Source organism: Pseudomonas sp. AP19, from assembly GCF_001728855.1.
GTDB classification, from domain to species: domain Bacteria; phylum Pseudomonadota; class Gammaproteobacteria; order Pseudomonadales; family Pseudomonadaceae; genus Aquipseudomonas; species Aquipseudomonas fluorescens.
This window is the reverse complement of the sequence record NZ_LXJP01000010.1, coordinates 1-57,671: the sequence shown is the minus strand read 5'-3', so window position 1 is coordinate 57,671 and position 57,671 is coordinate 1. Positions and strand designations below refer to the sequence as shown.

At 59.6% G+C, this 57,671-nt stretch carries 52 protein-coding genes and 1 pseudogene (1 of these 53 running past the window's edge); 20 read left to right on the top strand and 33 right to left on the bottom strand.

All coding sequences use genetic code 11. From position 1 onward, the window contains the following. Positions 1–230 carry the 5' end (the start) of an orotidine-5'-phosphate decarboxylase gene (pyrF, locus tag A7D21_RS10020; protein ID WP_053255258.1) on the bottom strand. 469 nt of this gene lie to the left of the window's left edge, so 230 of the gene's 699 nt are visible here — the first part of the coding sequence; its start codon is at positions 228–230; the stop codon falls past the left edge of the window. 260 nt (positions 231–490) lie between these two features. On the opposite strand from pyrF, the gene A7D21_RS10015 reads away from it, so the two are divergent. Then, a complete protein-coding gene (locus A7D21_RS10015) occupies positions 491–1,255 on the top strand; it encodes a response regulator (protein ID WP_053255257.1) in 765 nt (254 codons plus the stop codon). Further along, entirely contained in the window at positions 1,255–2,289 is a 1,035-nt protein-coding gene (locus tag A7D21_RS10010) for a HAMP domain-containing sensor histidine kinase (RefSeq protein ID WP_053255256.1), read from the top strand. Before A7D21_RS10015 ends, A7D21_RS10010 begins: the two co-directional genes overlap by 1 nt. A 26-nt stretch (positions 2,290–2,315) precedes the next feature. Here A7D21_RS10010 and A7D21_RS10005 read toward each other — a convergent pair whose 3' ends face one another. The 9 genes from A7D21_RS10005 to A7D21_RS09965 form a co-directional block, all read right to left on the bottom strand. Continuing rightward, positions 2,316–3,377 carry an AI-2E family transporter gene (locus A7D21_RS10005; RefSeq protein ID WP_069551629.1) on the bottom strand — a complete coding sequence of 354 codons (1,062 nt, stop codon included), beginning with the start codon at positions 3,375–3,377 and terminating at the stop codon, positions 2,316–2,318. Positions 3,378–3,449: 72 nt separating this feature from the next. Next, entirely contained in the window at positions 3,450–4,268 is an 819-nt protein-coding gene (locus tag A7D21_RS10000) for a DUF4892 domain-containing protein (RefSeq protein WP_053255254.1), read from the bottom strand. 114 nt (positions 4,269–4,382) lie between these two features. Beyond that, positions 4,383–5,237, bottom strand: a complete 855-nt coding sequence (locus A7D21_RS09995; RefSeq protein WP_053255253.1) for an alpha/beta hydrolase — start codon at positions 5,235–5,237, stop codon at positions 4,383–4,385. Then, complete coding sequence (locus tag A7D21_RS09990; RefSeq protein WP_053255252.1) at positions 5,234–6,037, bottom strand: alpha/beta fold hydrolase; 804 nt, start codon at positions 6,035–6,037, stop codon at positions 5,234–5,236. Before A7D21_RS09990 ends, A7D21_RS09995 begins: the two co-directional genes overlap by 4 nt. 97 nt (positions 6,038–6,134) lie before the next feature. Next, on the bottom strand, positions 6,135–6,578 hold the full coding sequence (locus tag A7D21_RS09985; protein ID WP_053255251.1) for a hotdog fold thioesterase: 444 nt from the start codon (positions 6,576–6,578) through the stop codon (positions 6,135–6,137). 30 nt (positions 6,579–6,608) lie between these two features. Next, positions 6,609–8,258 (bottom strand): AMP-binding protein, encoded by a 1,650-nt coding sequence (locus tag A7D21_RS09980; protein ID WP_069551628.1) that lies wholly within the window; start codon positions 8,256–8,258, stop codon positions 6,609–6,611. An 86-nt stretch (positions 8,259–8,344) separates the two neighbouring features. Beyond that, a complete protein-coding gene (gene sixA, locus A7D21_RS09975; protein WP_053255249.1) occupies positions 8,345–8,794 on the bottom strand; it encodes a phosphohistidine phosphatase SixA in 450 nt (149 codons plus the stop codon). Beyond that, positions 8,791–9,138, bottom strand: a complete 348-nt coding sequence (locus A7D21_RS09970; RefSeq protein WP_053255248.1) for a DUF4389 domain-containing protein — start codon at positions 9,136–9,138, stop codon at positions 8,791–8,793. The genes sixA and A7D21_RS09970 overlap by 4 nt, the downstream gene beginning before the upstream one ends. 10 nt (positions 9,139–9,148) lie before the next feature. Then, positions 9,149–10,174: an NAD(P)H-dependent glycerol-3-phosphate dehydrogenase gene (locus A7D21_RS09965; RefSeq protein ID WP_053255247.1), complete on the bottom strand. Its 1,026-nt coding sequence runs from the start codon at positions 10,172–10,174 to the stop codon at positions 9,149–9,151. A 195-nt stretch (positions 10,175–10,369) separates the two neighbouring features. Here A7D21_RS09965 and A7D21_RS09960 point away from each other — a divergent pair, with 195 nt between their 5' ends. The 5 genes from A7D21_RS09960 (at position 10,370) to fabB (ending at position 17,327) form a co-directional block, all read left to right on the top strand. Beyond that, complete coding sequence (locus tag A7D21_RS09960; protein ID WP_053255246.1) at positions 10,370–12,502, top strand: TonB-dependent siderophore receptor; 2,133 nt, start codon at positions 10,370–10,372, stop codon at positions 12,500–12,502. A 1-nt stretch (position 12,503) separates the two neighbouring features. Continuing rightward, entirely contained in the window at positions 12,504–13,433 is a 930-nt protein-coding gene (locus A7D21_RS09955; RefSeq protein ID WP_053255245.1) for an ABC transporter substrate-binding protein, read from the top strand. Further along, positions 13,430–15,331, top strand: a complete 1,902-nt coding sequence (locus A7D21_RS09950; RefSeq protein ID WP_053255244.1) for an ATP-binding protein — start codon at positions 13,430–13,432, stop codon at positions 15,329–15,331. The genes A7D21_RS09955 and A7D21_RS09950 overlap by 4 nt, the downstream gene beginning before the upstream one ends. A 248-nt stretch (positions 15,332–15,579) precedes the next feature. Next, a complete protein-coding gene (fabA, locus tag A7D21_RS09945; protein WP_003210552.1) occupies positions 15,580–16,095 on the top strand; it encodes a 3-hydroxyacyl-[acyl-carrier-protein] dehydratase FabA in 516 nt (171 codons plus the stop codon). A gap of 11 nt (positions 16,096–16,106) precedes the next feature. Beyond that, positions 16,107–17,327, top strand: a complete 1,221-nt coding sequence (gene fabB / locus A7D21_RS09940; RefSeq protein ID WP_053255243.1) for a beta-ketoacyl-ACP synthase I — start codon at positions 16,107–16,109, stop codon at positions 17,325–17,327. A 135-nt stretch (positions 17,328–17,462) separates the two neighbouring features. Here the strand turns inward: fabB and A7D21_RS09935 are convergent, their stop codons facing one another. After that, positions 17,463–18,485 carry an amidohydrolase family protein gene (locus A7D21_RS09935; protein WP_069551627.1) on the bottom strand — a complete coding sequence of 341 codons (1,023 nt, stop codon included), beginning with the start codon at positions 18,483–18,485 and terminating at the stop codon, positions 17,463–17,465. A gap of 139 nt (positions 18,486–18,624) precedes the next feature. Here A7D21_RS09935 and A7D21_RS09930 point away from each other — a divergent pair, with 139 nt between their 5' ends. Together A7D21_RS09930 and A7D21_RS09925 are read left to right on the top strand one after the other, a co-directional pair. Next, the gene (locus A7D21_RS09930; RefSeq protein ID WP_053255241.1) at positions 18,625–19,041 is read left to right on the top strand and encodes an OsmC family protein; all 417 of its coding nucleotides are present in this window, start codon (positions 18,625–18,627) and stop codon (positions 19,039–19,041) included. A gap of 64 nt (positions 19,042–19,105) precedes the next feature. Beyond that, complete coding sequence (locus tag A7D21_RS09925) at positions 19,106–19,972, top strand: pirin family protein (protein WP_053255240.1); 867 nt, start codon at positions 19,106–19,108, stop codon at positions 19,970–19,972. 98 nt (positions 19,973–20,070) lie between these two features. Here the strand turns inward: A7D21_RS09925 and A7D21_RS09920 are convergent, their stop codons facing one another. The 4 genes from A7D21_RS09920 to A7D21_RS09905 form a co-directional block, all read right to left on the bottom strand. Further along, positions 20,071–20,799 (bottom strand): dienelactone hydrolase family protein, encoded by a 729-nt coding sequence (locus tag A7D21_RS09920; RefSeq protein ID WP_069551626.1) that lies wholly within the window; start codon positions 20,797–20,799, stop codon positions 20,071–20,073. A 66-nt stretch (positions 20,800–20,865) separates the two neighbouring features. Beyond that, complete coding sequence (htpG, locus tag A7D21_RS09915; protein ID WP_053255363.1) at positions 20,866–22,770, bottom strand: molecular chaperone HtpG; 1,905 nt, start codon at positions 22,768–22,770, stop codon at positions 20,866–20,868. Positions 22,771–22,859: 89 nt separating this feature from the next. Then, positions 22,860–23,312, bottom strand: coding sequence for a PaaI family thioesterase (locus tag A7D21_RS09910; protein WP_064451613.1), 453 nt, complete (start codon positions 23,310–23,312; stop codon positions 22,860–22,862). After that, positions 23,309–23,785, bottom strand: a complete 477-nt coding sequence (locus tag A7D21_RS09905; protein WP_069551625.1) for a PaaI family thioesterase — start codon at positions 23,783–23,785, stop codon at positions 23,309–23,311. Before A7D21_RS09905 ends, A7D21_RS09910 begins: the two co-directional genes overlap by 4 nt. Before the next feature lie 158 nt (positions 23,786–23,943). Here A7D21_RS09905 and A7D21_RS09900 point away from each other — a divergent pair, with 158 nt between their 5' ends. Then, positions 23,944–24,201 (top strand): hypothetical protein, encoded by a 258-nt coding sequence (locus A7D21_RS09900; protein ID WP_053255236.1) that lies wholly within the window; start codon positions 23,944–23,946, stop codon positions 24,199–24,201. A 105-nt stretch (positions 24,202–24,306) separates the two neighbouring features. Here A7D21_RS09900 and A7D21_RS09895 read toward each other — a convergent pair whose 3' ends face one another. The 11 genes from A7D21_RS09895 to sdhC all read right to left on the bottom strand — a co-directional run bounded on the left by A7D21_RS09895 (position 24,307) and on the right by sdhC (position 38,402). Beyond that, on the bottom strand, positions 24,307–25,047 hold the full coding sequence (locus A7D21_RS09895) for a DUF599 domain-containing protein (RefSeq protein ID WP_053255235.1): 741 nt from the start codon (positions 25,045–25,047) through the stop codon (positions 24,307–24,309). A gap of 233 nt (positions 25,048–25,280) precedes the next feature. Further along, on the bottom strand, positions 25,281–26,594 hold the full coding sequence (gene brnQ, locus A7D21_RS09890; protein WP_053255234.1) for a branched-chain amino acid transport system II carrier protein: 1,314 nt from the start codon (positions 26,592–26,594) through the stop codon (positions 25,281–25,283). Between the two features lie 430 nt (positions 26,595–27,024). Beyond that, a complete protein-coding gene (gene sucD / locus A7D21_RS09885; RefSeq protein WP_003172813.1) occupies positions 27,025–27,906 on the bottom strand; it encodes a succinate--CoA ligase subunit alpha in 882 nt (293 codons plus the stop codon). Continuing rightward, positions 27,906–29,072: an ADP-forming succinate--CoA ligase subunit beta gene (gene sucC / locus A7D21_RS09880; protein ID WP_053255233.1), complete on the bottom strand. Its 1,167-nt coding sequence runs from the start codon at positions 29,070–29,072 to the stop codon at positions 27,906–27,908. Before sucC ends, sucD begins: the two co-directional genes overlap by 1 nt. Positions 29,073–29,274: 202 nt before the next feature. Continuing rightward, positions 29,275–30,711, bottom strand: a complete 1,437-nt coding sequence (gene lpdA, locus A7D21_RS09875) for a dihydrolipoyl dehydrogenase (RefSeq protein ID WP_053255232.1) — start codon at positions 30,709–30,711, stop codon at positions 29,275–29,277. 101 nt (positions 30,712–30,812) lie between these two features. Beyond that, positions 30,813–32,036: a 2-oxoglutarate dehydrogenase complex dihydrolipoyllysine-residue succinyltransferase gene (gene odhB, locus A7D21_RS09870; protein ID WP_053255231.1), complete on the bottom strand. Its 1,224-nt coding sequence runs from the start codon at positions 32,034–32,036 to the stop codon at positions 30,813–30,815. A gap of 44 nt (positions 32,037–32,080) precedes the next feature. After that, the gene (locus A7D21_RS09865) at positions 32,081–34,912 is read right to left on the bottom strand and encodes a 2-oxoglutarate dehydrogenase E1 component (protein WP_053255230.1); all 2,832 of its coding nucleotides are present in this window, start codon (positions 34,910–34,912) and stop codon (positions 32,081–32,083) included. A 261-nt stretch (positions 34,913–35,173) separates the two neighbouring features. Next, positions 35,174–35,878, bottom strand: coding sequence for a succinate dehydrogenase iron-sulfur subunit (locus A7D21_RS09860; protein WP_003172807.1), 705 nt, complete (start codon positions 35,876–35,878; stop codon positions 35,174–35,176). An 11-nt stretch (positions 35,879–35,889) separates the two neighbouring features. Continuing rightward, positions 35,890–37,662: a succinate dehydrogenase flavoprotein subunit gene (gene sdhA, locus A7D21_RS09855; protein WP_053255229.1), complete on the bottom strand. Its 1,773-nt coding sequence runs from the start codon at positions 37,660–37,662 to the stop codon at positions 35,890–35,892. A gap of 3 nt (positions 37,663–37,665) precedes the next feature. After that, entirely contained in the window at positions 37,666–38,034 is a 369-nt protein-coding gene (gene sdhD / locus A7D21_RS09850) for a succinate dehydrogenase, hydrophobic membrane anchor protein (RefSeq protein WP_003172805.1), read from the bottom strand. Then, complete coding sequence (gene sdhC, locus A7D21_RS09845) at positions 38,028–38,402, bottom strand: succinate dehydrogenase, cytochrome b556 subunit (RefSeq protein WP_003172804.1); 375 nt, start codon at positions 38,400–38,402, stop codon at positions 38,028–38,030. Before sdhC ends, sdhD begins: the two co-directional genes overlap by 7 nt. Before the next feature lie 364 nt (positions 38,403–38,766). On the opposite strand from sdhC, the gene gltA reads away from it, so the two are divergent. Next, complete coding sequence (gltA, locus tag A7D21_RS09840; protein ID WP_014717728.1) at positions 38,767–40,056, top strand: citrate synthase; 1,290 nt, start codon at positions 38,767–38,769, stop codon at positions 40,054–40,056. 339 nt (positions 40,057–40,395) lie between these two features. Here gltA and A7D21_RS09835 read toward each other — a convergent pair whose 3' ends face one another. The 3 genes from A7D21_RS09835 to A7D21_RS09825 all read right to left on the bottom strand — a co-directional run bounded on the left by A7D21_RS09835 (position 40,396) and on the right by A7D21_RS09825 (position 43,455). After that, the gene (locus tag A7D21_RS09835) at positions 40,396–42,054 is read right to left on the bottom strand and encodes a cation acetate symporter (RefSeq protein WP_069551624.1); all 1,659 of its coding nucleotides are present in this window, start codon (positions 42,052–42,054) and stop codon (positions 40,396–40,398) included. After that, positions 42,051–42,362, bottom strand: a complete 312-nt coding sequence (locus tag A7D21_RS09830; RefSeq protein ID WP_053255227.1) for a DUF485 domain-containing protein — start codon at positions 42,360–42,362, stop codon at positions 42,051–42,053. Before A7D21_RS09830 ends, A7D21_RS09835 begins: the two co-directional genes overlap by 4 nt. 241 nt (positions 42,363–42,603) lie before the next feature. After that, entirely contained in the window at positions 42,604–43,455 is an 852-nt protein-coding gene (locus A7D21_RS09825) for a glycine betaine ABC transporter substrate-binding protein (protein WP_024074296.1), read from the bottom strand. Between the two features lie 332 nt (positions 43,456–43,787). Between A7D21_RS09825 and A7D21_RS09820 the strand changes: the two genes are divergently transcribed. After that, the gene (locus A7D21_RS09820; RefSeq protein WP_069551664.1) at positions 43,788–45,341 is read left to right on the top strand and encodes a glycosyl hydrolase family 17 protein; all 1,554 of its coding nucleotides are present in this window, start codon (positions 43,788–43,790) and stop codon (positions 45,339–45,341) included. Positions 45,342–45,453: 112 nt separating this feature from the next. Here A7D21_RS09820 and A7D21_RS09815 read toward each other — a convergent pair whose 3' ends face one another. Further along, on the bottom strand, positions 45,454–45,822 hold the full coding sequence (locus tag A7D21_RS09815) for a hypothetical protein (RefSeq protein ID WP_053255226.1): 369 nt from the start codon (positions 45,820–45,822) through the stop codon (positions 45,454–45,456). A gap of 236 nt (positions 45,823–46,058) precedes the next feature. Here A7D21_RS09815 and A7D21_RS09810 point away from each other — a divergent pair, with 236 nt between their 5' ends. Together A7D21_RS09810 and A7D21_RS09805 are read left to right on the top strand one after the other, a co-directional pair. Next, positions 46,059–47,357: a serine/threonine protein kinase gene (locus A7D21_RS09810; RefSeq protein ID WP_053255225.1), complete on the top strand. Its 1,299-nt coding sequence runs from the start codon at positions 46,059–46,061 to the stop codon at positions 47,355–47,357. Then, a complete protein-coding gene (locus tag A7D21_RS09805; protein ID WP_053255224.1) occupies positions 47,350–48,138 on the top strand; it encodes a VacJ family lipoprotein in 789 nt (262 codons plus the stop codon). The genes A7D21_RS09810 and A7D21_RS09805 overlap by 8 nt, the downstream gene beginning before the upstream one ends. Before the next feature lie 36 nt (positions 48,139–48,174). On the opposite strand, the gene A7D21_RS09800 is transcribed toward A7D21_RS09805, so the two are convergent. Beyond that, the gene (locus tag A7D21_RS09800; RefSeq protein ID WP_069551623.1) at positions 48,175–50,142 is read right to left on the bottom strand and encodes an FUSC family protein; all 1,968 of its coding nucleotides are present in this window, start codon (positions 50,140–50,142) and stop codon (positions 48,175–48,177) included. A gap of 517 nt (positions 50,143–50,659) precedes the next feature. Here A7D21_RS09800 and A7D21_RS09795 point away from each other — a divergent pair. Beyond that, a complete protein-coding gene (locus tag A7D21_RS09795) occupies positions 50,660–51,538 on the top strand; it encodes a hypothetical protein (RefSeq protein WP_069551622.1) in 879 nt (292 codons plus the stop codon). A 59-nt stretch (positions 51,539–51,597) separates the two neighbouring features. On the opposite strand, the pseudogene A7D21_RS34290 reads toward A7D21_RS09795, so the two are convergent. Then, positions 51,598–51,783, bottom strand: a pseudogene (locus tag A7D21_RS34290) (RND transporter); the annotation flags it as partial. Positions 51,784–51,919: 136 nt separating this feature from the next. On the opposite strand from A7D21_RS34290, the gene A7D21_RS09785 reads away from it, so the two are divergent. Both A7D21_RS09785 and A7D21_RS09780 read left to right on the top strand, forming a co-directional pair. After that, a complete protein-coding gene (locus tag A7D21_RS09785; protein WP_053255221.1) occupies positions 51,920–52,525 on the top strand; it encodes a TetR/AcrR family transcriptional regulator in 606 nt (201 codons plus the stop codon). Positions 52,526–52,734: 209 nt separating this feature from the next. Next, positions 52,735–53,193, top strand: a complete 459-nt coding sequence (locus A7D21_RS09780; RefSeq protein WP_069551620.1) for a transposase — start codon at positions 52,735–52,737, stop codon at positions 53,191–53,193. Between the two features lie 126 nt (positions 53,194–53,319). On the opposite strand, the gene A7D21_RS09775 is transcribed toward A7D21_RS09780, so the two are convergent. Further along, positions 53,320–53,760, bottom strand: a complete 441-nt coding sequence (locus A7D21_RS09775; protein WP_069551619.1) for a heme-binding protein — start codon at positions 53,758–53,760, stop codon at positions 53,320–53,322. Positions 53,761–54,026: 266 nt separating this feature from the next. On the opposite strand from A7D21_RS09775, the gene gcl reads away from it, so the two are divergent. The 3 genes from gcl (at position 54,027) to A7D21_RS09760 (ending at position 57,649) form a co-directional block, all read left to right on the top strand. Beyond that, the gene (gcl, locus tag A7D21_RS09770) at positions 54,027–55,793 is read left to right on the top strand and encodes a glyoxylate carboligase (protein ID WP_083272177.1); all 1,767 of its coding nucleotides are present in this window, start codon (positions 54,027–54,029) and stop codon (positions 55,791–55,793) included. A gap of 10 nt (positions 55,794–55,803) precedes the next feature. Continuing rightward, entirely contained in the window at positions 55,804–56,586 is a 783-nt protein-coding gene (gene hyi, locus A7D21_RS09765) for a hydroxypyruvate isomerase (RefSeq protein WP_053255217.1), read from the top strand. Positions 56,587–56,758: 172 nt separating this feature from the next. Next, positions 56,759–57,649 (top strand): 2-hydroxy-3-oxopropionate reductase, encoded by an 891-nt coding sequence (locus tag A7D21_RS09760; RefSeq protein ID WP_069551617.1) that lies wholly within the window; start codon positions 56,759–56,761, stop codon positions 57,647–57,649. Positions 57,650–57,671: the final 22 nt, after the last annotated feature.

The window sequence follows — 57,671 nt, the reverse complement described above, 5'->3', positions numbered from 1 at the left end:
TTGACCGCCATGGCCGTGGTATTGGGGATGTCATGGAATTTCAGATCGAGGAATACTTCGAAGCCTTTGTCACGCAATGTGCCGACGATTTCCGCGGCGCAACTGGTGAACAGTTCCTTGCCGACCTTGACCCGGCAAAGCTTCGGGTCCAACTGGTCAGCCAGCTTCAGTGCGGCGTCACGAGTGGGGTAATCCAGGGCGACGATGATAGGAGTCTGGCAGACGGACATTGGAATGGGCTCTCAGGCAAGTCGAAATCGGCGCGGATTGTAGCGCAAGCAGCGCCGTTGCGGGATCCGATGATCGGTAAATACTGTTCAACCACGCTACAGCCGCCATTCAGGCGAATTGTGTCAGAGCTGATACATTCACGACATGCCCCCAACACGCGCCGCCTCTAGCCTCGCGCACATGACCGCCCGTCCAGCACTTACAGCCCAGGAGCTGGGCGCCTATGCTGACAGCAACAACCCAGGCAGATAATCGCACTATGCATACCCCTACCGTCTCTGTAAATGAAGAGCAAAAAGGCGCGGTGATCGCCGAAGACAAGCGCTGGAATACCCGCGCGCTGATCGTCGACGACGATGTTCCGATTCGTGAGCTGCTGATCGATTACCTGGCGCGCTTCAATATTTTCGCCGTCGGCGTGACCGACGGTGCCGCCATGCGCCTGGCCCTGCAAGCCGAAACCTTTGATGTGGTGGTGCTCGACCTGATGCTGCCGGGTGAAGACGGCCTGTCGCTGTGCCGCTGGTTGCGCACTGAATCGGACATCCCGATCCTGATGCTCACCGCCCGTTGTGAGCCCACCGACCGCATTATCGGCCTGGAACTGGGCGCCGATGACTACATGTCCAAACCGTTCGAACCCCGTGAACTGGTAGCACGCATCCAGACCATCCTGCGCCGAGTACGCGATGACCGCACCGAGCAGCGCGCCAACATCCGCTTCGACAACTGGCGCCTGAATAGCGTATTGCGCCAACTGGTGGCCGACGACGGGTTGGTCGTGCCACTGTCCAACGCCGAGTTTCGTCTGTTGTGGGTGTTTATCGAGCGCCCACGTCGCGTGCTGAGCCGCGAACAATTGCTGGACGCTGCCCGGGGGCGCTCCATTGAAGCGTTTGACCGCAGCATCGACTTGCTGGTCTCGCGCCTGCGCCAAAAGCTGGGGGATGACCCCAAAGCTCCGCAATTGATCAAGACCGTGCGTGGCGAAGGCTACCTGTTCGACGCCCGAGACATCGGCTAATGCGCGCCACCTTCAATACGCTGTTCGGAAGGCTGTTCGGTGTATTGCTGGTGGCCATTGTGCTGGCCCATGTGCTGGCATTCTTTTGGTTTCACCACTACGGCCCGCCACCGCCACCGCCTCAGGAAACCTTCGTCGAACAGCCGGACGGCACGATGAAACCCCTGCACCGGCATCGTCGCCCCTGGTTTGGTGGCCCGGTGGTGCCGCTGACGTTCCAGTTTATCTCGCTGATCATCGCCGCCTGGTACGGTGCCAAACTGTTGAGCCGACCGATCCAGCGCCTGAGCGCCGCCGCCGAGCGCTTGAGCCTCGACCTCGACAGCCCACCCCTGGACGAGTCCGGGCCCCGTGAGGCGCGCCAGGCCGCCTCGACCTTCAACCTGATGCAAAAACGCATCCGCGAACAGGTCAGCCAGCGCGCACGCATGCTTGGCGCCGTCTCCCATGACCTGCGCACCCCGCTGTCACGCCTCAAACTGCGCCTGGAACAGATCGAAGACACCAAGCTGCAAGGCCAGATGCGCCAGGACCTGGACGACATGATCGGCATGCTCGACGCCACCCTGAGCTACCTGCATGAACAACGCACCAGCGAAACCCGGCATTGGCTCGACGTACAGGCGTTGGTGGAATCTCTGAGTGAAAACGCCCAGGACCAGGGTTCCGACGTGCAATTTTCCGGCACCTGCGTGCCCTTGCAGGTGCAGCCGATGGCCCTGCGTTCCTGCCTTAACAACCTGATCGACAACGCATTGCGCTATGCCGGTACGGCGCGCATAGAACTGAGCGACAGCCGCGAAGCTCTGGTCATTCGTGTCATTGACCACGGGCCCGGGATTGCAGCGGATAAACGTGAGGCCGTGTTCGAGCCGTTCTTTCGCCTGGAAGGCTCACGCAACCGCAACTCCGGCGGCGTCGGCCTCGGCATGACGATTGCCAAGGACGCAGTCGAGCGCCTGGGCGGCCGCCTGAACCTGGAGGAAACCCCCGGCGGCGGCTTGACCGCCGTGATGTGGCTGCCCCGCGCTTAAGAGCGGCACGGCAGCCCTCCCGTCCTCTACAGCGATTTGTCTTCGCGGCGAACTTGGGCCTGGGTTGCACTCCAATCGGTCAACAGGCTGTAGGCCACCGCCAGCAACGTCGGGCCGATAAACAGGCCAATAAAGCCAAAGGCAATCAGCCCGCCGAACACGCCCAACAGCACGATCACCAGCGGCAAGTTGCCGCCTCGGCTGATCAGGTACGGCTTGAGCACGTTGTCCACGCCGCTGATGATGAACGTGCCCCATACACCGAGGAACACCGCGTAAGTGTAATCGCCCTTCCAGGCCAGCCAGGCCGTGGCCGGTATCCACACCAGCGGGGGGCCCATGGGGATCAGGCTGAGCAGGAAGGTGACGATGCCCAGCACCAGCGCGCCCGGCACGCCGGCGATCAGGAAACCGATCAGCGCCAGCAGGGCCTGGGCGGCGGCCGTACCGATTACACCGTTGACCACGCGCTGCACGGTGCCGGCCACCAGTTCGATGTAGTAACCGGCGCGCTCGCCGATCAAACGCTCCAGCAAGCGATGCACGAACACCGCCAGCCGTGGCCCATCGCGGTAGAAAAAGAACACGAACACCAGGCTCAGCGTCAGCTCGAGGATGCCGCCACCAATCTGCGCACTGCGCGCCAGCAACCAGTTGCCGACCTGCCCCAGGTACGGCTTGATGCTGACCATCAGCGCCGCGCCTTGCTGGTCGATGCTGTCCCACGTCGCCACCAAACGCTCGCCGACAAAGGGAATCGAGCCCAGCCAGGTCGGCGCGGCAGGCAAGCCGTCGACCTGGATATCCTTGATCAGGCTCACGGCGTCACGCACATGGTCTGCCAGGTTAAACCCCAGCCACACCAGCGGCACCGCCACCAGCAATATCCAGCATAAGGTCAGGATGCCGGCCGCCAGAGACTCCCGGCCGCCCAACCAGCGAGTCAGCAAACGCATCAGCGGCCAGCTGGCAAATGCCAGCACCGCGCCCCAGAACAGCGCCGACCAGAACGGCGCCATCACCCAGAAGCTGGCACCAAACAACACCAGCAGCAGGATTTGCACCAGTAGGCGATCGTTATTGAGCATCGGGTATCTCGAGAAGAAGGCTGTAGGAAGAGAGCTTAGGCGAGCGGCGCGGGTCCGCTCGCCTGATAACGGTCAGCGTATCAGATGCAGGTGCAAACCCTTAGCGTCACCGGTGCCGGTTTCCATGCGGGCGGCGCGTACACCGCTGTCGATCAGGCCTTGGCGCCAGGCTTCGGCCGTCGGCCCGGTCAAACTGACGCGCAAGGTGGCGTCGAGGTTCAAGCCGCGGGAAATCAGGGTCAACCAGGTGGCATCAGGCTCAGATCCCAGCGCAGGGAAATCCAGCTCGCCCGTGCTTTTCAACTCACGCAACAAGGTCGCAGAGGTGGGCAGCAAGTCCCCCAGCGGCGCGCTGGCATCGAGTTGCTCCACGTGCAGGTAAGCGCGACGGTTGCCGCGGGTGATGCCGTACAACGCCACCAGGGAGTTGCCCTGCGGCGCAGCGAGGCGCAACAGCAGGTATTCCTGCTGACCATCGGCGCCGACCAGCTTGGCGTTGCCGAAGACTTCATTGGCCCACAGGCTGCTTTCGCCGCAATCGCGGGCCTGGCACCAGAACAACAGCTGCGCGCCCTTGGCCTGTAACGCTTCGCGCGTTGCGGTAAACGCGGCGCTGGAAGTGTGCTCGGCGGGCAGTTCATAGGTGATGGCAGTGGTTTGACCGCGCGCCGTGGCCTGGCCTTCGTAGCGCAGTTGGCCGCTGATCTTGCGGATCGCCCCCATGGGGTAGATGCGTTCCTTTTCTTCTGCGGGGCGATAATCGACGATTTGTGCATCGACCTGGCGGGACACGGCCGGTAAATCCTGGCTACCCGGCACGTCGGCGGCGAACACCAAGGGGCTGAAACAGCACAGCCCGAGGGCGCGGATACATCCTTTACGCAGGCTCATCGGACCAATAAGCCCTGGCCATCGGAGGTTGCTGCTGTTTTAAGAGCGGTGTTCACATCGTTCATGGTTGACTCCCTTTCAATCCGCCCAGCCTCGGCAGTTGACCCCGCCAAGTCAAGGCGTGGAGAAGAACCGATTGAAACAGTCTGCAACAAGGATCGCGCCGGGCTCATCATTAAGGTGTAAATGATGGCCTCCCGGCAGCGTGCTCACCGTAAAGGGTAGCTGAGAAAGCAATTCGGAATGTTTCGCCAGCATGCCATCAGCGGCGACCACCAACTGCGTAGGGCACGCCACACGCCGCACGAAAGCCATTGCCTGCTCATCAGTCAGGCGCATCGGCGAGGCCAGGGTCAGACGGCTGTCCGTACGCCAGGTATAACCACCCGGCACTGGCATCAAACCGCGCTGGGCCAGCAGTTCGGCGGCTTCACGGCTGACCGCCACCACGCCTTTCATCCGCGCTTCAACCGCCCGATCAAGGCTGCTGTAAACCGGCTTGCGTTTGTTCTGCAGGCTCAATTGCGCCTGCAGCGCCATGCCCAGCCGCTCCGCCGCGTTCTCACCAGCGGCGGTCGGCGGGACGACACCGTCGATCAAACCCAGGTGCGTCACACGCTCCGGCAAAGCGCCCGCCAACACCAACGAAACGATAGCGCCAAGGGAGTGGCCAAGTAATGCAAAACGTTTCCAGCCCAGTTGTTCGGCGACTTGCAGCACGTCAAACACATAGTCCCACAAGGCATAACCCGCCCCGGCAGGCCGGTGCGCCGAGTGCCCGTGGCCGGCCATGTCCAACGCGACGATGCGCAACCCCTGCAGCTTCGGCGCCAATCGCGCAAAGCTGTTGGCGTTATCCAGCCAGCCATGCAGGGCGATTACCGGCAAGCCGTCTTCGGGACCAAACAGGTGCGCTGCCAACTCGATGTGCGGCAGGCTCAGGCGCACTTCCTCGACCGGCGCACTCATGCGCAACTGCGCTCGCGGGCTTGCCACCGGGCGAACAGGTTTTTGATCAAGGTCGCCGTGTCCTGAGGGCGTTCCAGGGGGAACATATGGCCACCGGGCATCGTCAGCATTTCGCCCATCGGCAGGCGGTCTACACCATTGGCATGGTGCCGCATGACCACCCGGCTCTGGCGGCCGCGCACCACCGCCAGCGGCACCTTCAACTGGCGAACCTGGCCTGGGCTGGTATGGGGCACGCCACGGTAGATGCTGATTTCGGTGGCGGGGTCGAAGCGCAGACGCAGGCGATCGCCCACTTGTTGCAGGCCATGTTGCAGGTAAGCGTCAAAGCATTCCGGGTCGAAGCCGCGAAACAGGGTCTTACCGGCGAAGTAACTGCGCGCGGCGTCCAGATCGGTGAATTCTTCACGTCGGCCCAAGGTGCGCCCGGCAGGAGTCAGGCGGTCGATAAAACCAAAGCGCTTGGCGGCGCGGATGACCCAGCGATCGGCGCGGGTCAGCACCGGCGAATCCAGCATCACCACACCGCGATACAGCTGTGGGCAGCGCATGGCCGCGTGCAAATGCAACACGCCGCCCAGGGAGTGGCCCACGCCCCACACCGGTTCCGGCTGCTGCTCCAAGTGGTGGATCAACTCGTCCACCAGGTTCTGCCAGTTGTCATCCACCGGAAACCTGGGGTCGTGGCCGTGCTGCGGCAGGTGAGCCACTGCATATTCCGGGGCCAGGGCGGCAAACAACTTGCCGTAAGTGGCCGAAGGGAAGCCATTGGCGTGGGCAAAAAACACGTGCTGCGACATACAGAATCCATCGACAAAAACAGAAGTTGATTGTCACCATGCCTGGCCGCTACAGCAATGACTGTAACCGCCAGGAATGATGACACTCACGCCACGCCTATCGCGCCGGCGGGTTTTCGCCCAACGGCACCACGGCCATGGTCAGGCGCGAGACACAGCTGGCCTTGCCATCGTCGTTGCTCAAGCGAATATCCCAGACCTGGGTGGTACGACCGATATGGATCGCCCGCGCCACTGCCGTCACCCGCCCGCTGCGCACACCCCGCAGGTGGTTGGCATTCACTTCAAGGCCCACGCAATAGAACTTGCTGGCATCAATACACAAATAAGCCGCCATGGAGCCGACGCTTTCCGCCAACACCACCGACGCACCGCCGTGCAACAGGCCATACGGTTGATGCGTACGCTGGTCGACAACCATGCTGGCGGTCAGTGACTCGTCGTCGAAAGATTCGAAACGAATATCCAGCAACTCGCCGATGGTGTTTTTCTGGATAGCGTTGAGTTGCTCGATATTGGGTTGGGTGCGCCACAAGCTCATGGGGTTGTCCTTATTGGTTTTATTACGTGCCTAATCCTGCCACAGAATGGATTCGGTGCGCTCGCTCCACGCCTGGAACTGTGCGCCGTAGGTCGACTCGATCACCGTGCGCTTGATCTTCAGGGTCGGCGTCAGAAAGCCGTTTTCCACCGCCCAACTGTCACTCACCACCACCAATTGGCGCAGACGTTCGTGTTTGTCCAGGCTCAGGTTGACGTGTTCCAGCCAGCGCTCAAGGCTACTGTGCAGCGCTTGTCGGTCCTGATCGCCTGCCGATAGCACACACAAGCCCATCGGCGCAGTGAGGCCATCCCCGACCACGCACACCTGTTCGATCCGCGCGTGCTCGGCCAGGCGGTTTTCGATCGGCGCAGGGGCGACGTATTTGCCCTTGCTGGTCTTGAAGATCTCCTTGAGGCGACCGGTCAGGCGCAAGCGGCCATCGGTGTCCTGCTCGCCCTTGTCGCCGGTGCGCAGGAAGCCATCTTCGGTCAAGGTCTCAGCGGTTTTCTGCGGGTCCTTGAAGTAGCCGAGCATGGTCGCGCCGCTGCGTACTTGCACCTCTCCTGACGCGTCGATGCGCACTTCAACACCGGGGCACGGCCGGCCGATCCAGCCGAGTGTCTGCTGGCCTGGGCGGCACACGTGCGAATAGCCGCAACTTTCGGTCATGCCATACACCTCAAGCACATCCAGCCCCAGGCGCTGATACCAACGCAGCAAGCCCTCGGGAACTGGCGCCGCACCGGACAACGCAATGCGTAGCGCATCCAGACCCAAGCCCGCGAGGACTTTATGGCCCACGCGTTTGCCGATAAATGGCAGGCGCAGCAGCGTGTCGAGGCGCTGTTGCGGGATCTTGCTGTAGACGCCCAGCTGAAATTTGGTCCAGATGCGCGGCACACCAAACAGCGCCGTCGGCCGTGCCCGACGCAAGTCTGTAAGAAACGTATCCAGGCTCTCGGCGAAAAACACCGTTTGCCCGGTGTAGATCGAGGCCAGTTCGACAAACATCCGCTCCGCCACATGGCACAACGGCAGGTAGGACAGCAGCCGATCACCCTCCCCCAAACCGAATAACTGGGTGCCTTGCGTGGCGGCGAAACCCAAGGCGCCAAAGGTCTGCATCACGCCTTTGGGCAAGCCGGTGGTGCCGGAGGTGTAGACGATGGTCGCCAGGCTCGCGGCAGCGGGCGTGGGGTTATCCTGGATCGGAGAACAGGCTTGCAGGTCTGACCAGCTGAAATCAAAGTCGCCGGCCGGGCACAGTGGCAGGCTGATGGTCGGCAGACCGGCCGGGATACCGGCGACCATCGCCGGCCAGTCGTCCAGCTTGCCGATCAACACCAGCGCCGCCTCCGAATGCGTCAACACGTGGGCGACCGAGTCGGCAGTCAGGTTGGGGTACAACGGCACGGAGACATGCCCGGCCATCCAGATGGCCAGGTCGGCGATGATCCAGTGCGCGCAGTTTTTCGAGATCAGGGCAATGTGCGAACCCTGGGGCAACGCCCTGGCGCGCAACCACTGTGCAGCGCAACGGGCCTGGTCACCGACCTCGCCCCAGGTGAGGGTCTGCACCGCCCCGCCGCCGATGGGCTGCACGAGAAAGGGCTTGCGCGGGTGCCGCGCTTCACGTTCGTAGAAGACCTGCAACGGCAAACGAAAAGCGACAGGCATGGGACGCGCTCCTTTGTGATCCGATGATAGCCAACCAAGCACTTGCTTGGTTGACTATATAGCACACAAAACAGCGATGACTTTTCCTACGGGTTCTTCACATCAACCAGGCTCATCAGCCCCGCCAGCGGAAAATCCCCCTCCAGCTCCGCCAGGCTGGCGGTGTGCATCGGTTGCGGCTGACGCAGATGGCCATGCTGCAAAAAGCTGATCAGGCTGCCGACCAACGGCTGGTGACTGACCAGCAGCACGTTGTCATCGGTATCGAGTTTGTCCAGCACCTGCAGCGGGTTACTCTCTGGCGTCAGCCACGGCACCGTGCGGATTGGCGGCTCGAAGCCCAATGCCTCACGCACCAGATGGGCGGTCTGCTGGGCGCGTACATACGGGCTGGCGACGATGGCAGTGATCGGCTGGCCGATCAGGTGCGCGGCACTGCGCAACACTTCGCCACGCCCATGCTCGGTGAGGTTGCGCTCGGCGTCGGTGCGCGCGTGCCCTTCGGCTTCACCGTGTCGCAAAATCCACAGCTTCACAGCTTGGGCTCCTCATCACGTACCGGGTGCGGCGCCGGCGGTACGCTGTGGGCGGCCTCGCCATCCGGTGCGCGCGGGGTCGGCCAGTCGGCGAACGGCCAGGGTTTTTGCTCGGTATGGAAACTGCCGAAACGGCCGATCTGCGCCAGGAATTGGCTGAGGCTGTCACCAAAGTTCATCAGGCCCAGGTTCGGCGCGCCGTAGATCAGGCGATACACCAACTGCACCACCACCAGCGCACCGAGCAGGAACTGCGCCACTTGCCACACCAGCGCAAAGACCAGCATCCACAGGATACGCAGGAGGATGGACTCGTATTGGGGGGCTGCTTTCGGATCGTTCATGGCGCGTTCCTCAGTTGAAACCACTGGTGGAAATGAAGTCGACATCGGTTTTCGGTTCAGCGCGCATCAGCAACTCGATGACTTGATTCAAGGTGCGCCCTTCAAACAGGATCGCGTGCAGCCCGGCGACCAGCGGCATGTACACGCCGACTTCCTGGGCCTTGGCCTTCAACACTTTGAGCGTGTTGACGCCTTCGGCTACTTCACCCAGGCGGGTCACCGCGTCGTCCAGGCTCAGGCCCTGGCCCAGCGCGAAACCGACCTGGTAGTTGCGGCTTTTCGGCGACGAGCAGGTGACGATCAAGTCACCCACGCCCGCCAGCCCCAGGAAGGTCATCGGGTTGGCGCCCTGATTGACCGCAAAGCGGGTCATCTCGGCCAAGGCGCGGGTGATCAGCATGCTCTTGGTGTTTTCACCCATGCCCAAGGCCACCGCCATGCCGGCAATGATCGCGTAGACGTTTTTCAGTGCGCCGCCCAACTCCACGCCGAACCGATCGCTGCTGGCATACACCCGGAACGTGCGGCCATGCAGCACTGCCTGGACGCGCTCGCACAGCGCTTCGTCTTCACTGGCGACCACGGTGGCCGTCAGTGCGTGCTCCGCGACTTCGCGCGCCAGGTTCGGCCCGGACAGCACACCAATACGCGCCTGGGGCGCGATCTCTGCAAGGATTTCGCTCATCAGCTTGAAGGTGTGCGCCTCGATGCCCTTGGTCAGGCTGACCAGCAGCTTGCCCGCCAGGCGCTCGGCATGGGGCGCCAGCACCGAGCGCAACGCGCTGGACGGCAGCGCGACGAAGCACAGGTCGCAGTCAGTGAGCGTTGCCAACAGGTCCGTGACCGGCTCGACCGCCGGATGAATCTTGATGCCTTTAAGGTAACGGGGGTTTTCCCGATGAACGCGGATGGCCTCGGCCTGCTCGGGATCACGCATCCACTGGCGCACCGCATGGCCGTTTTCGGCCAGCAGATTAGCCACGGCGGTACCAAAACTTCCGCCTCCCAGGACCGCAATTGGGCGCTGTTCAGTCATATGCAATCCGTTAATCCATACCAGTGGCGATGGCGGCATTATACGGGGCGACTTGCTTGCGGCCAGCCCCCGCGTCAATTCAAGCGCTTGTCGGAAAATGCCACACTTGTGTGAAGTAATTGCAAGTCCCACGACTGGCAAATGGCCCCACCTCAGTTAACATGGGCGGCTATTCGTAATTATCAAGGCCGTGCCGTGTATCTGGGCCCTCCTCCTCGCTCATCTCTGTTCTGGTTGCTGCCATTGACACTGTCATGCAGTGCAACGGCGCTGGCTGATGATCTGTTCCTGGACAGCCAGCCGCTGCCGCAGGTGCTGACGGCCACACGCCTGAAGCAATCGGCGGCGGCCGTGCCCGGCAGCATGACAGTGATCGACAGCGAGCTGATCAAGGCCAGCGGCGCACGGGACATCGCCGAGCTGCTGCGGCTGGTGCCGGGGATGATGGTCGGTTACACCACCGGCAATCAGGCGGCGGTGAACTACCACGGCACCAGCGCCAGCGATGCACGGCGCATGCAGGTGTTGATCGACGGGCGTTCGGTGTACCGCGCAGGCCTGGCGACGGTGGACTGGAGCGATATTCCGGTCGCCATGGAAGATATCGAGCGTATCGAAGTGTTCCGTGGCCCCAACACCGTCAGTTACGGCGCCAATGCGCTGATGGCGGTGGTCAACATTCTCACGCGCTCACCGGCCAACAGCCACGGCTCGCGGGTCAAAGTCATCCGTGGCGAACGCGGGATCAACGACTTCTACGCCAGCCAGGGCGTGGGTTGGGAGACCGGCGACTTGCGCCTTTCGATGTCGGGGCAACAGGACGATGGTTTTGACAGTGACGCGGTCGGTGCCGACCGCCGTGACGGTCGCCGTCTCAACCGTTTCAGCCTCGCCGTCAGCCAGACCCTGAACGCGCAGCAGAGCATCGACTGGCAATTTAACGCCAAGGAAGGGACCAATCAGCGACCTTATACCTACGCCCCGGTATTCGCCGGGATTACCGAAGGCGGTACTAATTCCGATGTCGTCGCCAAAGACTATTCCGGGTCCATGCGCTGGAACATTGAGTTCAACCCCGAGCACAGTCTGTATATCCAGGGCTCGGCCCAGCAATGGGACCGGCAGCAAGTCTGGAAAGCCTGTGACGCCAAGGTTTCGTTCAGCCCGGAATTGACCCGGCTGTGGCAGTTGAACCCCAACTATGCCGAACGACTGGCCCGACACATGGGCGCTTATAGCCCCGACAATCTGCCCAACGGCAACAGCGCTGAACAGGCGCTGGCCAAACAAGTGCTGGAGCAGTGGCGCGATGGTGCCAACCAGAGCGTATGCGGCGACATCGACCAAAGCACCCGTGAAAGCCGCTACGACCTGGAGATTCAGGACACCCTGAGCCTGTCCGACAGCCTGCGCCTGGTCAGCGGTATGAATTACCGCTACGACCGCGCTGATTCCGACACGTACTTCAACGGCACCCTCGACGACACCACCTGGCGCTTGTTCGGCCACCTGGAATGGCGCGCCAGCGAACACTGGCTGCTGCAAGGCGGTGCCATGTACGAAGACACCTACCTAAGTGGCAACTCGCTGACGCCACGGGTGGCGGTCAATTATCTGATCAACCCGCGCCACGGCCTGCGGGCAGTGTACTCCGAGGCGATCCGCTCGCCGGACATGTTCGAGAACAACGTCAACTGGAGCTATCGCGTCACCAATCTGAGCTCTCCGGCCTACGGGCAGAATTCAGGGCAATATTTTGTGGTAACGCGAGGCCCGGGCAACCTCGATAAAGAGTTGATGCGCTCGCGAGAGCTGGGCTACAACGGTTTCTTTGCCGACCTCGGGCTCAATGTCGACGTGAAACTGTTCTATGACGAAATCACCGCCATGATCAGTTCGCCGCTGCGCAATAATCAGTACATTGCCAGCAACGCCAACAGCGCGCGGTTTACCGGCGCCGAGTCGCAATTTGACTGGCGCATGAGCAGCGCCGACCGCCTGCGGCTGACCTATGCTTACGTCGACGCCACCTCCAGCAACCCGCTGGACAAGGCACAAACTGCCCGCAACAGCGGCTCGGCCGGTTGGTTGCGGGAATGGGGCCACGGCTGGTCCAGTGCCTTGTTCTACTATGGCGACGATGCGCTCAACCAATATCGCTTCGAACGGGTCGACCTGCGGGTGGCCAAGCGCATTGCCCTGGGCAAAGCCAATGTGGAGCTGGCCGGCATGTTGCAACAACGCCTCGATAACCAGCCCACCACCTGGGCCGACAACAATTATGACAGTCGCCACGTCCTCTACTTCAGTGCGGAGTTAGAGTTCTGACATGGGCGATCAGTCACGGATGACCCTCTCTTTTGCCTCAAGGCTTTGGCGGCGTGGTGTGCTGCTGGTGTGCCTGCTGCTGAGCGCGCCGGCGTGGAGTGCGGACATCCTGCTCACCGCCGCCGAAGACGGGGCCGGCGTACAAGTCTTCACCCAGGCGCTGGCCCAGCAGCGCCCCGAAGACCACGTAACCTTCACCCCGCTTAAAGACCTGCCCGCGCCGAGCCAATTGCCTGCCAGCACCCGCCTGATCCTGCTGGACCTGCCCGGTCTCGACTGGCGTCTGCAGGATGCTCAGGGGCCGCCGACCCTGGTATTACGGATCAGCCGGATACAGGCTCGCCAACGCCTGGGCAACACTCACCCGGCCAAAATCAGCCTGCTGTGGAGCGACCCGCCACTGGCGCGCCAACTGAACCTGATTGCCAACATCCTGCCCCAGGCCCGACGCATCGGTGTGCTTTACGGCGCCGACAGTGAATTCCTGCTGCGCGAATTGGCTCAGTACGCCGCGCCCATGGGGCTGGAGATCGTGCCGCAGCTCTGGGACAACGTCAGTGACAGCCGCCCGCTGCAAAACCTGCTGAAGAACAGTGATGTGCTGCTCGGCCTCGACGACCCACAGCTGTACAACCCAAAAACAGTGAAGAACCTGTTGCTCAGCAGCTACTCCCAGCAGTTGCCCCTGGTGGGCCCCAACGCCGGGTTCGTCAAGGCGGGCAGCCTGGCCAGCACCTACAGCGACCAGGCCGACTGGCTCGATGTGCTCGACCGACTGTTGGACCACTCGCCGGCCAGTTGGCCGCGCACCTTGTACCCGGAACACTTCAAAGTCGTGGGCAACCCGCAAGTCGCACGCTCACTGGGGATCGAACAGGTGGACGAAGCCGCCGTCGCCGCCCGATTGGCCGAAGGAGAAAAACGTCCATGACCTTGCGCCGTCGTTGGGACATCAACACCCGCACCCAGCTCATCACGCTGGGCCCGGCACTGTTGCTGACCTTGCTGTTGATCAGCTTCTTTACGTTCGTACGTATCCAGGACCTGCGCCAGGAACTCGACCATACCGGCCAATTGATCGCCAACCAGTTGGCCCCAGCCACCGAGTACGGGGTTATTTCCGGCAACAACGACGTGCTCGAAAGCCTGCTGCGCGCCACCCTGGCCACACCCCATGTGCGCTTCCTCGAGATTCAGGACAGCAGCGAGAACATTCTGGTGTATGTCGAACAGCCGTCGGAAAAGCACGACCGTTCGCTGTCGGTGAAAGTGTTCCAGGCGCCCATCCGCCTGCAACATATCCAACTGGGCAATGATTTTTTCCAGGACAACCTTAATGAGCCCAAGACGCGGCGCCCGGATTACCTGGGCCGGGTGATCGTCGGCATGTCCAATGACGCGTTCAGCCAGCGCCAACAGGAAATTCTGTTCAAGGCCGGCATCCTTGCCCTGTTCGCCCTGCTCTTCACCTTTCTGCTGGCACGGCGCCTCGCCGCCAGCCTGTCGCAGCCGATCAGCGCGATGGGCCATGCGGTGAAGGCCATCCAGCAAGGCGACTACAAGACGCCGCTGCCGATCGTCGATGACTCGGAGCTGGGCGACTTGTCGCGTCATATCAACAACCTTGCCGAAGGCCTCAACCAGGCCAGCCGCGAACAGCATCAGGCCATGGCCCAACTGATCCAGACCCGCGAAGAGGCCGAGCGGGCGAACAATGCCAAGTCCGACTTCCTGGCAATGATGAGCCACGAGCTGCGCACGCCCATGAACGGCGTGCTGGGTATGTTGCAGCTGCTGGAAACCACCGAGATGACCGATGAGCAGACCGAATACGCCGCACTGGCGTCTGAGTCCACGGAGCATTTGCTCAAGGTGATTAATGACATCCTCGACTTCTCGCGCATTGAGCGCGCCGCGCTTGAGCTGGAACATATTCCGTTCAACCTCGCGGACTTGATCAGCAGTTGCGCGCAAGCCTTCCAGCACAGCGCCCAGCAGCGTGGGTTGAGACTGGAACTGCCAATTCCGCTGGGCATGGACTCACTGCGGGTGCAGGGCGACCCGACGCGTATCCGCCAGATCCTGGTGAACCTGATCGGCAACGCGCTCAAGTTCACTGAGCACGGCACCGTGACCGTCGAACCCCATTGGCAAACCCTCGACCATGAACTGGTGTGGTTCACCTGCACCGTGCGCGACAGCGGCATCGGGATTTCCGCCGAGCGCCTGGAGTTGATGTTCGATGCCTTCCAACAGGCCGACAGCTCCATTTCAAGACGTTACGGCGGCACCGGCCTGGGCCTGCCGATTGCCCGTACGCTGGCCGAACGCATGGGCGGCACACTGCGCGCCCAAAGCGAAGAAGGCCGTGGCTCGGTGTTTACCCTGGAAATTCCGCTGGCCATCGATCAGCACAGCCTGCCTGCGATCGCTCAGGACCGCGAAGGCAAAACCGGCGCAGGCGATGGTCGCCGTGTGTTGCTGGTGGAAGACAACCCGGTCAATCGCACCGTGGTCGAAGCCATGCTGCGCAGCCTGGGGTTTGAAGTGAGCCTGGCCATCGATGGCGTCGAGGCAATCCGTAATGCCGAGAGCCTGATATTTACGGCCATCCTGATGGACTGCCGCCTGCCATTGATCGACGGCTACGAAGCCACAAGGCAGATTCGCCAACTGCCGGGCTGCGCCGACGTGCCGATTATTGCCCTGACGGCCAACGCGTTGCAGGGTGATCGCGAAGCCTGCCTGGCAGCCGGAATGAACGATTACCTGGCTAAGCCGTTCAAACGCACGGATTTGCAGCAAATCCTGCAGCGCTGGGTGCAATAGCGCTGCGCCATCAACCAACTGCGACTGGCGTGAAAGACGAAAGTGCGGCAGTCTTAGGCACCCAAACGGGCCGATAACAGGCTCGGTTTAAAATTTCAGTGAACAAGTGTACATTGAGTGCCTTGACGCTGTGACTTTCACTACAACGCAATAGTCTATGTGTAGGCTGCCGATATGAGGCATGAACGCTTCATTCGGTTCGGGAAGATTTGCCCAACCCTGCCGCATGGGATTATTGAGGAGCTCGCATGACCAAACAAAACGCCTTTACTCGGGAAGACCTGCTGCGCTGCAGTCGCGGTGAGCTGTTCGGCCCAGGTAACGCGCAATTGCCCGCCCCGAACATGCTGATGGTGGATCGCATCACCCATATCAGCGAAGAGGGTGGCAAGTACGGCAAAGGTGAATTGGTCGCCGAGCTGGATATCACCCCTGACCTGTGGTTCTTCGCTTGCCATTTCGAAGGCGACCCTGTCATGCCAGGCTGCCTGGGCCTTGACGCCATGTGGCAACTGGTTGGCTTCTACCTGGGCTGGCAAGGCCTGCCGGGCCGCGGTCGTGCCCTGGGTTCGGGCGAAGTGAAGTTCTTTGGCCAAGTCCTGCCGACCGCCAAGAAAGTCACCTATAACATTCAAATCAAGCGCGTCCTCAAGGGCAAGCTGAACCTGGCCATCGCCGACGGTTCGGTGACTGTCGACGGTCGCGAGATCTATACTGCCGAAGGCCTTCGGGTCGGCGTATTCACTTCCACTGACAACTTTTAAGGGTTATCCGCATGCGCCGCGTCGTTATCACTGGTCTGGGCATCGTTTCTTGCCTGGGCAATGACAAAGAGACCGTCACCGCTAACCTGCGTGCAAGTCGCCCTGGCATCCGTTTCAACCCGGAATATGCCGAAATGGGTCTGCGTAGCCAGGTTTCCGGCTCCATCGACCTGCCCCTCGAAGAACTGATCGATCGCAAGATCTATCGCTTCGTCGGCCACGCTGCCGCTTACGCTTACCTGGCCATGAAAGACGCCATTGCCGATTCCGGCCTGAGCGAAGACCAGGTATCGAACGTACGCACCGGCCTGATCGCCGGCTCCGGCGGCGCATCCACCCTGAACCAGATGGAAGCGCTGGACATCCTGCGCGAAAAAGGCGTGAAACGCGTTGGCCCGTACCGTGTAACGCGGACCATGGGCAGCACCGTTTCGGCCTGCCTGGCCACCCCGTTCCAGATCAAGGGTGTGAACTACTCGATCTCCTCCGCCTGCGCCACCAGTGCTCACTGCATCGGTACTGCGGTTGAGCAGATCCAACTGGGCAAACAAGACATCGTGTTCGCCGGTGGTGGTGAAGAAGAGCATTGGAGCCAGTCGTTCTTGTTCGACGCCATGGGCGCCCTGTCCACCCAGTACAACGAAACCCCGGAAAAGGCCTCCCGCGCCTACGACGCCAAGCGTGACGGTTTCGTCATCGCCGGCGGTGGCGGCATGGTAGTGGTCGAGGAGCTGGAACACGCTCTGGCCCGCGGTGCAAAGATCTACGCAGAAATCGTCGGCTACGGCGCCACTTCCGACGGCTACGACATGGTTGCGCCAAGCGGTGAAGGCGCCATCCGCTGCATGCAGATGGCCATGTCCACCGTTGACACCCCAATCGACTACCTGAACACCCACGGCACGTCGACTCCGGTCGGCGACGCCAAGGAAATGGAAGGTGTGCGTGCGGTGTTCGGCGACAAGGCTCCGGCCATCAGCTCTACCAAGAGCCTGTCCGGTCACTCCCTGGGCGCCGCCGGCGTTCACGAAGCGATCTACTGCCTGCTGATGATGGAAGGCAACTTCATGGCCGGTTCGGCCAACATTGAAGAGATCGACCCGGTCGTTGCCGATATGCCGATCCTGACCAAGACCGTTGAAAACGTCAAAATCGACACCGTGATGAGCAACAGCTTCGGCTTCGGTGGCACCAACGCCACCCTGGTACTGAAACGCTGGCAGGGTAAGTAAGCCCCGCAGGTTGATCATTTAAAAAGCCCCGACTGGTTCGGGGCTTTTTTATGGGCAACCGGTTGGCGATCTGCAGCGCGCCTCCTGAAAAGCTATCGGTCCTTCAGCCAATGTGCGAAAGACGACAACGCGATTTCAATGGGCCTGCTCATCGCGAGCGCGTTTCGGCAGAACGGCCAGGAAGTTATCGCGCGCGACCTTGCGGGCCACGTCCTCCGGCAGCGCGTCGAGGAAAGGATCAAAGCGGTGCATTTCCTTACCGAGCTTGTTGAAGCGCCCTACAACGTCCGAACCCACCATGAAGCGCTCAGGGAAGCGTTCTACCAGCTTTAACCACTGTGCGCGGGGCTTGCCTGCCTCATCCAGCAAGTACGGCGTGAGCATGCTCCAGGAGAGGTCGATGTACAGATTGGGATAGGCTTGCAACATACGGCTCAAGGTTGGGAGCAAAAAGTCCATCTGCACCTGATGGCGATGAATCTCTTTACTGGTCCCCGCATGCGCCCAGATAAATCGGGTGTGCGGGTGGTTGCGCAGCGATGCTTCCACCTCTGGCAGGTACAGCGGGTTGCGCTCGCGTTTGGAAGTGATGTTGGAGTGCAGCATCACCGGCAAATCGTTTTCGGCCGCGAGGTGATAGATGCGCGTCATGGCTTCGTTGTTGGCGCGCGGGGTGTCACCTGCCGTCAAGGCCGTCAGGTCGTCATGCCGTGTGAACACTTCACCAATGCCCTGCCAAAGCCCTGGGTTGAGGTCGAGCATGCGCTGGATATGCGCCGCCGAGTTCTTGTCGTTAGGGTTGAACCCCGACAAAAATGGATGAAAATGCCCCCGCTGCTCAGGGGTGAGTGTGTTCACCGCTGCCGCGACGATCACGTCGGTGGCGCTGTACCAATAGGCATCGGCATCATCACCCGCGTAGTAACGTGGGCGTTTGGGCTCATCTTCGTGCCATTTCTTCGCCACGGGAATGCCGGAAATCATCACATGCTCGATGCGATTGTCCGCCATGGCCTTCAGCAGTGTGTCCATGCCTGCCGTTTCCTGGAAGAAGTCGACGTAATGCAGGTGCGCATCGCTGTAGGCATACTCGCGAGCCTGTACGGCAAGGCTGGCGGCGGCAAGCAACAGGGCGAGACTCAGGCGGGTCCAGGGCACGGTAAAACCTCAAAGCGGGTTAATGTGGGTAGACCTTGCGCGATGCAAACCGGTTCACCGCTAAAAAACCCGGAACACCTCAGTGCCAGCATGTTCTATAACTGCATGACCTTCATCCTGCCCATCTGTGAGGTTCACCATGCCTGTTACCGTCAACACCCTGAACCACGACAATTTTCGCCACAGTGTGAATATCAATAACCACGAACTGTTCACCGACCTGCCCAAAAGCCTGGGCGGCGACGACTCGGCGCCCTCCCCCCACGACTATTTCGATGCAGCCCTGGCCTCGTGCAAGGCGCTGACCGTCAAACTGTATGCCCAGAAAAAAGACATTCCCCTCACCGGCGTCACCGTGGAAGTCACCCACGACAGCACTGAAGAGCAAAAAGGCCGATACACGCTCAACGTCAAGTTGACCCTCAAGGGTGTGCTCACCGATGAACAGCGCGAGGAGCTGCACCGCGTGGCCGATCGCTGCCCCGTGCACAAACTGATGACCACCGCAGAAGTCACCATCGAGACGACATTGTCCGAAGGCGCTTTCAGCCAGTAGCGCCATCCACCCGTCGAGCGGGTTATGCTCAGGGCCATCTAACCCGCTCAGACAGGGACGCACCATGACCACCCTCACCGTGATCCGCCCGCGCGCCGAAGATATCGAAGGGCAGCCGATCCTGCGCCCGTTGCCATCGCGAGAATGCCGCAGCGTCGGGCCTTTCGTGTTCTTCGACCACATGTTACTGACGCGTTATGCGCCGGGCACGGGCATGAACATCCGCCAGCACCCGCATATCGGGCTGTCCACCCTCACCTATCTGTTTGAAGGCGCGCTGCAGCACAAGGACAGCCTGGGCTCGGACCAAGTGGTACAGGCCGGAGACGTCAGCTGGATGACGGCCGGCAGCGCGATTGCCCACGTCGAGCGTACGCCCGAAGCCGTCCAAGCCAGCGGTTTCAGCCTGCATGGCCTGCAGGTGTGGCTGGCCTCACCCAAGGACCACGAGCACGGTCCGGGGCATTACAGCCATCACCCGGCGGCGACCCTGCCAATCAGTGACAACCTGGGCGTGCACATTCGCCTGATCGCCGGCACGGGTTTCTGCCTTAAATCGCCGGTGCCGGTGCTGTCGCCCACGCTGTATGCCGAGGTGCAGATGCAAACGGCCACCACGCTGCTGATCCCGGATGAGCACGAGGAACGGGCGGTGTATGTGCTGGATGGCGCGGCGCAGTTGGACGGCGAGCCGCTAGAGGTGCATAGCCTGGTGGTATTGCCTGCCGGGCAGGAAATGACGCTGTTTGCTGATGGCGATTGCCACTTGGTGGTGTTTGGCGGTGCGCCGCTGGATGGGCCACGGCGGATCAATTGGAATTTTGTCGCGAGCGACCCGGCGATGATTGACCAGGCGCGGCAGCGTTGGGCTGCAGGGGATTGGCCGACGGTGCCGGGCGAGTCTGAAAGGATTGAGTTGCCTGTCAGATAGCTATCGCAGGCAAGCCAGCCCCCACATTTAACCGTGTTCACCAATCAAAATGTGGGAGCGGGCTGGCTCGCGAAGAGGCCGGCACAGGCGCTGAAGACTTAGCCCTTGAACACTTCATCCAGCAAGTTATGCATCGACTGGAACGCTCGCGCAGCGGTCTTCGCGTCGTACATCATCTTGCCCGGCACATCGGCATGCGGGTCAGTGAAGGAATGCACCGCACCGCCGTAGCTGAGCAACTGCCAATCCACACCGGCCGCGTTCATTTCATCTTCAAACGCCGGCAACTGCTCCTTGGGCACCAAGGGGTCGGAAGCGCCGTGCAGCACCAGCACTGAGCCTTTGATGTTTTTCGCATCCGCCGGGTTCGGCGTGTCGAGGGTACCGTGGAACGACACGGCGGCCTTCAACGGTGCGCCGGTACGCGCCAGTTCCAGGGTACAGCAACCGCCAAAGCAGAAACCGAACGACGCCAGCTTCGCGGTATCGACAGCGGCTTCAGTCTGGCCCTGCAGTTGCTCAAAGGCTGCCTGCATACGCTTGTTCAGCAACGGCCGGTCGTTTTTCAACGGCATCATTGCCGCGCCCGCTTCATCGCCATTCGATGGCCGCACGGTTTGCCCGTACAGGTCGGCGATCAACACCACGTAGCCTTTACTGGCCACGCTTTTGGCAATTTCTTCGGCACCCGCACTCACACCCATCCAGTTCGGCGCCATCAACAGACCCGGCAGCGGGCCCTTGTGGCTGGCATCAAACGCCAGGCGGCTCTCATAAGACTGGCCATCAATCTGATAGACCACGGAACGCACAGTGACTTGGCTCATCATTTACTCCAGTTGAGGTGCACTAGAACGAAAAAACCCGCCGAAGCGGGTTTTTCTACAACGGTGTTAAACCGACAGTTCAACCAACAGCTTGTTCAGTCGGCGCACATAGGCGGCCGGGTCTTTCAAGCTGTCGCCAGCGGCCAGGGCCGCCTGGTCGAAGAGAATGTGCGACAGGTCGCCAAAACGCTCTTCGCTTTGCTCGCCATCGAGTTTCTCGATCAGCGGGTGAGCCGGGTTGAATTCGAAGATCGGCTTGGAATCCGGAACCTTCTGACCGCTCGCTTCCAGGATCTGACGCATCTGCATGCCCAGGTCCTGCTCGCCGATGGCCAGAATCGCCGGGGAGTCGGTCAGACGGTGCGAAACCCGCACTTCGCTGACAGCCTCGCCCAAGGCGGTCTTGATCCGCTCAACCAGGCCTTCTTTGGCCTTGGCGACTTCTTCGGCTTCCTTCTTCTCTTCTTCGGAGTCCAGGTTACCCAGGTCCAGGTCACCACGGGCCACGTCGACGAAGGTTTTGCCATCGAACTCGCTGAGGTAGCTCATCAGCCACTCATCGATACGGTCGGTCAACAGCAGCACTTCGATGCCTTTCTTGCGGAAGACTTCCAGGTGCGGGCTGTTCTTGACCTGAGCATAGGTTTCGCCGGTCAGGTAGTAGATCTTGTCCTGACCTTCCTTGGCGCGTGCCAGGTACTCGGCCAGCGCCACAACCTGCTCACCGTCTTCACCTTGGGTCGAGGCAAAACGCAGCAGGCCGGCGATTTTTTCCTTGTTGGCAAAATCTTCCGCCGGGCCTTCTTTCATGACCTGGCCGAAGTTTTTCCAGAAGCCCTTGTATTGCTCTGGCTCGTTCTTCGCCAGTTTTTCCAGCATGTCGAGCACGCGCTTGGTCAGCGCCGACTTCATGGAGTCGATGATCGGGTCTTTCTGCAGGATTTCCCGCGACACGTTCAGCGACAGGTCGTTGGAGTCGACCACACCTTTGATGAAGCGCAGGTACAGCGGCAGGAAGGACTCTGCCTGATCCATCACGAACACGCGCTGCACGTACAGCTTCAAGCCTTTGGGCGCTTCTCGCTGGTACAGGTCGAACGGCGCACGCGCCGGTACGTAAAGCAGCGAGCTGTATTCCAGCTTGCCTTCGACCTTGTTGTGGCTCCAGCTCAGCGGGTTTTCGTAGTCGTGCGCGATGTGCTTGTAGAACTCCTGGTATTCCTCGTCTTTGACTTCAGTACGAGGACGCGTCCACAGAGCGCTGGCACGGTTGACCACTTCCCATTCCTGGGCAGGCGGCTCTTCGCCTTCGGCAGCAGCCTGCTCTTTCGGCAACTCGATCGGCAGCGCGATATGGTCGGAGTATTTCTTGATGATATTGCGCAGGCGCCAGCCGTCGGCGAATTCATCTTCAGCCGCTTTGAGGTGCAGCACGATGCGGGTGCCACGGTCAGCCTTGTCGAGGGTGGCGATTTCGAACTCGCCTTCACCTTTGGAAGACCAGTGGACGCCTTCGCTGGCGTCGAGGCCGGCGCGACGGCTGAACACTTCAACCTTGTCGGCAACGATAAAGGCCGAGTAGAAGCCCACACCGAATTGACCGATCAGGTGTGAATCTTTTTTCTGATCGCCCGACAGGTTCTTCATGAAATCTGCGGTGCCGGATTTAGCGATGGTGCCCAAATGGGTGATCGCGTCTTCACGGCTCATGCCGATACCGTTGTCTTCGAGGGTGACGGTCTTGGCGTCCTTGTCGAAGCTCACACGGATTTTCAGTTCGGCGCCACCTTCCAGCAACTCAGGCTTGGACAGGGCTTCGAAACGTAATTTGTCGACAGCGTCAGAGGCGTTCGAGATCAATTCGCGAAGGAAGATTTCCTTGTTGGAATACAGCGAATGGATCATGAGGTGCAGCAGTTGCTTCACCTCGGTCTGGAAGCCCAGGGTTTCCTTTTGAGTTTCCACACTCATGGTCATCAAACTCCAATTGGATGGCAGTGGCCGCGCCCTTCAGGGTTGGCGGCGGGTTGTCATCAAAGTTGGGGGCTAAGACCAGGATTTCAAGGGCGGGCTGTTTCCTCAATCTTGAAATGTGCGCGAGCGGTGGCAATCGGTTCGGCGGGAGTGCTTTGCCAGGCAGTGATTGCCACGTTGGCGACGCGCCGGCCCTGGCGCCATACCTGGCACTTGGCGTAAGTGTCACGAAACTGGCCGGCGCGCAGGTAATCCAGGGAAAAGTCGATGATTTTCGGCAGGCCTGGCGCGCCGGTAAACACCAGCAGGTGCAGCGCCGCCGACAGCTCCATAAACCCGGCAATCACCCCACCGTGCAGCGCCGGCAATATGGGGTTACCAATGTTGTCCTTGTTGGCCGGCAGACGAAACAGCAGTTCATCCCCCAACCTTGTGCATTCAATGCCAATCAGCTTGGCGTAAGGGACCAGGTCGAGCAGCGCCTCGTAATTACCCCGGTGATGGGCCTGTTCGAGGCGGGTCTTGAATCGATGTGTCATGCCTGCTCCCCCTTGAGGGTGCTGCTCAGCCCTTGCGTGCCCTTGAGGCGCTTGCCCATGCGCATGAACGTGCCGACCACGTGGGCAATCGGCTGCTGCGGATCATCCTGGTAGGCGAAGCCGCGGGTGAAGATCACGTCGGTGGTCACCCGATAGCATTGGGCGAAGCCGTACACGGGCTTGTGCGGCTCGGCCGGATGCATGTAGTCGACCCGCAGGTCCAGCGTCGGGCACACCTCGAACTCCGGCAAGACACACAGCGTGGCCATGCCGCAGGCAGTGTCCATCAAGGAGGTCAGCGCGCCACCGTGAATCACCCCGGTTTGAGGATCGCCGACGATGCTCGCGCTGTAAGGCAGGACCAGCGTCATGCCCTCTTCGCTGGCAGCATGGACGGTGATGCCTAATACCTGGCAGTGGCGCAGCGCCGAAACGAAGCGTGTGGCACGCGCTGACAAGGGATTTTCGGTCATGTGTTCAGACTCTTATTAGTGTCGATTAGAGGTGCCTGGGGGTAGGCGCAAAAGTTCCTTGAGCGTCACGTTTTATATATCTTTGAAACAAAAGGAACTAATGCTGGCCGACTAAGCTCGAAAGGCCAGTAGATATCTTCACTAAGGAGAAACACCCCATGCGCAAGACTTTAGCTATTTCCATGATGCTGGCTGCTGCCCTTGGCCTCGCTGCCTGCGATAAGAAATCCGAAGACAAAGCCCAAGATGCTCAAGCGCATTCTGAGCAAGCTCAGAAGGACATGGCAAAAGCACAGGATAAAGTGAACGACGCTGCAAAAGAAAACGCCGATGCTGCCAAAGCTCAGGCTGATGCGAACGCTGAAAAAGCAAAAGAAGACGGTACCGCTACTCCAGTAGCACCTGCCAAGCCTTAATAGCCTGGCAATTGCTGCAAAAAGAAAGCCCGCTTACATAGCGGGCTTTACTTTGTCTGCTGTTTTTTCAGCGCCCAAAAGTTTAATTAACCTTGGCGCCACTGGTTAAGACACGGCTTCTTTAGCCGGCTCCGTCACCGGCATATCGGTTGGCGTGTAGACCATGACCTGCAGTACGTCGGAATGAAACTCGCGGCGATACAGCACCAACACCACCCCGCTGCTCATCAACATGAATAACCACGGGCTGACAAACCAGGCCAGCATGGTCATGCCAAAATAATAAGCACGCAGGCCAAAGTTGAACTGGTTGGCCGCCATCGAAATCACCCGCGCCGCCCGCAGGGCGAAGGCCTTGCGCTCCTGCTCCGACACATGCCGCTCACCAATCATCGGCGCCGACCCCACCAGCACCGCAGCGAAGTTGTATTGGCGCATGCACCAGCTGAAGGTGAAAAACGCATAGACGAACACCAGTGCCAGGCACAGCAGCTTGATTTCCGACATACCCTGGGACGCCTGTTGCACCATGGGGATGTCCGCCAGCAACGATACCGCACGCTCGGAAGCCCCCAGCACCGTCAGGATGCCGGCGAGGATGATCAAGGTACTGGAGGCGAAGAACGAGGCATTGCGTTCCAGGTTACCGATCACACTGGCATCGGCGATACGGTTATCACGCAGCAACATGCGGCGCATCCAGTCTTCACGATACAAATGCAGCACGCTGGCCAGGCACGCGGTGTCACGGGCCTTCCACGTGGCGTATCGGGTATAACCGCCCCAGCACAGGACAAACCAGAGGGCAGCAAGCAGGTGGATCTGATTGGTTTCGACGAACGACATGCGGAGGCCTTTTGCTCGGTGTACGGATATTAATGCGATCTAAATGTGGGAGCGGGCTTGCTCGCGAATGCGGTGTGTCAGTCTCCTGGTGCATGACTGATCCACCGCGTTCGCGAGCAAGCCCGCTCCCACACTGACCGTATTCCACACTTTAGGGGTTGTGGTCTCTCACACAAAAAAAATGCCCCGTATCGATTGATACGGGGCATTTCAGTACAGCGTGAAACCGCGGGTTAAGCGATGGCTTCGCTGCGCTTGCCGAGCATGCGGTCAACCACGACGGCTACGACCAGTGTCATCACCGCAGGTACCAGCCACGCCAGACCTTGCTCGCTCAGCGGCAGATGTGCCAACTGCGCAGGCAGCCAATCCGCCAGGCCCGCGCCCTTGAGCGCATCAATGCAGCCAAAGATGAACGACACCAGCATGACCGGGCCGACAATGCGGCCCTGCTCGAGCCAGAAATCTTTGCAGAAGCTCAGGGCCACCAGCACGATGCACGGCGGGTAGATCGCCGTAAGTACCGGGATCGAGAAAGCAATCAGCTTGGTCAGGCCCAGGTTGGACACGAACAGCGAGAACAGCGCCAGGATCACTACCAGCGTCTTGTAGGACAGCGGCAGGACTTTGCTGAAGTACTCCGCACACGCGCAGGTCAGGCCAACCGCTGTGACCAGGCACGCCAGGGAGATCAGCACAGCGAGGAAGCCGCTGCCCAGGGAGCCGAACGTATGTTGCACGTAAGCATGCAGCACCGCCGCGCCGTTGCTTGCACCGGCGGCCACCGCATGGCTGCCCGAACCCAGACGGAACAGGCTGATGTACACCAGCGCCAGGCCCACCCCGGCAATCAGCCCGGCGATGATCGCATAGCGGGTGATCAGCTGTGGCGATTCAACACCCCGGGAACGGATGGCGTTGACGATGACGATACCGAACACCAGCGCGCCCAGGGTATCCATGGTCAGGTAACCATTGATGAAGCCTTGGGAGAACGGTGCAGCGACGTATTCCGGCGTGGCGACGCCGACATCACCGGCCGGCAAGGCAAACGCGGCGATGCCGAGGATGGCCAGCGCGATGATTTTCAGCGGTGCCAGGAAGCGACCTACGGTATCCAGCAGTCGGCCCGGGTAGAGCGAAACAAAGAACACCACCAGGAAATACACCGAGCTGTAGAGGAACAGCGCCAGTGGGCTTTCGCCGGTCAGCGGCGCCAGGCCTACTTCAAACGACACGGTCGCAGTACGCGGCGTGGCGAACAGTGGCCCTACCGCCAGATACGCCGCCGCTGCGAGCAGGCCCCCGGCGATCTTGCCGATAGGGCTGCTCAACGCGTCCATCCCCCCGCCAACCTTGGCCAGGGCGATCACGGTGACCACCGGCAGACCGACTGCGGTGATCAAGAAGCCCAGCGCTGCCATCCAGACGTGAGGCCCGGACTGCAAACCAACGATAGGCGGAAAGATGATGTTGCCGGCGCCCACGAACAGGGCAAAGGTCATAAAGCCTAACGCCAGGACATCCTGGCTTTTCAACACTTTCATTTAAGGAAATACCACACTACTGAATCGGAATTTAGAGAGGGATTCCCTGTGGATGAGGGAACTGCTGCCGGCCCTTATGGGGACCGACCGGTCTAGCGCGCCGCTTCCTTTTGGGATGCGGACGCATAAAGAGGCGGCTAGAGTACAGAATTAGGCTGACAAACGCACTGTTGCGGGGCGAACTGTCCGATAAGCGACATCACAATGTCGCGTTTTCATACTTAATTTTGACAATACAGCCCCATGTGGGAGCTGGCTTGCCTGCGATGCGAGCGACTCGGCCCATCAGGTAACCCGCGTCGATGCTTTCGCAGGCAAGCCAGCTCCCACCTGTGAACGGGGCATCCAATCTGATGAGCAATACCCAGAACGCACAAAGGCCACCCGAAGGTGGCCTTTGTGTGGATAAAGCGTCAGCTAAGCGCGAGGCTTACTTGACAGCCCAACCGGTCAGCTCAGCCAGGGCTTTGCCGATGTCTGCCAGCGAACGCACGGTTTTAACGCCTGCGTCCTGCAGCGCAGCGAATTTCTCGTCTGCAGTGCCTTTGCCGCCAGAGATGATTGCGCCAGCATGGCCCATGCGCTTGCCAGCAGGGGCAGTCACACCAGCGATGTAGGAAACAACCGGCTTGGTCACGTGTGCCTTGATGTAGGCAGCCGCTTCTTCTTCAGCCGAACCGCCGATCTCACCGATCATGACGATCGCTTCGGTCTTCGGGTCTTCCTGGAACAGTTTCAGGATGTCGATGAAGTTCGAGCCTGGGATCGGGTCACCACCGATGCCGACGCAAGTCGACTGGCCGAAACCGGCGTCAGTCGTTTGCTTAACAGCTTCGTAGGTCAGGGTGCCGGAACGGGAAACGATACCGACTTTACCTGGCAAGTGAATGTGACCTGGCATGATGCCGATCTTGCATTCGCCTGGAGTGATCACGCCTGGGCAGTTAGGGCCGATCAGGACTACGCCCAGCTCGTCGCACTTAACTTTAGCGTCCAGCATGTCCAGGGTAGGAATGCCTTCGGTGATGCAAACGATCAGCTTGATGCCGCCGAATGCCGCTTCCAGGATCGAGTCTTTGCAGAAAGGAGCTGGAACGTAGATAACGCTGGCGGTGGCGCCAGTGGCAGCTACAGCGTCTTTCACGGTGTTGAACACTGGCAGACCCAGGTGCTCGGTGCCGCCTTTGCCCGGAGTTACGCCGCCAACCATCTTGGTGCCGTATTCGATGGCTTGCTGGGTGTGGAAACTACCTTGCGAACCGGTAATACCCTGGCAGATAACTTTGGTGTCTTTATTGATCAGGACGCTCATTATTTGCCCTCCGCAGCTTTGACAACTTGTTGAGCAGCGTCGGTCAGGCTGGTAGCCGCGATGATGTTCAAACCGCTTTCTGCCAGTACTTTAGCGCCCAGTTCAGCGTTGTTACCTTCAAGGCGAACAACAACCGGGATTTTAACGCCGACTTCTTTCACTGCACCGATGATGCCTTCGGCAATCATGTCGCAACGAACGATGCCGCCGAAGATGTTGACCAGTACTGCAGCGACGTTGGCGTCGGACAGAATGATCTTGAAGGCTTCGGTAACGCGTTCTTTGGTAGCACCGCCGCCCACGTCGAGGAAGTTGGCTGGCTTGCCGCCATGCAGGTTGACGATGTCCATGGTACCCATGGCCAGGCCAGCACCGTTGACCATGCAACCGATGTTACCTTCCAGGGCTACGTAGTTCAGTTCGAACTTGGCAGCGTGCGCTTCGCGCGGATCGTCTTGCGACGGATCGTGGAAAGTTTTCAGCTTAGGCTGACGGTACATGGCGTTGGCGTCGATGTTGATCTTGGCATCGAGGCAATGCAGATCGCCGTCAGCCTTGATCACCAGCGGGTTCACTTCCAGCAGGGCCAGATCGTGATCCTGGAACAGTTTGGCCAGACCCACGAAGATCTTGGCGAACTGGGCAACTTGCTTGCCTTCCAGACCCAGCTGGAAAGCCAGTTCACGACCCTGGAATGGCTGAGCGCCAACCAGTGGATCGATAGTGGCTTTCAGAATTTTTTCTGGCGTGTCGTGAGCGATCTTCTCGATGTCCACGCCACCTTCGGTGGAAGCCATGAACACGATGCGACGGCTCGAACGGTCAACGACAGCGCCCAGGTACAGCTCTTTAGCGATATCAGTGCACGATTCAACCAGGATCTTGGTGACTGGTTGGCCATTGGCATCAGTCTGGTAAGTCACCAGACGCTTGCCCAGCCACTGCTGTGCGAATGCCTTGGCGTCTTCTTTGCTGCGAACCAGCTTAACGCCGCCCGCTTTACCGCGACCACCAGCGTGGACCTGGGCTTTGACAACCCACTCGGTACCACCGATTTTGTCGCAAGCTTCTGCTGCTGCTTCCGGGGTGTCTACTGCGTAGCCCTGGGATACTGGCAGGCCGTATTCAGCGAACAGCTGCTTACCCTGATACTCGTGAAGATTCATGCTTTTTACCGTCTTCGTTAGGTACTGCGCATTCGGCGCTGCGCTCATTATGAGTGCCGCGCCACCTGTGACTGCTGCTTGCACAACTTGCAGGGCTCAAGGCCCGTAAAGCTGCGCAAGACTGCGTCCGGCGGACATTCCGCGGTGAGTCTTGCGCGCAAGGCTCACGACGGGCAACCGCCGTGGTTTCTTATTATCTCGCTTAGCGCTTCTTGCGGTTGGCGATGTGGATGGCGCCGCCATTCACTGCCAACGCTGCTTCGTGCAACGCTTCGGACAGGGTTGGATGGGAGAAGACCATCATGCCCAGGTCCTCGGCACTGGTGCCGAATTCCATACCGATCGCGCCTTGCTGAACCAGTTCTGCAGCGCTCGGGCCAATCACGTGGACGCCCAATACGCGGTCAGTCTTGGCATCAGCGATGACTTTGACAAAACCACCGGTGTCGTTGGCTGCCATGGCACGGCCAGAAGCGGCAAACGGGAAGGTGCCGACGTTAACTTCAACGCCTTCAGCTTTCAACTGCTGTTCGTTCTTGCCGACCCATGCAATTTCCGGGTGGGTGTAGATAACCGATGGGATCAGGTCGTAGTTCATCTGGGTTTTGTGGCCCTTGATGCGCTCGACAACCATGATGCCTTCTTCGGAAGCCTTGTGCGCCAGCATCATGCCGCGAACCACGTCACCGATGGCGTACACGCCTGGAACGGTGGTAGCGCAGTGATCGTCAACGTGGATGAAACCACGCTCGTCGATGTTCACACCACTGTCGGAAGCCAGCAGGTCAGCGGTCACTGGACGGCGACCAACGGCAACGATCAGCTTGTCGAAAGTGATGGTCTGTTCGCCATCCTTGTCGGTGTAGGTCACGACAACTTCTTCGCCGTTAACCTTCGAGCCGGTCACGCGAGCGCCCAACTTGATGTCCAGACCTTGTTTGGTCAGGGTTTTGTAGGCTTCTTTGGACACCGCCGTGTCGGCAGCCAGCAGGAACGTGTCCAGGGCTTCCAGAACGGTCACTTCGGCACCCAGACGCGACCATACCGAACCCAGTTCCAGACCGATTACGCCAGCGCCGATCACACCCAGACGCTTGGGAACCGCTTGGAATTCCAGGGCGCCGGTCGAATCAACGATCACGTTGTTGTCAACTGGAGCAGGTGGAATGTCGATTGGGCGCGAGCCTGGAGCCAGGATCACGTTTTCGGCTTCGATGACTTCTACCGAGCCGTCTGGCTTGGTGATTTCAACTTTCTTGCCGGCCAGCAGTTTGCCGTGGCCTTGCAGGGAAGTCACACCGTTGGCCTTGAACAAGGTGGCAACGCCGGAAGTCAGGCCTTTAACGATGTTGGCTTTACGGCCGACCATTGCTGGCACGTCCATGGTCACGCCAGCGTGGTTGATGCCGTGGATCGCGAAGCCGTCTTGGGCTTCGTGGAATTTCCAGGAGCTGTCCAGCAGCGCCTTGGAAGGAATGCAACCGACGTTCAGGCAAGTACCGCCCAGCGCCAGCTTGCCTTCCTTGTCGGTGTATTTTTCGATGCAAGCAGTCGAGAGGCCCAGTTGTGCGGCCTTGATGGCGGCAACGTAGCCGCCAGGACCTGCACCAATCACTACAACGTCAAATTTCTGCGACATGAAAATAGTTCCTCTATTTAGCAGCAAGCTTTCAAGCCGCAGGCCTCAAGCCCGGCTGCCTTATCCGGCAGCCTGTCACTTGAGGCCTGCAGCTGCTTCTATCAGATATCCAGCAGCAGACGAGCCGGGTCTTCCAGCAGGTTCTTGATGGTCACCAGGAAAGTCACGGCTTCTTTACCATCGATCAGGCGGTGATCGTAAGACAGTGCCAGGTACATCATTGGGCGGATCACGACTTGGCCGTTAATGGCCATCGGACGCTGGATGATGTTGTGCATGCCCAGGATCGCAGCTTGTGGCGGGTTGACGATCGGGGTCGACATCATCGAACCGAAGGTACCACCGTTGGTGATGGTGAAGGTACCACCGGTCATCTCGTCGATGGTCAGCTTGCCGTCACGGGCTTTCTTGCCGAAGCCAGCGATGCCGCCTTCGATTTCAGCCAGGCTCATCAGCTCGGCGTTACGCAGAACCGGCACCACCAGGCCACGGTCGCTGGACACGGCAACGCCGACGTCGGCATAGCCGTGGTAAACGATGTCGCCGCCGTCGATGGAAGCGTTGACTGCCGGGAAGCGTTTCAGCGCTTCGGTGGCCGCTTTCACGAAGAACGACATGAAGCCCAGGCGCACGCCATTGTGGGACTTCTCGAACAGGTCCTTGTACTTCGAACGCAGGGCCATGACTTCAGTCATGTCGACTTCGTTGAACGTGGTCAGCATCGCCATGTTCGACTGTGCTTCAACCAGACGTTTGGCCACGGTGGCACGTACACGCGTCATCGGTACGCGCTTCTCGGTGCGGTCGCCAGCAGCGAACACAGGCGCAGCGGCAGCTGGCGCAGCCGCCTTGGCAGGTGCGGCGGCCGGAGCGTTTTTCTTGGCTTCAACAGCAGCAACCACGTCTTCCTTGGTCACACGGCCATCTTTGCCAGTGCCTTTGATGGACGCCAGGTTGATGCCATTTTCTTCAGCCAGCTGACGGGCAGCCGGGGCAGCGATTGGATCTTCGCCAGCGGCGGCCGGGGCAGCAGCTGGAGCGGACGCAGCAGCCGGTGCAGCAGCGGCCGGAGCAGGTGCAGCGGCGCTGCCCTCTTCGATCGAGCCCAGAACCTGGTTCGACAGAACGGTAGCGCCTTCTTCGGCAACGATTGCGCCCAGTACGCCGTCAGCTTCAGCCAACACTTCCAGTACGACTTTGTCAGTCTCGATGTCGACGATCAGGTCGTCACGCTTGACGGCCTCACCTGGTTTCTTGTGCCAGGTGGCAACGGTGCCATCGGCAACCGATTCCGGGAATGACGGGGCTTTGATTTCGATAGCCATTATCTGTGGGTCCTTAAAATTCGGTTTCAGTCAGCGCGAAGGCGTTAAACAGTGAAAGCATCTTGCAGCAGTTTTTCCTGCTGCTCGGCGTGCATCGACGCATAACCACACGCAGGTGCAGCAGAAGCGTCACGACCGGCGTACTCCAGGCCCAGGGCCTTGTTGTGGTTACCGATGCTGCGACGCAAGTGATGCTGGCTGCTGTACCACGCGCCCTGGTTCATCGGTTCTTCCTGACACCACACCACATGGGTGAGGTTGGTGTAAGGCGCGATGGCCTCCATCAGGTCGTCTTCCGGGAACGGGTAAAGCTGCTCGATACGCACGATGGCGATGTCTTCGCGGCCTTCGGCACGGCGTTTTTCCAGCAAGTCGTAGTAAACCTTGCCGCTGCACAGGATCAGGCGAGTGACCTTGGCTGCGTCCAGGGTGTCGATTTCTGGAATAACGGTCTGGAACGAACCGTCGGCCAGATCTTCCAGGGTCGAGATGGCCAATTTGTGACGCAACAGCGATTTCGGAGTCAGCACTACCAGCGGCTTGCGCAGCGGGCGGATCACCTGACGACGCAGCAAGTGGTAGATCTGGGCCGGGGTAGTCGGCACGCACACCTGGATGTTGTGCTCGGCGCACAGCTGCAGGTAACGCTCCAGACGGGCCGAAGAGTGCTCCGGACCCTGACCTTCATAACCGTGTGGCAGCAGCATGGTCAGACCGCACAGACGGCCCCACTTGTGCTCACCGCTGGTGATGAACTGGTCAATAACCACCTGGGCACCGTTGGCGAAGTCGCCGAACTGGGCTTCCCAGATCACCAGCGCCTGAGGCGTGGTGGTGGAGTAACCGTATTCGAACGCCAGTACGGCTTCTTCGGACAGGAACGAATCGAACAGGTCGAAACGTGGCTGGCCTTCGTAAAGGTGTTGCAGCGGAATGTAAGTGCCCGCGTCTTTCTGGTTGTGCAATACCGCGTGACGGTGCGAGAACGTACCACGGCCGATGTCCTGGCCGGTCATGCGGATCGGGTGACCTTCGAACGCCAGGGTCGCGTACGCCATGGTTTCGGCGTAACCCCAGTTGATCGGCAGGCCGCCGGCTTGCATCTTCTGACGGTCTTCGTAGATCTTCGCAACCTGGCGCTGCACAACGAAGCCTTCCGGAATTTCCAGCAGCTTGGCAGACAGTTCCTGCAAGGTTTTCAGATCGAACGAGGTGTCGTGACGCGCAGTCCAGGCGTGGCCCAGGTACGGACGCCAGTCAACGAACAGTTCTTTGTTCGGCTCTTTAACCAGGCTTTTTACGACATGCAGACCATTGTCCAGCGCGTTGCGGTATTCATCGACTTTCGCCTGAACACGCGCATCGTCAATCACGCCGGCCTTGGTCAGGCTTTCGGCGTACAGCTCACGGGTGGTGCGCTGCTTGGCGATTTGCTGGTACATCAACGGCTGGGTGCCGCTCGGCTCATCCGCTTCGTTGTGACCGCGACGGCGGTAGCAAACCAGGTCGATCACCACGTCACGCTTGAACTGCATGCGGTAGTCGATAGCGAGCTGGGTCACGAACAACACGGCTTCCGGATCATCACCATTCACATGGAGGATCGGCGCCTGGATCATCTTGGCAACGTCGGTGGCGTACTCGGTAGAGCGCGCGTCCAGCGGGTTGCTGATGGTGAAGCCAACCTGGTTGTTGATGACGATGTGAACCGTACCGCCCGTCTTGAAGCCGCGAGTCTGCGACATCTGGAACGTTTCCAGCACCACGCCTTGACCGGCGAATGCCGCGTCACCGTGGATGGAAATCGGCAGGACCTTTTCACCGGTGGCATCGTTACGACGATCCTGGCGAGCACGGACCGAACCCTCGACCACTGGAGAAACGATTTCCAGGTGGGATGGGTTGAAGGCCATGGCCAGGTGAACTTCACCGCCGGTGGTCATCACGTTGGACGAGAAGCCCTGGTGGTATTTAACGTCACCGGAACCGAGCTCGACCTTCTTCTTGCCTTCGAACTCGTCGAACAGCTCGCGCGGGTTCTTGCCGAAGGTGTTGACCAACACGTTCAGGCGACCACGGTGAGCCATGCCGATCACGACTTCCTTGGTGCCATAGGAACCGGAACGCTGGATCAGCTCGTCAAGCATCGGAATCAGGCTCTCGCCGCCTTCCAGGCCAAAACGCTTGGTGCCCGGGTATTTGGTACCCAGGTATTTCTCGAGACCTTCAGCTGCGGTCACGCGCTCGAGCAAGTGGCTGCGTACGTCGGCGGACAGCACCGGACGGCCACGCACACCTTCCAGACGATGCTGGAACCAGTGGCGTTGCTCGGAATCGGTGATATGCGTGAACTCAGCGCCAATGGTGCGGCAATATGTCTGCTGCAACGCTTCGTGAATTTCGCGTAGGCTCGCCTCCTCTTTGCCGATGAACAGGTCGCCGGCACGGAAGGTCGTATCAAGATCGGCATTGGTCAAGCCGTAATGATTGATCGACAGGTCAGCAGGTGCAGGACGCTGCCAGAGCCCCAGCGGGTCAAGCTGGGCCGCCTGGTGGCCACGCATCCGGTAAGCCTGGATCAGTCGCAATACTTCAACTTGCTTCTTCTCATGCTCGCTGCTCACGCTCCCGGCGGAAACCGGCTGAGCGCGGCGCTGGTTCTTTGCCAGCAGCACAAACTGATCGCGAATTGTTGCGTGCGATACATCGGTGGCAGCGTTGCCGTCTGAAGACAACGTCTGAAATTTGGTGCGCCATTCTTCTGGCACAGCGTTAGGGTCGTGCAGGTAGAGCTCATAAAGCTCTTCCACATAGGCAGCGTTACCACCTGAAAGATAGCCGCTGTTCCACATGCGCTGCATCACGCTTTCTTGCATGCTTGGTCACCCTCGATTTGGGGACACCACCGGCGGAAACACCGAGTTTGCTTGCAAAAGGCCAAGTGCAGCGACCAAAACAAGCCACTTAGGATCACGCTGATAGTTCGGGTACCAACCCGAATGCCCCTGCTTGTCTCATTTCTTCAAAATAAGAGCCGCGGCTTTGTAAGTCGCTGCTCAAGTTAAAACTACGGCGCCGGTTGAAGCCTGCGCCGTAGCATTTACGGGCACAACGGTCCTGCTTTATTACAACGTCAGTTACACGCCGCTTTGCAGCAGCATGTTACGGATGTGACCAATGGCCTTAGTCGGGTTCAGGCCTTTAGGACATACGTTGACGCAGTTCATGATCCCGCGGCAGCGGAATACGCTGAACGGGTCATCCAGCGAAGCCAGACGCTCGGACGTCTTGGTGTCACGGCTGTCTGCCAGGAAGCGGTACGCTTGCAGCAGAGCGGCTGGACCCAGGAACTTGTCCGGGTTCCACCAGAAGGACGGGCAAGAAGTCGAGCAGCAAGCGCACAGGATGCACTCGTACAGACCGTCGAGCTTTTCACGTTCTTCAGGGGACTGCAGACGTTCGATGGCCGGAGCCGGCGTGTCGTTCTGCAGGAACGGCTTAACTTTCTCGTATTGCTTGTAGAAGATGCTCATATCGACGACCAGGTCACGGATAACCGGCAAACCTGGCAGAGGACGAACGATCAGCTTGTTACCTTTGACGACGGCGGACAGCGGCGTGATGCACGCCAGGCCGTTTTTGCCGTTGATGTTCATGCCGTCGGAACCGCACACACCTTCACGGCAAGAGCGACGATAGGAGAAACCTTCGTCCTGCTCTTTGATCAGTGCCAATACATCCAGCACCATCAGGTCTTTACCACCGGTATCGACCTGGAATTCCTGCATGAACGGCGCAGCGTCCTGATCAGGGTTGTAGCGATAAACACTGACTTTCAACATGGCAGCCACCCTTAGTAAGTCCGAATCTTCGGTTCAAAGGTCGGAACTGTCTTCGGCGAGAAGTTCACGGCACGTTTGGTTACGCGCTTGTCACCCGGGAAGTACAGGGTGTGGCACAACCAGTTTTCGTCGTCGCGATCTTCAAAGTCTTCACGCGCGTGAGCACCACGGGATTCTTTACGAACCTCGGCGGCGATCGCAGTCGCTTCAGCCACTTCCAACAGGTTTTGCAGCTCAAGGGCTTCGATACGAGCGGTGTTGAACGCCTGGCTCTTATCGTTGATCTTGACGTTGGCGATACGCTTGCGCAGATCGGCCAACTGGGCGATACCCTTCTGCATGTATTCGCCAGTACGGAATACACCGAAGTAGTTCTGCATGCAGTTTTGCAGCTCGCGACGCAGGGTAGCGACGTCTTCGCCATCGGTACGCTCGTTCAGAGCGTTCAGGCGCGCCAGGGCGGCCTCGATATTGGCGTCGGTAGCGTCATCGTATTCGATGCCGTCGGTCAGGGCTTTTTCCAGGTGCAGGCCGGCCGCGCGGCCGAACACCACCAGGTCGAGCAGCGAGTTGCCGCCCAGACGGTTGGCACCGTGAACCGATACGCAAGCCACTTCGCCTACCGCGAACAGGCCATGAATGATCTCGTCCACGCCTTCAGCGTTCTGAGTGATCGCCTGGCCATGAATGTTGGTCGGAACACCGCCCATCATATAGTGGCAAGTCGGAACAACCGGAACCGGAGCAACCACCGGGTCAACATGAGCAAAAGTCTTGGACAGCTCACAGATACCTGGCAGGCGGCTGTGCAGTACTTCTTCGCCGAGGTGATCGAGCTTCAGCAGTACGTGGTCGCCATTCGGGCCACAGCCATTGCCGGCGATGATTTCTTTAACCATCGAACGAGCAACAACGTCACGACCGGCAAGGTCTTTCGCGTTCGGCGCATAACGCTCCATGAAACGCTCGCCGTGCTTGTTGATCAGGTAACCACCTTCACCACGGCAACCTTCGGTAACCAGTACGCCCGCGCCGGCGATACCGGTCGGGTGGAACTGCCACATTTCGATGTCTTGTACCGGCACGCCCGCACGCAGTGCCATGCCGACGCCGTCACCGGTGTTGATCAGGGCATTGGTGGTCGAAGCGTAGATACGACCTGCACCGCCAGTCGCCAGAACAGTAGCCTTGGCGCGGATGTAGGTGGTTTCACCGGTTTCGATGCAGATGGCGATCACGCCGACGAATGCGCCGTCAGCGTTCTTCACCAGATCCACGGCGTAGTATTCGTTCAGGAACGTGGTGCCGGCTTTCAGGTTGCCCTGATAAAGCGTGTGCAGCAGCGCGTGACCGGTACGGTCGGACGCGGCGCAGGTACGGGCAGCCTGGCCGCCTTTACCGTAATCCTTCGACTGGCCGCCGAATGGACGCTGGTAGATACGACCTTGCTCGGTACGCGAGAACGGCAGACCCATGTGGTCCAGCTCGAACACGGCAGCCGGGCCTTCCTGACACATGTATTCGATAGCGTCCTGGTCACCGATGTAGTCGGAACCCTTGACGGTATCGTACATGTGCCAGCGCCAGTCATCGTTCGGATCGGCAGAGGCGATGGCGCAGGTGATGCCACCCTGGGCCGAAACGGTGTGCGAACGCGTCGGGAACACCTTGGTGATCACGGCAGTCTTGTGACCACCCTGAGCCAGCTGCAGCGCTGCGCGCATGCCAGCACCGCCGCCACCAATGATGATGGCGTCGAAGGAAATAGTTGGAATGTTAGCCATGACTCAGATACCCCAAAGAATCTGCACACCCCAGACGAAGTAAGCGAACATCGCGACGCCGCATACTGCCTGGAAGAGGAAACGTACTGCAGTCGCGGACTTGCCCAGCGCCATCGGCGTCAGGTAGTCAGTCGCGATGGTCCACATGCCGACCCAGGCGTGAGCGCCCAGGGCTACAAGTGCCAGCAGACTGAAGATTCGCATCGCATTGTGGGAAAACAGGCCGTGCCATTGCTCATAGCCAATGCCAGGGTTTGCGACGAGGTATCCGATCAGGAAAATGAAATAAGCCGCGAGAACGACCGCAGACACACGCTGCGCCATCCAGTCATAGAGGCCTGAACGCGATAGGTTCGTAACGCTGGTTACCATATCCAAACTCCTGCCAGAACGATCAGCACCACGGAAATGGCGATGATGATTTTCGAGCCCAGGCGGCCGCCTTCCAGCGTCTCACCGATGCCCATATCCATGATCAAGTGGCGCACGCCGGCTACCAGATGATAAAGCAGAGCGGACAGGAGGCCCCATGCTACGAACTTGGCCAGCGGGCTGGTCAAGCATGCCTTCACCTCGGCGTATCCTTCCTCGGAACCCAGGGATTTGCTCAATGCATAAAGCATGATGCCCAAGCCCAGGAACAGGATGATGCCGGAAACACGGTGCAGGAACGACGTAACGCCGGTGATGGGGAGTTTGATGGTCCTTAGGTCTAGGTTTACAGGTCGTTGGCTATTCACGGCTTTTTTTCACACTGAAGAGCCCCTAACAATCAGGGCAAAGTTGTTGGGGAGTGCACTGGTCAGGTAAGCACCACCCAGGGAGTGCGACCCCCAATGAAAGCAAGCCCAAAAGCCCTTGGCGGTCGGTGGCCGAGTATAGACAGTTAGGCTACTAATGACAACGCGCACACCTCACCCTAATAGCTGATTGCGCTGGCGGGATAAAAGGCGTAAATGGCAGTCAATTTCGACGAAAAAGTACGGTTAAAGCCTTCTGGAGCAAGACTTTAGGCAAATTGACATCTGAATTTATCTCACTATAGTGGTGCGGGCCCTGCGTGGGGGGTCTGTCTGATGATTTGAAGCATAAATAGGAGGCCACATGGCTGACAAAAAAGCGCAGTTGATCATCGAGGGCGCAGCCCCCGTCGAGCTGCCCATTTTAACCGGCACCGTTGGTCCCGATGTTATCGACGTACGGGGCCTGACGGCCACGGGCCGTTTCACTTTCGACCCAGGCTTCATGTCGACCGCCTCTTGCGAGTCGAAGATCACCTATATCGACGGCGACAATGGCATTCTGCTGCACCGGGGCTACCCGATCGAGCAACTGGCTGAGAAGTCGGACTACCTGGAAACCTGCTACCTGCTGCTAAATGGCGAACTGCCAACAGCCGAGCAAAAAGCCCAGTTCGTCAGCACCGTGAAGAACCACACCATGGTTCACGAGCAGTTGAAGACCTTCTTCAACGGCTTCCGTCGCGACGCCCACCCGATGGCCGTCATGTGCGGCGTGGTCGGCGCCCTGTCGGCCTTCTATCACGACTCCCTGGACATCAATAACCCGCAGCATCGCGAAATTTCCGCGATCCGTCTGGTTGCCAAGATGCCGACCCTGGCCGCAATGGTTTACAAGTACTCCATGGGCCAGCCCATGATGTACCCGCGCAACGACCTGACGTACGCAGAAAACTTCCTGCACATGATGTTCAACACCCCGTGCGAGATCAAACCGATCAGCCCGGTGCTGGCCAAGGCAATGGACCGGATCTTCATCCTCCACGCCGACCACGAGCAGAACGCCTCCACCTCTACCGTACGTCTGGCCGGCTCTTCGGGTGCCAACCCGTTCGCCTGTATCGCCGCCGGTATCGCTGCACTGTGGGGCCCTGCCCACGGCGGTGCGAACGAAGCCGTATTGACCATGCTCGATGAAATCGGCGATGTCTCGAACATCGACACGTTCATCGCCAAGGCCAAGGACAAGAACGATCCGTTCAAGCTGATGGGCTTCGGTCACCGCGTCTACAAGAACCGCGACCCACGCGCCACCGTAATGAAGCAGACCTGCGACGAAGTGTTGAAGGAACTGGGCATCAAGAACGATCCGCAACTCGAACTGGCCATGCGCCTGGAAGAGATCGCCCTGACCGACCCGTACTTCATCGAACGCTCGCTGTACCCGAACGTCGACTTCTACTCGGGGATCATCCTCAAGGCGATCGGCATTCCAACCAGCATGTTCACCGTGATCTTCGCCCTGGCGCGGACCGTGGGCTGGATCTCCCACTGGAAAGAAATGCTCTCCAGCCCGTACAAGATTGGCCGTCCGCGCCAGCTGTACACCGGCTACGAGTCGCGTGACATCACCAAGCTGGAAGATCGCAAGTAAGCCGTCAGCCGCTTAGTTGCACCGAATAAGGCCTCCTCTGGAGGCCTTATTTGTTTGCGGCAGACGATAACCCGCTACACGCCCGCTGTGGTGGCCTGCGGGCCCGTTGTGGCGAGCAGGCTTGCCCCGTGCTCGGCTGCAGAGCAGCGCCACTGGCGGCCTCAACACAGCGTCCTGTGCCCAGACGCCAGCCTTGATCACTTGCCGACGCTCACCCAGCGAAAGCCGCTTTTATTGATGCGGAATTTAAGAAACAGTTTTGTCGTATCCAGCACCAATAAAAGCCAAAAAAAAACCCCGATCTCACGACCGGGGTATTTTTTTGTAACCGTTACACCCTTAGTGGTTAACCGCCCCACTCGCCCCCAGACCCGTTTGCGAACGCACAAACTGCGGGAAGTACAGCGCACGCTCCTTCTCTGCCGCCGCCGACTTGTCGGTGATGGAGAAGAACCAGATACCGATGAACGCAATGATCATCGAGAACAGCGCCGGGTATTCGTACGGGAAGATGGCTTTTTCGTGGTGCAGGATCGAGACCCAGATGGTCGGGCCAAGGATCATCAGACCTACGGCACTGATCAAGCCCAGCCAGCCGCCAATCATCGCGCCACGGGTGGTGAGGTTTTTCCAGTACATGGAAAGCAGCAGCACCGGGAAGTTACAGCTGGCAGCAATGGAGAACGCCAGGCCGACCATGAACGCAATGTTCTGGCTTTCGAACAGGATACCCAGGCCGATGGCCAGCACCGCCAGGGCGATGGTGGTGATCTTCGACACGCGAATCTCGTCCTTTTCGTTGGCCTTGCCTTTCTTGATCACGCTGGCATACAGGTCATGGGACACCGCCGAAGCACCCGCCAGGGTCAAGCCAGCAACCACCGCCAGGATGGTGGCAAACGCCACGGCCGAGATGAAGCCCAGGAAGATACTGCCGCCCACCGCGTTGGCCAGGTGCACCGCCGCCATGTTGTTACCGCCCAGCAAGGCGCCTGCCGCATCCTTGAACGCCGGGTTGGTGCTGACCAGCAGGATCGCGCCGAAGCCGATGATAAAGGTCAGGATGTAGAAGTAGCCGATGAAACCGGTGGCATACAGTACGCTCTTACGCGCTTCTTTAGCATCGCTTACGGTGAAGAAGCGCATCAGGATGTGCGGCAGGCCTGCGGTGCCGAACATCAGCGCCAGGCCCAGGGAGAATGCAGAGATCGGGTCTTTCACCAGGCCGCCAGGGCTCATGATCGCTTCACCTTTAGGGTGAACCTTGATCGCCTCGGAAAACAGCATGTTGAAGTCGAAGTTGACGTGCTTCATCACCATCAGCGCCATGAACGAGGCACCGGACAGCAGCAGGACCGCCTTGATGATCTGCACCCACGTGGTCGCGAGCATGCCGCCGAACAGCACGTACATGCACATCAGGATGCCTACCAGGATCACCGCCACATGGTAATCCAGGCCGAACAGCAACTGGATCAGCTTGCCCGCGCCAACCATCTGCGCGATCAGATAGAACGCCACCACCACCAGCGAGCCACAGGCCGACAGGCTGCGGATCTGGGTTTGCCCCAGGCGATAGGACGCTACGTCAGCAAAGGTGTACTTGCCCAGGTTACGCAGGCGCTCGGCGATCAGGAACAGAATGATCGGCCAGCCCACCAGGAAGCCGATCGAATAGATCAGGCCGTCGTAGCCAGAGGTGAATACCAGCGCGGAAATCCCCAGGAAGGACGCCGCCGACATGTAGTCGCCAGCAATCGCCAGGCCGTTCTGGAAACCGGTGATCTTGCCGCCGGCCGCGTAGTAGTCGGCCGCCGATTTGTTGCGCTTGGACGCCCAGTAGGTGATGCACAACGTCGCGCCGACGAAGGCCACGAACATCAGGATTGCTGCAACGTTCAGCGGTTGTTTTTGCACTTCACCGGTCAATGCGTCCGCCGCCCAAACGGCAGGCGCGAAGACCGAAGCACCGAGTACAGCCAATAGACGACGGATCATTGCGCAGCCTCCTTGAGAATCGCATTGTTCAGGTCGTCAAATTCGCCGTTGGCGCGTCGTACGTAAATCGCAGTCAGGACAAAGGCCGAAACAATCAGCCCGACCCCAATCGGGATTCCCCAGGTGATGGACGAACCGGGGCTGAGCTTGGCCCCCAGTATTTGCGGCCCATAGGCAATCAGAAGAATGAAACCGGAGTACAGCCCGAGCATGATCGCCGAGAGAATCCAGGCGAACCTTTCCCTTTTTCTCACCAGCTCCTTGAAACGCGGGCTGTTTTGAATCGAGAGGTAAATGCTGTCGTTCATTGTTTTTATCCTCGCAGCACAGCTTTTTTATTATTGGAACGTATCCACTGTATGCGGCTGCAGAACAGGTTCCAGACGACCTTAGTATTAGAACGACATGAGTGATCGCGCCAACTTTGAACTGATTAAAGTGACAGCTTTTCTCGCGAAAACGACAAAGCCCGCCTGACGAAAACGACAAAGCCCGCCTGACGAAAACGCCAGGCGGGCTTCAAAGGTGCTACTTAGACGCTTCGAGGCGTTATTTACCGATCCACTCGGCGACACGCTCTGGGTGCTTGGCAACCCAATCCTTGGCCGCCGCATCAGGTTTGGCGCCCTCTTGAATCGCGAGCATGACCTCGCCGATTTCATCCTTGGAGGCCCACTGGAATTTCTTCAGGAAGGCCGCGACTTCCGGCGCTTTCTTCTCCAGGCCCTTGCTGCCGATGCTGTTGACGGTTTCCGCAGCACCATAAATCCCTTTTGGATCGTCCAGGAAACGCAGTTTCCACTTGGCGAACATCCAGTGTGGTACCCAACCGGTCACCGCAATGGATTCCTGCTTGTCTTCGGCACGGGTCAGCTCGGCGATCATCGCAGCGCCCGAACTGGCTTGCAGTTTGTAGTCCAGGCCATAGGCCTTGATGGCTTCATCGGTCTTGAGCATGACGCCTGAACCGGCATCAATACCGACGATCTTGTTCTTGAAGGTGGTATCGGTCTTGAGGTCTTCGATGGACTTGGCCTTGACGTACTCCGGCACGATCAAGCCAATTTTTGCATCCTTGAAGTTAGGGCCGTAGTCGACCACCTTGTCCTTGTTCTTGGCCCAGTATTCACCGTGGGTCACGGGCAGCCAGGCGGAAAGCATGGCGTCGAGTTTGCCGGTGGCCACGCCCTGCCACATGATCCCGGTGGCAACCGCCTGCAGTTTCACGTCATAACCGAGCTTTTCCTTGATCACCTCTGCCGCCACGTGAGTGGTGGCAACGCTGTCGGACCAGCCGTCTACATAGCCGATGCTCAGGGTTTTGCTGTCGGCGCTGGCCAGTGTGGAGCCCATCGCAACTACCAGAGTGGCAGCTGCGCCCAAGAGTCGTCGCATCTTCATCGTACTTCCCCGAAAGTGCTGCGCCCGACGGATGCCGAGCGACGTCAACCTGTTGTTATGTGGTGCACCGCGCCCCCTTCACGCGCATCGATCCGGCGGCTCAGACATCAGTGGAGTGCTGACACTTCGATCATCAACCTGCCGGGGTCTTGAACCTGCTCTGGCTGCGACCTCAGGTAAGCAAGAAACGACATCACATCGCCAGCAGCACGATTTGTAGAATATGGCGCCAAAATCCCGCCCGAACTTTGCATGTCTAAATTATGCCGCCCCACTGGAACGGGCCAAATACGGGTAAGATGCGCGCCTTTGCTCCCCCAGATAAGCCGACCATGCCTGCGACTGCCCGCTTCCCTGCCCTGCCCTATATTTTCGCCTTGATCCTCGGCGTGTTTGCCCTTGTCGGCTATTGGTACGGCCTCGGCCGTCCGGTGGTGTTGCCGGACGTGGCCAGCGCCAGCCACAAAATGCAATGTGCGTCCTATACACCCTTCGACAAAGACCAATCACCGTTCGACCAGCCGTTCAAGCTGCGTCCCGAGCGCATGGACGCCGACCTGGCCTTGCTGGCCACCCGTTTCGAGTGCATTCGCACCTACTCCATGACCGGTTTGGAAGCCCTGCCGGGCATGGCGCGCGAGCATGGGTTGAAGTTAATGGCCGGTGCCTGGGTCAGCAGTGACCCGGTTGCCACCGAAAAAGAAATCGACGAGTTGATCGCGGCGGCCAACGCCAACCCTGACGTGGTCACCGCGGTCATCGTCGGCAACGAAGCCCTGCTGCGCAAGGAAGTCACCGCCAAGCAACTGGTGACGCTGATCCACAAAGTCAAAAGTCAGATAAAACAGCCGGTCACCTATGCCGATGTCTGGGAGTTCTGGCTGCAACACCCGGAAATCGCCCCGGCCGTGGATTTCCTGACCATTCACCTGCTGCCGTACTGGGAGGATGACCCGTCCGGCATCGACCAGGCGCTCAAGCACGTGGGGGATGTACGCCAGACCTTCGGCAACAAGTTCGCGCCCAAAGACGTGCTGATCGGCGAGACCGGCTGGCCCAGCGAAGGTCGCCAGCGCGAAACCGCGGTGCCGAGCCGGGTCAACGAAGCCAAATTCATGCGTGGTTTTGTCGCCATGGCCGAGGCCAACGGTTGGCGCTACAACCTGATCGAAGCCTTTGACCAGCCGTGGAAGCGCGCCAGTGAAGGGGCGGTCGGCGGCTATTGGGGACTGTTTGATGCTGATCGCCAGGACAAGGGCATCCTCGCCGGGCCGGTGAGCAATGTGCCGTACTGGCCGCTGTGGCTGGGCGTGGGCGGGATTATCCTGCTGGGCACCTTGGCCCTCGGCGGCCGCGTTCGCAGCACGCGCGCAGCGCTCATGCTGCCACTGCTCGGAGCGGTCGCCGCCTGCTCAATCGGCACCTGGGCCGAACTGACCCGCGTAACCGCACGCTTCAACGATGAATGGGTGTGGGCAGGCTTGCTAGTCGTGCTGAACCTGCTGGTGCTGGCCCATGCTGCGCTGGCCCTGAGTGCGCGGGAAGGTTGGCGCGAACGGGCATTCAACTGGCTGGAGCAACGCGCGGGCTGGCTGGTGGCAATCGCCGGCTTTGCCGGCGCGGTGATGATGCTCGCGCTGGTGTTTGACCCGCGCTATCGCAGCTTCCCGAGTGCGGCACTGGTGTTGCCGGCCCTGGTGTATCTGGTTCGCCCGGTCACCGGGCCACGCCGGGAGATCGCGCTGCTGGCCTTCATTATCGGTGCCGGCATTGCGCCGCAGCTCTATCGCGAAGGGTTGCTGAACCAGCAGGCGTGGGGTTGGGCGGTGGTCAGCGTGATGATGGTTGGAGCGTTGTGGCGTTGCCTGCGGGTGCGTAGGGCTTAAGACCGCTATCGCAGCGTTGCGACGATTCGACAAGCCAGCGCCCACATTTGACCGAGTGCATCCCTGGAATGCGCTCTAATGTGGGAGCTGGCTTGCCTGCGATGAGGCCCTGTCAGGCAACGCGAGGTTTCCTGACCAACCGCAACCCGGCAATCACCACCGCAAACACCGCAAACGTGGTGTTGTACAACGCCAACGCCGGCAAGCCGAACATCATTGCCAACACTGCCAACCCCCACCCTGCTCGACCCGGCACGAAAAACGCCAGCACCGACGTGATCAACGCCGCCCAGCCCAGCACCTTGAAGTGAATCATCAACCCCAGGTTCGAACGCAACTGGCATTCCCAGCGACTGGCCTCATCAACGCAGATACCCACCCACTGGCCATCCTCCATAAAACCGTAGCGTGCGCCATAACTGGCAGCCAACCATAACGGCAGGGCAATAAGCAGCAGGATCAGTGGCAAACGACGGGACATGGGGTACTCCGATAGGCAAAAACGGCGCTCAGCTTAATGCGCCGGCAGCCGTTAGCAAGGCGCATACACACAATTAGTGTCCATCAATGCATGGCAACGTGTATCTTCTGGCTGCTATTACCCCGATTCCGACGTTTTTTTCCGACATTTCGTGCCGAAGGCTGGCACTTCGGTGGCAACGCGGTGGTCATAGCCTGCGAACTTCATTCAGCACGTTTCCTCTTAGGGATTAAGTCATGCTCCGTTCCTTGCGCTGCGCTGCCTTACTCGGCAGCCTTTTTTTGAGTGCGTCAGCACTGGCCGTCGACATCGACCAGGCCAGCTATGGCTTCCCTTTGACGAACCCGTTCGAAGCGACCATTGCCACCACCCCGCCTGACCTTCGGCCCAAATTGCCGTCCAACGACGAGATCAACCAGTCGGATTACACCCTGAACATGCGCCCCGAGCGCGAGTTCAGCCTGCCGGACAATTTCTGGGCGGTGAAGAAACTCACCTACCGCATCGCCAAACAAGACCGTGCCGCGCCGTTGATCTTCCTGATCGCGGGCACCGGTGCGCGATTTGACAGCAGCATCAACGAATACCTGAAAAAGCTGTATTACCAGGCTGGTTACCACGTAGTGCAGTTGTCGTCGCCCACCAGCTTCGACTTCATCAGTGCCGCCTCGCGCTTTGCCACTCCGGGTATCACCCAGGAAGACGCCGAAGACATGTACCGCGTGATGCAAGCCGTGCGCGCGCAAAACGCCTCGCTGCCGGTCACCGACTTCTACCTCACCGGCTACAGCCTGGGCGCCCTGGATGCTGCGTTTGTCAGCAAGCTGGACGAGACCCGCCGCAGCTTCAACTTCAAGAAAGTGCTGCTGCTCAACCCGCCGGTCAACCTCTACACCTCGATCACCAACCTCGACAAGCTGGTACAGACCGAGGTCAAGGGCATCAACAACACCACCACCTTCTATGAGCTGGTACTGGCCAAGCTGACCCGCTACTTCCAGCAAAAAGGCTACATCGACCTTAATGACGCCCTGCTCTACGACTTCCAGAACTCCAAGCAGCACCTGACCAACGAACAGATGGCGATGCTGATCGGCACCTCGTTCCGTTTCTCGGCGGCCGACATTGCGTTTACCTCGGACCTGATCAACCGCCGTGGCCTGATCATTCCGCCCAAATACCCGATCACCGAAGGCACCAGCCTCACGCCGTTCCTCAAGCGTGCGCTGCAGTGCGACTTTGACTGCTACCTCACCGAACAAGTGATCCCGATGTGGCGCGCGCGCTCCGATGGCGGCAGCCTGCTGCAACTGGTCGACCAGGTCAGCCTCTATGCGCTTAAGGACTACCTGCACAACAGCCCGAAAATCGCGGTGATGCACAATGCCGACGACGTGATTCTCGGCCCTGGCGACCTCGGTTTCCTGCGTAAAACCTTCGGCGATCGCTTGACCGTCTACCCGTTGGGCGGCCACTGCGGCAACCTCAATTACCGCGTCAACGCCGACGCCATGCTGGAGTTCTTCCGTGGCTAAATATCTTCTGCTGCTCGCCGCCCTGATGTGCGCGGGCGTCGCCAATGCCGACAACAGCAAGGCCCACGAACCGGTCAAGGTTGACGCCGACGGCTTCAAGGAGCCGCTGACCAAGCTCAAGTTCAACCCGGGCCTGGACCAGCGCGAGTTCGAGCGTTCGTCGCTCACCGCGCTCAATGTCTACGACCCGTTGGAGTCGTGGAACCGCCGCGTGTACCACTTCAACTACCGCTTCGACCAATGGGTATTCCTGCCGGTGGTCAATGGCTACACCTACGTCACCCCAAGTTTCCTGCGTACCGGCGTGAGTAATTTCTTCAACAACCTGGGCGACGTGCCCAACCTGTTGAACAGCCTGCTGCAACTCAAGGGCCACCGCTCCCTGGAAACCACCGGGCGTCTGCTGCTCAACACCACCATCGGCGTCGCCGGCCTGTGGGACCCGGCTACCGCCATGGGCCTGCCACGCCAGAGCGAAGACTTCGGCCAGACCCTGGGCTTCTACGGCGTGCCCGGCGGCGCGTACCTGGTACTGCCGATCTTCGGCCCCTCGAACCTGCGCGACACCACCGGCCTGATCGTCGACTACAGCGCAGAAACCGAGGTCAACTTCCTCAACGTGTCCAAGGTCAGCGAAAACCACCCGGAAATCTGGGCCTTGCGCGCCGTCGACAAGCGCTACCAGACCAGCTTCCGCTACGGTCAAATGAACTCGCCGTTCGAGTATGAAAAGGTGCGCTACATCTACACCGAATCGCGCAAGTTGCAGATCGCCGAGTAACACTCGTTACAGGAGCTGGCTTGCCAGCTCCTGCAATCAGACACCCCGCTGACACCACGTCTGCCAGGTAAACCGCAACTGCAGCAGTGCCGCCCTGGCCATTTGCCGATCCTGCTCCGCCAACACCGACGACCGCTCAAGCACGTCCAGCAGCGCTGCCTGATCCACGCCAGGCCCACCCTGCTTGAGCACAACCGCCCACTGCCGCAGATAATCATCGCGCACACTGGCCAACGCGCCTTGGCTGCTCGATAAACTCGCGCGCAACTCCAGCAACTCATCGCCCAAGTCCAGCCCCAGCAGGCCGTTATCCCAATGGGTACGACGCTCGGCAGGCAACGTGTCGCTATAACGCGACAACCGAATCAGGCGGTCCGCCATACGCCCGCCAAACCAGCTTTCGGCCTGCTCCAAGGGGCGCGACGTCAACTGCGCCAGGTCAAACAATGAGGCCGTGAACATCCGCCGATAATGGCGCTCACCCGGGTTGAGCGGGATCAGGCGAAACACCACCACGGCAATACCGACACCCATCAGCGTGGCGATAGCTTTGTTGAGGAAAGCGGCGATGTCGTACGTCATCAGGTTGCTCGGCCCGACGTTATTGACGAAGAAGATGCAGAACGCCGAAGCGCTGGCCGCCAGGTTTGCCCGGCTCATGCACAGCGAGGCAAAAAATAGCGGTACGCCCAAGGCCATGCACAGCAACGGGAAACCATCAAACCCAGGCAGCAAAGCAAACCGTACACACCCGGCCACCGGAATCGACAGCGCGATGCCTTTGAGAAAATTCAGGCTTGAGGCGGAGGGATTTTCCCGCGCAGCAAACAGGCTCAATACCACACCGCTGATCGACACCGCGCCCAGCCCCGAAGGCCATGCGGTAAACATCCAGAATGCCGCAACGGCCAGGAAGGCTAATGCACTGCGCGCTCCACCGAGTACACCCTGCTCGATATCCCGATGCCAGGACAGTGCCCCCGGTGCACCCGGTGGCACCCTGCCCGTCTCGACAGCCGCCAGGGTCAGCGCCCCCACGTTCACCAAACGCAGGACCTGGGCCAATTGCACCAGGCAAAAGTGCGCCTCGGGGCTCAGACGTGGATCGGCAAGCGCCAAAGTAAGGCGACGTGAGAGCTCAGGCAGCGCCTCGTGCCGCTCTTGTCGCAAGGTGGCGGCCACGTCTTCCACCCATGTCGTAACAAAGGACGCGTCGTCCAGCATCATCCGTTGCCGTGCCACACCCCGTGCCGCACGTAACAACCCAAGCACATCCCGACTGAGCACCCGCAACGCCTGAGAGCGCCGCCGCCCCTTGGGGCCTTCAAACCAGGCATGGTCGCGCTGGGCGTCCACCGCGACCAAGCGGCCCAGCGCCTCCAGCAAGCCCTTGCGCTGATCCGTTCCCTGCAGCTCCGAGGCCGCGGCGCGCATTCCCGCCTGCCAGGCGGCGCGCCCTTGAACCGCCAGGGTCTGCTCAACCCGGCGCGGCCATAAAATCGTGCTGGCGATAGACGCGCAGAGAATCCCCAGGCTGATTTCCTGACAGCGCGCCACTGCCTCATCGAACACGCCCAGCGGCGCGGCGGTCGCCGGCAAGGCAATAATCGCCGTGGTGTAGCCCGCCAGCACAAACCCATAGGCGGCGTGATTGCGCAGCAGCGACGCCCCCGTCGTACACAACGCCAGCCATAACGCCATGCACAGCAGGAACAGCAACGGCGCCTGACCGCAAACCCCGATCATCACGAGCGAAGCCACGGCGCCGACAAACGTGCCCAGCAACCGATAGGCGCCCTTGGCCAGGACCATGCCGCTGGTCGATTGGCCAACGATAAACACCGTGGTCAACGCCCATTGCGGCTGCTGCAGGTCGAAGCAAAAGGCCAGATACAACGCGACCCCGCCGGCGATGATGTTGCGCGACGCAAACAGCAGATCGACCCGCGAGGGCACCAGGGTGGCTTGCCAGAAATCCGGGAGTTGAAACGTGAAAGGCTTCATTCAGCGAACACATAGATAGCTAGCTAATGATTAGCATCGTATCTATATTCACGCACATTGCCAATCGCACGTTGCTGGGCGTTTGATTTTGATTTCGAACACGACCACTCGTCGTATCCTCCAGGCGTCGGCCGACGGCGCTGCCTGATCGTAAGGCTTCGACGGCAGGAAAGCTGCCATCAAAAACCCTGTAAAAGCCATCACTTAGCCATACCCCGTAATCAACGGTGATGGCCGTCAAAAAACAGCCTCTAAAGGCTGACTCCTAAACGCTATAACTGTTCGGGCCAAGCAAGCGAATTGGTTGAGTGTGTTCATTGCCAATACCCGGCATTAAACCTATAACTCCCCTACCTCTTTTTCAGGGGCAATACCTCGAATAACCGAGGCACTAAAACATTGATTTAAACAACCAAGCCGGTTTCACCCGTGGTGAACTTTTGCGACCCTGACGGACCGCCGTCCGTGATTGAATCGCGCCAACAGTTAGTGACTGCTTTCATAAGGAAATGACCAAATGAAAACACTTAGTGCAATGCCCGCCCACGTCAAAGACGTCCGCTTATTCTCCGAACAGCTGCAAGAAGCGCATAGCTTCTTTGGTGATACAGCCCTCAAGGACATTCAACTTAAGGACGCCGACAACCCCTACGCCGATACCGACGGGCTCATTGAGTTCATTATCGGCAACGAGTTGATCGAAGATCCGGAGGTCATGAAAAAGATCAGCGAGCTGAAAAAATACTTGATCGGCATGACCTCTGTCGTCACCAATTATGTTCAGCGCAAAGCCGAAGCCGAGGGGGAGCAGTACAAAACCGACGTAGCGCTCTGGAGCCTGGCGCTGTCAAAACTCCCGCTGATGGGCCCGAGCAAAATCGATGAGCAATCCTATTCGCGGCATATCCGTGGGGTCAGCATTGCCGCCGACTTCGTCAACTTCATATTGGATATCGTCGCCTCACAAGACACCAGTGCCCTGAAGAGTTTTGAGAAGTTTATGGCCAAGCAGGGATACGCCTTGCGTTTCGGCGTCGAAAACAACAAAGATTTCTATAAAACCATTACCGTGGGTGTTTCCGTCGAAGTGTTCAAAGTCGGCGCCAATATCGTCTATATTCCAAAAATCAAACAGTACCGTGTCAACTTTGATAGAAACAACTCGAAATTTTCATCCGCCTGCGCCAGCGCCGAGTTTGTCGACATCAACTTCTCTTACAAATACGGTGCCAACGTCTTTGACTACGAGGCCCTTGAAGACCCTGCGGTTAAAAAAGACTTCGATGAGTTTCTGCGTAAACAACGCAAATCCCAAATTGAAGAAGCATCAACGTTCTTCGATGATGATTTCCCGGTAAAAAAACCAACCTCTACACTTGCCAGTAAGGCTGGCTAGTTACGGTGCAACACCGCCACGGCCAATGAAGGCAAGACTTTCATTGGCCGTCTTATTCATTACTGCACAGCTTGCCATCCCCCGCCCGGGCTCTGGATCAACGCCACACTCCCCTGACTCAACTGCCCTTGGGTATCGCGCCAATTCTGCTCTGCCTGCAACAACACCCGCTGTTGGGTCAGCACTGTCTCCCGGCTGACCGTCCCCGCACGCAACTGCGCCTCCTGACGCCCAAACAGCGGCTGAAATACGTTCAGCATCAACACAGACAAAGTCAGCTGCAACCCCCAATGTACAAGGGTGCGGCGAGATTCTTGAGCGCTGCGCAAGGCCGGTGCTACCATGCCCGACCGCCTGTCTTGGCAAGGATATTCCTGGTTTATGAGCACCATTCGCGAGCGCAATAAAGAACTGATCCTGCGGGCGGCCAGCGAGGAGTTTGCCGACAAGGGCTTCGCCGCGACCAAAACCAGCGATATCGCCGCCAAAGCCGGGCTGCCCAAGCCCAACGTCTATTACTACTTCAAGTCCAAGGACAACCTCTACCGCGAGGTGCTCGAAAGCATTATCGAACCGATCCTGGCCGCGTCCACCCCATTCAATCCGCAGGGCGAACCTTCGGTGGTGTTGAGCAACTACATCCGCTCGAAAATCCGCATCTCCCGCGACCTGCCGTTTGCCTCCAAGGTATTCGCCAGCGAAATCATGCACGGCGCGCCGCACCTCACCGCCGACCAGGTCGAACAGCTCAACGCCCAGGCCAAGCACAATATCGACTGCATCCAGAGCTGGGTGGATCGCGGCTTGATCGCGCCCATTGACCCCAATCACTTGATGTTCAGCATCTGGGCGGCGACGCAGACGTATGCGGATTTTGATTGGCAAATTTCCGCGGTGACCGGGAAAGCCAAGCTGGATGACGCCGACTACGAGGCGGCGGCGCAGACGATTATTCGCTTGGTGCTTAAAGGGTGTGAGCCGGACTGATAGTCCGCGGTGTAGCCAAGATTCGCGAGCAAGCCCGCTCCCACACTTTCCCATGCCAGACACAAAATGTATGAGCGCCCCAGGACCAATGTGGGAGCGGGCTTGCTCGCGAAAGCGCCCTCCCAGACACATCCTGAACAACGCCAGGCAATCATCTACGGACTCCTCAATCTAGCCTCTCAGGACACCACTTGAAGAGAGGCAAAGGAATGCCTTATCCAGCTACTTCACATCGCCTGCGCATCGTGCGGTTCAGCGAACCGAACCGTATCTACCTGATCACTACCAACACCCACGAACGCATACCGATATTCAATGACTTTCATCTGGGTCGCTTGGTGGTCTGGCAATTCAGGCTCGCTCAATACCAAAGGCTGGCAAACTCCCTGGCATGGGTGGTGATGCCTGACCACTTTCACTGGTTGATTGAACTGCAGAAGGGCTCATTGGGAGACCTGATGTGCCAGGTGAAGTCCAAAAGCACTCGAACCGTGAATGGCGCTACGGGCCGCAAGGGTCGGCTATGGCAAACCAGTTTTCATGACAGAGCGCTGCGCAAAGACGATGACTTGGTGAAGATGGCTCGGTATGTCGTGGCTAATCCGTTAAGAGCGGGATTGGTGGAGCGGATTGGCGACTATCCGCTGTGGGATGCGGTTTGGGTTTAGGTCCGGGACCGAGTTGCCCCTTTCGCGAGCAAGCCCGCTCCCACATTTGACTGCATTCCAAGGCTTGAACTCAGTCAAATGTGGGAGCGGGCTTGCTCGCGAAGAGGCCCGCCCAGTCACCTCACATCAAGCCGAAACCCCCGCATCCGCCAACAACCCCACCCCCTCAATTGCCGTAATCGCGCATTGCTCGTCAATATCCGAGGTGTCCCCGCTGATCCCGATCGCGCCGAGCACCACACCCTTCTGATCACGAATCAACACCCCGCCCGGCGCAGGCACCACGCTGCCCTGCCCCAGGCTGTTCAACGCCGCGATAAAGGCCGGGCGTTGCTGCGCGTCCAACGCCAGCAAACGCGAGCCCTTGCCCAGGGCGATCGCGCCCCAGGCCTTGCCAATCGCGATTTGCGGGCGCAGCAGGCTGGCGCCGTCTTCGCGCTGCAGGGTGACCAAGTGGCCGCCACTGTCGAGCACCGCAATGGTGAGCGGCGCGGCGGAAATGGTGCGGCCTGCGGTGATGGCCTGACCGGCCAGGTTGACTGCGAGTTTCAAGGTTAAAGCGCTCATAGCTGCCGTCCTTATCTTGTTATGGGTAAAGCGGTGGAGGTCTGATTGATCAGAGGCTCGATCAAACAAATAGAACACAATGACATTTGTTTTTGTATACAATATTTTCGCACAAAGGCCCCATACGTCGAAAAAAGCCGTTCCGACGAACGCAAAGATCAATGAATGAAATGGATTGACCTGCGCCGCTCGCCGTGAATACACTTTGGACAGACACAACTTGTATACAATTACAAAACGCAAGAGGCACCAAAACCACGAGCAAAATGAGAGCAATCGAAGCCGCAGTCCTCGTGATGCGCCGTGAAGGGGTCGACACCGCCTTCGGTATCCCGGGCGCCGCGATCAACCCGCTGTATTCGGCCTTGCAGAAGGTCGGTGGCATCGATCACGTCCTTGCTCGCCACGTTGAAGGCGCCTCGCACATGGCCGAGGGCTACACCCGCACCAAGGCCGGCAACATCGGCGTGTGCATCGGTACGTCGGGCCCGGCGGGCACCGACATGGTCACCGGCCTGTACAGCGCCTCGGCCGACTCGATCCCGATTCTCTGCATCACCGGCCAAGCCCCGCGTGCACGCATGCACAAGGAAGATTTCCAGGCGGTCGATATCACCAGCATCGTCAAGCCAGTGACCAAGTGGGCGACCACCGTCCTCGAACCCGGCCAGGTGCCCTACGCGTTCCAGAAAGCTTTCTATGAAATGCGCTCCGGCCGCCCCGGCCCGGTGCTGATCGACCTGCCGTTTGACGTGCAGATGGCCGAGATTGAATTCGACATCGACGCCTACCAGCCACTGCCGCTCGCCAAACCGCTGGCCACGCGCATCCAGGTCGAAAAAGCCCTGGCGCTGCTCGACCAGGCCGAGCGCCCGTTGCTGGTGAGCGGCGGCGGCGTGATCAACGCCGACGCCAGCGAACTGCTGGTGGAGTTCGCCGAGCTGACCGGCATCCCGGTGATCCCGACCCTGATGGGCTGGGGCACGATCCCGGACGACCACCCGCTGATGGTGGGCATGGTCGGCCTGCAAACCTCGCACCGTTATGGCAACGCGACGATGCTCAAATCGGACGTGGTGCTGGGCATCGGTAACCGCTGGGCCAACCGCCACACCGGTTCGGTGGAGGTGTACACCGAAGGGCGCAAATTCATTCACGTGGACATCGAGCCGACGCAAATCGGCCGCGTGTTCACGCCGGACCTGGGCATCGTCTCCGACGCCGGTTCCGCACTGACGATGTTCATTGAAGTGGCCCGCGAGTGGAAAGCCGCCGGCAAGCTCAAGGACCGCAGTGCCTGGCTGCATGACTGCCAGCAGCGCAAGGCCACCCTGCACCGCAAAACCCACTTCGACAACGTGCCGGTCAAGCCGCAACGGGTGTACGAAGAGATGAACCAGGTGTTCGGCAAAGACACCTGCTACGTCAGCACCATCGGGCTGTCGCAGATTGCCGGCGCGCAATTCCTGCACGTCTACAAGCCGCGCCACTGGATCAACTGTGGCCAGGCCGGCCCGCTCGGCTGGACCATTCCCGCAGCCCTCGGTGTGGTCAAGGCTGACCCGAGCCGCAAGGTGGTGGCGTTGTCCGGCGACTATGACTTCCAGTTCATGATCGAAGAACTGGCCGTGGGCGCGCAGTTCAAACTGCCGTACATCCACGTGGTGGTGAACAACTCCTACCTGGGTTTGATCCGTCAGGCCCAACGCGGGTTTGAAATGGATTACTGCGTGCAGTTGTCCTTCGACAACCTCAACGCCCCGGAACTCAACGGGTATGGCGTAGACCACGTCGCCGTCGCCGAAGGCCTGGGGTGCAAGGCCCTGCGGGTGTTCGAGCCGGACCAGATCCAGCCGGCCTTGCGCAAGGCCCAGGAAATGATCGAGGAATTCCAGGTTCCGGTGATCGTTGAGATTATTCTGGAGCGCGTGACCAATATTTCCATGGGCACCGAGATCAACGCCGTCAACGAATTCGAAGATCTGGCACTGGTCGGCAACGATGCGCCGACTGCCATTTCCCTGCTCGACTAAGGAGAACCCTATGCCGCGTTTTGCCGCCAACCTGTCCATGCTGTTTACCGAACAGGATTTTCTTGCCCGTTTCAAAGCGGCTGCCGATGCTGGCTTTCAAGGTGTCGAGTACCTGTTCCCGTACGAATTCAGCTCCGCCGAGATCAAGGCGCAGCTTGACGCCAACGGCCTGACCCAAGTGCTGTTCAACCTGCCGGCCGGTGACTGGGCCAAGGGCGAACGCGGCCTGGCGTGCCACCCGGACCGCGTCGAAGAATTCCGTGCCGGGGTCAAGCTCGCCATCGCCTACGCCCAGGTGCTCGGCAACACGCAGATCAACTGCCTGGCGGGCATCCGTCCGCAAGGCGTTGACGACGAGACCCTGGAAAAAACCTTTGTCGCCAACCTCAAGTACGCGGCCGACAAGCTGCAAGCGGTGGGCATCAAGCTGGTGATGGAGGCGATCAACACCCGCGACATCCCGGGCTTCTACTTGAACAACACGGCACAGGCCCTGTCGATTCGCGAGCAGGTGGGCAGCGCCAACCTGTTCCTGCAATACGACATCTACCACATGCAAATCATGGAAGGTGATTTGGCCCGGACCATGGCTGCGCACCTGGGTGAAATCAACCACATCCAGCTGGCAGACAACCCGGGGCGCAACGAACCGGGGACCGGTGAGATCAACTACCGCTTCCTGTTCGAGCATTTGGACCGCATCGGTTACACCGGTTGGGTCGGCTGTGAATACAAGCCGTTGACCACCACCGAAGCGGGATTGAGCTGGCTCAAGACCCACAACGCCATCTAACAGACGCACCACCGAACGGTGCGGGTGCTGGCTTGCCGGCGATGCTGACACTGCGGTGTCCCCGGCATAACCCGTGGATGCCATCGCAGGCGAGCCAGCTCCCACCGCAGAGCTTCGGTGTTTGGCAGACCCGAGACAGGCCTGCCCACCTAATAACAAGAGGATTTTGATCATGGCTAAAATCGGCTTTATCGGCACCGGCATCATGGGCCAACCCATGGCCGCCAACCTGCAGAAAGCAGGTCACCAATTGTTCCTGTCCGAACACCACGGCAAGGCCCCGCAAGCGCTGATCGACGCCGGCGCCGTGGCCCTGGCCAACCCGCAGCAAGTGGCGCAGGAAGCCGAATTCATCATCGTGATGGTGCCCGACACCCCACAGGTCGATGACGTGCTGTTCCGCACCGACGGTGTTGCCGCCGGGTTGTCGCCGAACAAGGTGGTGATCGACATGAGTTCGATCTCCCCCACCGCCACCAAGGCCTTCGCCGCCAAGATCAACCAGACCGGCGCGCACTACCTCGATGCACCGGTGTCCGGCGGTGAAGTCGGCGCCAAGGGCGGCACCTTGAGCATCATGGTCGGTGGCGAGCCGCAGACGTTTGAACGCGCCCTGCCGCTGTTCCAGAGCATGGGCAAGAACATCACGCTGGTCGGTGGCAATGGCGATGGCCAGACCGCCAAAGTGGCCAACCAGATTATCGTCGCACTGAACATCCAGGCCGTGGCCGAAGCACTGCTGTTCGCCTCGAAAAACGGTGCCGACCCGGCCAAGGTGCGTGAAGCGCTGATGGGCGGCTTCGCTTCCTCGAAGATCCTTGAAGTGCACGGCGAGCGGATGATCAAGGGCACCTTCGATCCGGGCTTTCGCATCAACCTGCACCAGAAGGATCTGAACCTGGCGTTGGCCGGTGCCAAAGAGCTGGGGATCAACCTGCCGAACACCGCCGGTACGCAGCAGGTGTTCAGTACGTGCACGGCGATTGGCGGCGGCAATTGGGACCACTCCGCGCTGATCAAGGGCCTGGAGCATATGGCCAACTTTTCGATTCGCGATCAATAAGCCACACCGCTCCCACCTTTGA

Coding starts and splice junctions, on each gene's coding strand:
- A7D21_RS09965 (WP_053255247.1), bottom strand. CDS start 10,174: ATGACTGAACAGCGCCCAATTGCGGTCCTGGGAGGCGGAAGTTTTGGT.
- sdhA (WP_053255229.1), bottom strand. CDS start 37,662: ATGGCTAACATTCCAACTATTTCCTTCGACGCCATCATCATTGGTGGC.
- sucD (WP_003172813.1), bottom strand. CDS start 27,906: ATGAGCGTCCTGATCAATAAAGACACCAAAGTTATCTGCCAGGGTATT.
- A7D21_RS09955 (WP_053255245.1), top strand. CDS start 12,504: ATGGGCGATCAGTCACGGATGACCCTCTCTTTTGCCTCAAGGCTTTGG.
- A7D21_RS09795 (WP_069551622.1), top strand. CDS start 50,660: ATGAAAACACTTAGTGCAATGCCCGCCCACGTCAAAGACGTCCGCTTA.
- A7D21_RS09775 (WP_069551619.1), bottom strand. CDS start 53,760: ATGAGCGCTTTAACCTTGAAACTCGCAGTCAACCTGGCCGGTCAGGCC.
- A7D21_RS09920 (WP_069551626.1), bottom strand. CDS start 20,799: ATGAGCCAAGTCACTGTGCGTTCCGTGGTCTATCAGATTGATGGCCAG.
- odhB (WP_053255231.1), bottom strand. CDS start 32,036: ATGGCTATCGAAATCAAAGCCCCGTCATTCCCGGAATCGGTTGCCGAT.
- A7D21_RS09910 (WP_064451613.1), bottom strand. CDS start 23,312: ATGACACATCGATTCAAGACCCGCCTCGAACAGGCCCATCACCGGGGT.
- A7D21_RS10000 (WP_053255254.1), bottom strand. CDS start 4,268: ATGAGCCTGCGTAAAGGATGTATCCGCGCCCTCGGGCTGTGCTGTTTC.
- A7D21_RS09825 (WP_024074296.1), bottom strand. CDS start 43,455: ATGAAGATGCGACGACTCTTGGGCGCAGCTGCCACTCTGGTAGTTGCG.
- gcl (WP_083272177.1), top strand. CDS start 54,027: ATGAGAGCAATCGAAGCCGCAGTCCTCGTGATGCGCCGTGAAGGGGTC.
- A7D21_RS09900 (WP_053255236.1), top strand. CDS start 23,944: ATGCGCAAGACTTTAGCTATTTCCATGATGCTGGCTGCTGCCCTTGGC.
- A7D21_RS09835 (WP_069551624.1), bottom strand. CDS start 42,054: ATGATCCGTCGTCTATTGGCTGTACTCGGTGCTTCGGTCTTCGCGCCT.
- sucC (WP_053255233.1), bottom strand. CDS start 29,072: ATGAATCTTCACGAGTATCAGGGTAAGCAGCTGTTCGCTGAATACGGC.
- A7D21_RS10005 (WP_069551629.1), bottom strand. CDS start 3,377: ATGCTCAATAACGATCGCCTACTGGTGCAAATCCTGCTGCTGGTGTTG.
- A7D21_RS09760 (WP_069551617.1), top strand. CDS start 56,759: ATGGCTAAAATCGGCTTTATCGGCACCGGCATCATGGGCCAACCCATG.
- A7D21_RS10015 (WP_053255257.1), top strand. CDS start 491: ATGCATACCCCTACCGTCTCTGTAAATGAAGAGCAAAAAGGCGCGGTG.
- A7D21_RS09980 (WP_069551628.1), bottom strand. CDS start 8,258: ATGCCTGTCGCTTTTCGTTTGCCGTTGCAGGTCTTCTACGAACGTGAA.
- A7D21_RS09895 (WP_053255235.1), bottom strand. CDS start 25,047: ATGTCGTTCGTCGAAACCAATCAGATCCACCTGCTTGCTGCCCTCTGG.
- A7D21_RS09925 (WP_053255240.1), top strand. CDS start 19,106: ATGACCACCCTCACCGTGATCCGCCCGCGCGCCGAAGATATCGAAGGG.
- A7D21_RS09815 (WP_053255226.1), bottom strand. CDS start 45,822: ATGTCCCGTCGTTTGCCACTGATCCTGCTGCTTATTGCCCTGCCGTTA.
- sdhD (WP_003172805.1), bottom strand. CDS start 38,034: ATGGTAACCAGCGTTACGAACCTATCGCGTTCAGGCCTCTATGACTGG.
- A7D21_RS09865 (WP_053255230.1), bottom strand. CDS start 34,912: ATGCAAGAAAGCGTGATGCAGCGCATGTGGAACAGCGGCTATCTTTCA.
- A7D21_RS09905 (WP_069551625.1), bottom strand. CDS start 23,785: ATGACCGAAAATCCCTTGTCAGCGCGTGCCACACGCTTCGTTTCGGCG.
- A7D21_RS09800 (WP_069551623.1), bottom strand. CDS start 50,142: ATGAAGCCTTTCACGTTTCAACTCCCGGATTTCTGGCAAGCCACCCTG.
- A7D21_RS09985 (WP_053255251.1), bottom strand. CDS start 6,578: ATGAGCTTGTGGCGCACCCAACCCAATATCGAGCAACTCAACGCTATC.
- A7D21_RS09950 (WP_053255244.1), top strand. CDS start 13,430: ATGACCTTGCGCCGTCGTTGGGACATCAACACCCGCACCCAGCTCATC.
- A7D21_RS09860 (WP_003172807.1), bottom strand. CDS start 35,878: ATGTTGAAAGTCAGTGTTTATCGCTACAACCCTGATCAGGACGCTGCG.
- fabB (WP_053255243.1), top strand. CDS start 16,107: ATGCGCCGCGTCGTTATCACTGGTCTGGGCATCGTTTCTTGCCTGGGC.
- A7D21_RS09990 (WP_053255252.1), bottom strand. CDS start 6,037: ATGTCGCAGCACGTGTTTTTTGCCCACGCCAATGGCTTCCCTTCGGCC.
- brnQ (WP_053255234.1), bottom strand. CDS start 26,594: ATGAAAGTGTTGAAAAGCCAGGATGTCCTGGCGTTAGGCTTTATGACC.
- A7D21_RS10010 (WP_053255256.1), top strand. CDS start 1,255: ATGCGCGCCACCTTCAATACGCTGTTCGGAAGGCTGTTCGGTGTATTG.
- A7D21_RS09785 (WP_053255221.1), top strand. CDS start 51,920: ATGAGCACCATTCGCGAGCGCAATAAAGAACTGATCCTGCGGGCGGCC.
- A7D21_RS09780 (WP_069551620.1), top strand. CDS start 52,735: ATGCCTTATCCAGCTACTTCACATCGCCTGCGCATCGTGCGGTTCAGC.
- hyi (WP_053255217.1), top strand. CDS start 55,804: ATGCCGCGTTTTGCCGCCAACCTGTCCATGCTGTTTACCGAACAGGAT.
- htpG (WP_053255363.1), bottom strand. CDS start 22,770: ATGAGTGTGGAAACTCAAAAGGAAACCCTGGGCTTCCAGACCGAGGTG.
- A7D21_RS09820 (WP_069551664.1), top strand. CDS start 43,788: ATGCCTGCGACTGCCCGCTTCCCTGCCCTGCCCTATATTTTCGCCTTG.
- A7D21_RS09970 (WP_053255248.1), bottom strand. CDS start 9,138: ATGAACGATCCGAAAGCAGCCCCCCAATACGAGTCCATCCTCCTGCGT.
- A7D21_RS09995 (WP_053255253.1), bottom strand. CDS start 5,237: ATGAGTGCGCCGGTCGAGGAAGTGCGCCTGAGCCTGCCGCACATCGAG.
- A7D21_RS09930 (WP_053255241.1), top strand. CDS start 18,625: ATGCCTGTTACCGTCAACACCCTGAACCACGACAATTTTCGCCACAGT.
- gltA (WP_014717728.1), top strand. CDS start 38,767: ATGGCTGACAAAAAAGCGCAGTTGATCATCGAGGGCGCAGCCCCCGTC.
- A7D21_RS09830 (WP_053255227.1), bottom strand. CDS start 42,362: ATGAACGACAGCATTTACCTCTCGATTCAAAACAGCCCGCGTTTCAAG.
- fabA (WP_003210552.1), top strand. CDS start 15,580: ATGACCAAACAAAACGCCTTTACTCGGGAAGACCTGCTGCGCTGCAGT.
- lpdA (WP_053255232.1), bottom strand. CDS start 30,711: ATGTCGCAGAAATTTGACGTTGTAGTGATTGGTGCAGGTCCTGGCGGC.
- A7D21_RS09810 (WP_053255225.1), top strand. CDS start 46,059: ATGCTCCGTTCCTTGCGCTGCGCTGCCTTACTCGGCAGCCTTTTTTTG.